51 protein-coding genes and 1 pseudogene (2 of these 52 cut by a window edge) are annotated in these 56811 nt (G+C 73.6%); 37 read left to right on the top strand and 15 right to left on the bottom strand.

Annotation, left to right across the window (positions count from 1 at the left end; translation table 11 throughout):
* Positions 1-804, bottom strand: the 5' portion of a protein-coding gene (locus IQ279_RS01325) for a PspA/IM30 family protein (RefSeq protein WP_206346376.1). The gene continues 3 nt to the left of window position 1, outside the view; 804 of the gene's 807 nt are visible here — the first part of the coding sequence; the start codon lies at positions 802-804; the stop codon falls past the left edge of the window.
* 249 nt (positions 805-1053) lie between these two features.
* Here IQ279_RS01325 and IQ279_RS01320 point away from each other — a divergent pair, with 249 nt between their 5' ends.
* From IQ279_RS01320 to IQ279_RS01310, 3 genes are all read left to right on the top strand, one after another.
* The gene (locus IQ279_RS01320) at positions 1054-1656 is read left to right on the top strand and encodes a DUF3043 domain-containing protein (RefSeq protein WP_206346375.1); all 603 of its coding nucleotides are present in this window, start codon (positions 1054-1056) and stop codon (positions 1654-1656) included.
* A 62-nt stretch (positions 1657-1718) separates the two neighbouring features.
* Positions 1719-2486: a class I SAM-dependent methyltransferase gene (locus IQ279_RS01315; protein ID WP_206346374.1), complete on the top strand. Its 768-nt coding sequence runs from the start codon at positions 1719-1721 to the stop codon at positions 2484-2486.
* Positions 2487-2640: 154 nt separating this feature from the next.
* Positions 2641-3708 (top strand): S1C family serine protease, encoded by a 1068-nt coding sequence (locus IQ279_RS01310; protein ID WP_206346373.1) that lies wholly within the window; start codon positions 2641-2643, stop codon positions 3706-3708.
* A gap of 105 nt (positions 3709-3813) precedes the next feature.
* Here the strand turns inward: IQ279_RS01310 and IQ279_RS01305 are convergent, their stop codons facing one another.
* Positions 3814-4026, bottom strand: a complete 213-nt coding sequence (locus IQ279_RS01305) for a hypothetical protein (protein ID WP_093848475.1) — start codon at positions 4024-4026, stop codon at positions 3814-3816.
* A gap of 187 nt (positions 4027-4213) precedes the next feature.
* Here IQ279_RS01305 and IQ279_RS01300 point away from each other — a divergent pair, with 187 nt between their 5' ends.
* The 8 genes from IQ279_RS01300 to aceE all read left to right on the top strand — a co-directional run bounded on the left by IQ279_RS01300 (position 4214) and on the right by aceE (position 16540).
* A complete protein-coding gene (locus IQ279_RS01300) occupies positions 4214-5437 on the top strand; it encodes a bifunctional adenosylcobinamide kinase/adenosylcobinamide-phosphate guanylyltransferase (protein WP_206346372.1) in 1224 nt (407 codons plus the stop codon).
* Between the two features lie 42 nt (positions 5438-5479).
* Positions 5480-6613 (top strand): nicotinate-nucleotide--dimethylbenzimidazole phosphoribosyltransferase, encoded by a 1134-nt coding sequence (locus tag IQ279_RS01295; protein ID WP_206346371.1) that lies wholly within the window; start codon positions 5480-5482, stop codon positions 6611-6613.
* A gap of 73 nt (positions 6614-6686) precedes the next feature.
* A complete protein-coding gene (locus IQ279_RS01290) occupies positions 6687-7541 on the top strand; it encodes an adenosylcobinamide-GDP ribazoletransferase (protein ID WP_206346370.1) in 855 nt (284 codons plus the stop codon).
* A gap of 189 nt (positions 7542-7730) precedes the next feature.
* The gene (locus tag IQ279_RS01285) at positions 7731-9302 is read left to right on the top strand and encodes a leucyl aminopeptidase (RefSeq protein ID WP_206346369.1); all 1572 of its coding nucleotides are present in this window, start codon (positions 7731-7733) and stop codon (positions 9300-9302) included.
* A gap of 364 nt (positions 9303-9666) precedes the next feature.
* On the top strand, positions 9667-11055 hold the full coding sequence (lpdA, locus tag IQ279_RS01280; RefSeq protein WP_206346368.1) for a dihydrolipoyl dehydrogenase: 1389 nt from the start codon (positions 9667-9669) through the stop codon (positions 11053-11055).
* Positions 11056-11114: 59 nt separating this feature from the next.
* Complete coding sequence (sucB, locus tag IQ279_RS01275) at positions 11115-12959, top strand: 2-oxoglutarate dehydrogenase, E2 component, dihydrolipoamide succinyltransferase (RefSeq protein ID WP_206346367.1); 1845 nt, start codon at positions 11115-11117, stop codon at positions 12957-12959.
* 117 nt (positions 12960-13076) lie between these two features.
* Complete coding sequence (locus IQ279_RS01270) at positions 13077-13700, top strand: GntR family transcriptional regulator (protein WP_206346366.1); 624 nt, start codon at positions 13077-13079, stop codon at positions 13698-13700.
* A 146-nt stretch (positions 13701-13846) separates the two neighbouring features.
* The gene (aceE, locus tag IQ279_RS01265) at positions 13847-16540 is read left to right on the top strand and encodes a pyruvate dehydrogenase (acetyl-transferring), homodimeric type (protein ID WP_206346365.1); all 2694 of its coding nucleotides are present in this window, start codon (positions 13847-13849) and stop codon (positions 16538-16540) included.
* 144 nt (positions 16541-16684) lie between these two features.
* Here aceE and IQ279_RS01260 read toward each other — a convergent pair whose 3' ends face one another.
* Together IQ279_RS01260 and IQ279_RS01255 are read right to left on the bottom strand one after the other, a co-directional pair.
* Positions 16685-16789 carry a methionine/alanine import family NSS transporter small subunit gene (locus IQ279_RS01260; RefSeq protein ID WP_206346364.1) on the bottom strand — a complete coding sequence of 35 codons (105 nt, stop codon included), beginning with the start codon at positions 16787-16789 and terminating at the stop codon, positions 16685-16687.
* A complete protein-coding gene (locus IQ279_RS01255; protein WP_206346363.1) occupies positions 16789-18378 on the bottom strand; it encodes a sodium-dependent transporter in 1590 nt (529 codons plus the stop codon). The genes IQ279_RS01260 and IQ279_RS01255 overlap by 1 nt, the downstream gene beginning before the upstream one ends.
* A 90-nt stretch (positions 18379-18468) precedes the next feature.
* Between IQ279_RS01255 and IQ279_RS01250 the strand changes: the two genes are divergently transcribed.
* A complete protein-coding gene (locus IQ279_RS01250) occupies positions 18469-19434 on the top strand; it encodes a helix-turn-helix transcriptional regulator (RefSeq protein WP_206346362.1) in 966 nt (321 codons plus the stop codon).
* Here IQ279_RS01250 and IQ279_RS01245 read toward each other — a convergent pair.
* Entirely contained in the window at positions 19425-20369 is a 945-nt protein-coding gene (locus tag IQ279_RS01245; protein ID WP_307791987.1) for an SDR family oxidoreductase, read from the bottom strand. The two genes, IQ279_RS01250 and IQ279_RS01245, sit on opposite strands and share 10 nt — an antisense overlap.
* 211 nt (positions 20370-20580) lie before the next feature.
* Between IQ279_RS01245 and IQ279_RS01240 the strand changes: the two genes are divergently transcribed.
* Positions 20581-21108 (top strand): DUF4240 domain-containing protein, encoded by a 528-nt coding sequence (locus tag IQ279_RS01240; RefSeq protein ID WP_206346649.1) that lies wholly within the window; start codon positions 20581-20583, stop codon positions 21106-21108.
* A gap of 29 nt (positions 21109-21137) precedes the next feature.
* On the opposite strand, the gene IQ279_RS01235 is transcribed toward IQ279_RS01240, so the two are convergent.
* On the bottom strand, positions 21138-21695 hold the full coding sequence (locus IQ279_RS01235) for a GNAT family N-acetyltransferase (protein ID WP_206346361.1): 558 nt from the start codon (positions 21693-21695) through the stop codon (positions 21138-21140).
* 50 nt (positions 21696-21745) lie between these two features.
* Here IQ279_RS01235 and IQ279_RS01230 point away from each other — a divergent pair, with 50 nt between their 5' ends.
* Both IQ279_RS01230 and IQ279_RS01225 read left to right on the top strand, forming a co-directional pair.
* On the top strand, positions 21746-22636 hold the full coding sequence (locus IQ279_RS01230) for a TIGR01777 family oxidoreductase (protein ID WP_206346360.1): 891 nt from the start codon (positions 21746-21748) through the stop codon (positions 22634-22636).
* A gap of 252 nt (positions 22637-22888) precedes the next feature.
* Positions 22889-24310 (top strand): FAD-dependent oxidoreductase, encoded by a 1422-nt coding sequence (locus IQ279_RS01225; RefSeq protein ID WP_206346359.1) that lies wholly within the window; start codon positions 22889-22891, stop codon positions 24308-24310.
* A 133-nt stretch (positions 24311-24443) separates the two neighbouring features.
* On the opposite strand, the gene IQ279_RS01220 is transcribed toward IQ279_RS01225, so the two are convergent.
* Positions 24444-25937, bottom strand: coding sequence for an NsdA family TPR-like regulatory protein (locus IQ279_RS01220; protein ID WP_206346358.1), 1494 nt, complete (start codon positions 25935-25937; stop codon positions 24444-24446).
* A gap of 313 nt (positions 25938-26250) precedes the next feature.
* Between IQ279_RS01220 and lipB the strand changes: the two genes are divergently transcribed.
* The 3 genes from lipB to IQ279_RS01205 all read left to right on the top strand — a co-directional run bounded on the left by lipB (position 26251) and on the right by IQ279_RS01205 (position 28880).
* The gene (gene lipB / locus IQ279_RS01215; protein ID WP_206346357.1) at positions 26251-27039 is read left to right on the top strand and encodes a lipoyl(octanoyl) transferase LipB; all 789 of its coding nucleotides are present in this window, start codon (positions 26251-26253) and stop codon (positions 27037-27039) included.
* A 74-nt stretch (positions 27040-27113) separates the two neighbouring features.
* Entirely contained in the window at positions 27114-28052 is a 939-nt protein-coding gene (lipA, locus tag IQ279_RS01210) for a lipoyl synthase (protein ID WP_101256255.1), read from the top strand.
* Positions 28053-28190: 138 nt separating this feature from the next.
* A complete protein-coding gene (locus tag IQ279_RS01205) occupies positions 28191-28880 on the top strand; it encodes a DUF4191 domain-containing protein (RefSeq protein ID WP_206346356.1) in 690 nt (229 codons plus the stop codon).
* 110 nt (positions 28881-28990) lie between these two features.
* Here IQ279_RS01205 and IQ279_RS01200 read toward each other — a convergent pair whose 3' ends face one another.
* Positions 28991-29458 carry an RDD family protein gene (locus IQ279_RS01200; RefSeq protein ID WP_206346355.1) on the bottom strand — a complete coding sequence of 156 codons (468 nt, stop codon included), beginning with the start codon at positions 29456-29458 and terminating at the stop codon, positions 28991-28993.
* 273 nt (positions 29459-29731) lie between these two features.
* Here IQ279_RS01200 and glnA point away from each other — a divergent pair, with 273 nt between their 5' ends.
* On the top strand, positions 29732-31141 hold the full coding sequence (gene glnA / locus IQ279_RS01195; RefSeq protein ID WP_206346354.1) for a type I glutamate--ammonia ligase: 1410 nt from the start codon (positions 29732-29734) through the stop codon (positions 31139-31141).
* Positions 31142-31348: 207 nt separating this feature from the next.
* Here glnA and IQ279_RS01190 read toward each other — a convergent pair whose 3' ends face one another.
* Positions 31349-32695: an MFS transporter gene (locus IQ279_RS01190; RefSeq protein ID WP_206346353.1), complete on the bottom strand. Its 1347-nt coding sequence runs from the start codon at positions 32693-32695 to the stop codon at positions 31349-31351.
* Positions 32696-32769: 74 nt separating this feature from the next.
* A complete protein-coding gene (locus IQ279_RS01185; protein WP_206346352.1) occupies positions 32770-33831 on the bottom strand; it encodes a LacI family DNA-binding transcriptional regulator in 1062 nt (353 codons plus the stop codon).
* Positions 33832-33996: 165 nt separating this feature from the next.
* Here IQ279_RS01185 and IQ279_RS01180 point away from each other — a divergent pair, with 165 nt between their 5' ends.
* The 13 genes from IQ279_RS01180 (at position 33997) to IQ279_RS01120 (ending at position 47066) form a co-directional block, all read left to right on the top strand.
* A complete protein-coding gene (locus IQ279_RS01180) occupies positions 33997-35286 on the top strand; it encodes an ABC transporter substrate-binding protein (RefSeq protein WP_206346351.1) in 1290 nt (429 codons plus the stop codon).
* 170 nt (positions 35287-35456) lie between these two features.
* The gene (locus IQ279_RS01175) at positions 35457-36281 is read left to right on the top strand and encodes a carbohydrate ABC transporter permease (RefSeq protein ID WP_307791982.1); all 825 of its coding nucleotides are present in this window, start codon (positions 35457-35459) and stop codon (positions 36279-36281) included.
* Positions 36271-37209, top strand: coding sequence for a carbohydrate ABC transporter permease (locus IQ279_RS01170; RefSeq protein ID WP_206346349.1), 939 nt, complete (start codon positions 36271-36273; stop codon positions 37207-37209). Before IQ279_RS01175 ends, IQ279_RS01170 begins: the two co-directional genes overlap by 11 nt.
* Before the next feature lie 39 nt (positions 37210-37248).
* Entirely contained in the window at positions 37249-38016 is a 768-nt protein-coding gene (locus IQ279_RS01165) for an SDR family NAD(P)-dependent oxidoreductase (RefSeq protein ID WP_206346348.1), read from the top strand.
* A complete protein-coding gene (locus tag IQ279_RS01160) occupies positions 38004-39761 on the top strand; it encodes a heparinase II/III domain-containing protein (RefSeq protein WP_206346347.1) in 1758 nt (585 codons plus the stop codon). The genes IQ279_RS01165 and IQ279_RS01160 overlap by 13 nt, the downstream gene beginning before the upstream one ends.
* The gene (locus tag IQ279_RS01155; RefSeq protein ID WP_307791980.1) at positions 39758-41812 is read left to right on the top strand and encodes a DUF4962 domain-containing protein; all 2055 of its coding nucleotides are present in this window, start codon (positions 39758-39760) and stop codon (positions 41810-41812) included. Before IQ279_RS01160 ends, IQ279_RS01155 begins: the two co-directional genes overlap by 4 nt.
* A 10-nt stretch (positions 41813-41822) precedes the next feature.
* The gene (locus IQ279_RS01150; protein WP_206346346.1) at positions 41823-42410 is read left to right on the top strand and encodes a hypothetical protein; all 588 of its coding nucleotides are present in this window, start codon (positions 41823-41825) and stop codon (positions 42408-42410) included.
* Positions 42407-43480, top strand: coding sequence for a DUF1565 domain-containing protein (locus IQ279_RS01145; protein ID WP_206346345.1), 1074 nt, complete (start codon positions 42407-42409; stop codon positions 43478-43480). Before IQ279_RS01150 ends, IQ279_RS01145 begins: the two co-directional genes overlap by 4 nt.
* Positions 43481-43525: 45 nt before the next feature.
* The gene (locus tag IQ279_RS01140; RefSeq protein WP_206346344.1) at positions 43526-44305 is read left to right on the top strand and encodes a polysaccharide lyase family 7 protein; all 780 of its coding nucleotides are present in this window, start codon (positions 43526-43528) and stop codon (positions 44303-44305) included.
* A 152-nt stretch (positions 44306-44457) separates the two neighbouring features.
* Complete coding sequence (locus IQ279_RS01135; protein ID WP_206346343.1) at positions 44458-45135, top strand: bifunctional 4-hydroxy-2-oxoglutarate aldolase/2-dehydro-3-deoxy-phosphogluconate aldolase; 678 nt, start codon at positions 44458-44460, stop codon at positions 45133-45135.
* Complete coding sequence (locus IQ279_RS01130) at positions 45132-46112, top strand: sugar kinase (RefSeq protein ID WP_206346342.1); 981 nt, start codon at positions 45132-45134, stop codon at positions 46110-46112. The genes IQ279_RS01135 and IQ279_RS01130 overlap by 4 nt, the downstream gene beginning before the upstream one ends.
* 53 nt (positions 46113-46165) lie before the next feature.
* On the top strand, positions 46166-46735 hold the full coding sequence (locus IQ279_RS01125; RefSeq protein WP_307791978.1) for a GNAT family N-acetyltransferase: 570 nt from the start codon (positions 46166-46168) through the stop codon (positions 46733-46735).
* A 109-nt stretch (positions 46736-46844) separates the two neighbouring features.
* Positions 46845-47066: a DUF6011 domain-containing protein gene (locus tag IQ279_RS01120; RefSeq protein ID WP_307791976.1), complete on the top strand. Its 222-nt coding sequence runs from the start codon at positions 46845-46847 to the stop codon at positions 47064-47066.
* A 113-nt stretch (positions 47067-47179) separates the two neighbouring features.
* Here the strand turns inward: IQ279_RS01120 and IQ279_RS01115 are convergent, their stop codons facing one another.
* Positions 47180-48541: an SGNH/GDSL hydrolase family protein gene (locus IQ279_RS01115; protein ID WP_206346341.1), complete on the bottom strand. Its 1362-nt coding sequence runs from the start codon at positions 48539-48541 to the stop codon at positions 47180-47182.
* Between the two features lie 50 nt (positions 48542-48591).
* Positions 48592-49350 (bottom strand): polysaccharide deacetylase family protein, encoded by a 759-nt coding sequence (locus tag IQ279_RS01110; protein WP_206346340.1) that lies wholly within the window; start codon positions 49348-49350, stop codon positions 48592-48594.
* A 402-nt stretch (positions 49351-49752) separates the two neighbouring features.
* On the opposite strand from IQ279_RS01110, the gene IQ279_RS01105 reads away from it, so the two are divergent.
* Positions 49753-50745: an alpha/beta hydrolase gene (locus tag IQ279_RS01105; protein WP_206346645.1), complete on the top strand. Its 993-nt coding sequence runs from the start codon at positions 49753-49755 to the stop codon at positions 50743-50745.
* Positions 50746-50749: 4 nt separating this feature from the next.
* Here the strand turns inward: IQ279_RS01105 and IQ279_RS01100 are convergent, their stop codons facing one another.
* A complete protein-coding gene (locus IQ279_RS01100; protein ID WP_206346339.1) occupies positions 50750-52063 on the bottom strand; it encodes a helix-turn-helix domain-containing protein in 1314 nt (437 codons plus the stop codon).
* A 27-nt stretch (positions 52064-52090) separates the two neighbouring features.
* Between IQ279_RS01100 and IQ279_RS01095 the strand changes: the two genes are divergently transcribed.
* Entirely contained in the window at positions 52091-53440 is a 1350-nt protein-coding gene (locus IQ279_RS01095; RefSeq protein ID WP_206346338.1) for an extracellular catalytic domain type 1 short-chain-length polyhydroxyalkanoate depolymerase, read from the top strand.
* A 78-nt stretch (positions 53441-53518) separates the two neighbouring features.
* Here the strand turns inward: IQ279_RS01095 and IQ279_RS01090 are convergent, their stop codons facing one another.
* Positions 53519-54271, bottom strand: coding sequence for a polysaccharide deacetylase family protein (locus tag IQ279_RS01090; RefSeq protein ID WP_206346337.1), 753 nt, complete (start codon positions 54269-54271; stop codon positions 53519-53521).
* 128 nt (positions 54272-54399) lie between these two features.
* Here IQ279_RS01090 and IQ279_RS01085 point away from each other — a divergent pair.
* The 3 genes and pseudogenes from IQ279_RS01085 (at position 54400) to IQ279_RS01075 (ending at position 56576) form a co-directional block, all read left to right on the top strand.
* A pseudogene (locus IQ279_RS01085) lies at positions 54400-54803 on the top strand (ArsR/SmtB family transcription factor).
* Between the two features lie 77 nt (positions 54804-54880).
* On the top strand, positions 54881-56167 hold the full coding sequence (locus IQ279_RS01080; RefSeq protein WP_206346644.1) for a SulP family inorganic anion transporter: 1287 nt from the start codon (positions 54881-54883) through the stop codon (positions 56165-56167).
* A gap of 49 nt (positions 56168-56216) precedes the next feature.
* Positions 56217-56576 (top strand): arsenate reductase family protein, encoded by a 360-nt coding sequence (locus IQ279_RS01075; RefSeq protein WP_206346336.1) that lies wholly within the window; start codon positions 56217-56219, stop codon positions 56574-56576.
* On the opposite strand, the gene IQ279_RS01070 is transcribed toward IQ279_RS01075, so the two are convergent.
* Positions 56506-56811 carry the 3' portion of a cytochrome P450 family protein gene (locus tag IQ279_RS01070; RefSeq protein WP_206346335.1) on the bottom strand. 804 nt of this gene lie beyond the right edge of the window, so 306 of the gene's 1110 nt are visible here — the last part of the coding sequence; its start codon lies off the right edge, out of view; it ends in the stop codon at positions 56506-56508. The genes IQ279_RS01075 and IQ279_RS01070 overlap by 71 nt on opposite strands.

Below are 56811 nucleotides of genomic sequence, written 5' to 3'. Positions count from 1 at the left end.
CTGCTTGTCGAAGCGGGGGGCGTCCTGGGACCGCGGCGCCTGCCGGGGCTGCTGCTGGGGCTGCGCGGCCTGCTCCTGCCCGCCCTCGATGGCCTGCCGGTCGCCGCCGGTGCCGCCGGCCAGCTCGGCCTTCATCCGCTGGAGCTCCAGCTCCACGTCGGAGCCGCCGGAGATGCGGTCCAGCTCGGCCGCGATGTCGTCCTTGGCCATTCCGCTGGAGTCGTCCAGGGCTCCGGAGGCGAGCAGTTCGTCGATCGCCCCGGCCCGGGCCTGGAGCTGCGCGGTCTTGTCCTCGGCCCGCTGCACGGCCAGGCCAACGTCGCCCATCTCCTCGGAGATGCCGGAGAAGGCCTCGCCGATGCGGGTCTGGGCCTGGGCGGCGGTGTAGGTGGCCTTGATGGTCTCCTTCTTGGTGCGGAAGGCGTCCACCTTGGCCTGGAGGCGCTGGGCGGCGAGGGTGAGCTTCTCCTCCTCGCTCTGGAGCGTCTGGTGCTGCTGCTCCAGGTCGGTCACCTGCTGCTGTAGGGCGGCGCGGCGGGAGAGCGCCTCGCGCGCCAGGTCCTCGCGGCCGAGGGCGAGCGCCTTGCGGCCCTGGTCCTCCAGCTTGGAGGACTGGCCCTGGAGCTGGTTGAGCTGGAGCTCCAGCCGCTTGCGGGAGGTCGCCACGTCGGCGACCCCGCGGCGCACCTTCTGCAGCAGTTCGAGCTGCTTCTGGTACGAGTAGTCGAGTGTCTCGCGCGGATCCTCGGCCCGGTCCAGGGCCTTGTTGGTCTTCGCGCGGAAGATCATCCCCATACGCTTCATGACACCGCTCATGGGCTTCGCGCGCCCCCTTCGAAGACGGACTGAATCTCGCACACCGACAGGTCCCACCCTACGGGCCCTGCTTCCATTACCGCACTGTCCGGACCCGGAAGTGCTCCTCCTCCAGGACGATCGGCGAACGGTGTTCCTCCCGCCCAGGAAGTAGCAGGGGGTTCGGTGACCCGCCGTTGCCGGATCGTTCCCCGTGGGGGTGGGGGCCACACCTGGTCGCCCCGTACTCTTGGCAGTGTGTTCCGAAGCCGTTCTCGTGATGAGCAGACCGCCTCCCCCCGGGAGAGCGCGGAGCTGACCAAGCAGCGCCGTGACCCGCAGGCCCCCAAGGGCCGCCCCACGCCCAAGCGCAGCGAGGCCGAGGCGCTGCGCCGTGCCGTGGCCAAGCCCCCGGCCGATCGCAAGGAGGCCTCCAGGCGCGCCCGCGAGGCCCGCCGCGCCGAGCTGGCGCGGCAGCGCGAGGCCCTGGCCGGCGGCGACGAGCGCTATCTGCCGGCCCGCGACCGCGGCCCGGTTCGGCGCTACGCCCGCGACTTCGTCGACGCCAAGTGGCACGTCGCGGAGTTCTTCCTGCCACTGGCCGTGGTCATCCTGATCCTGAGCATGATGCCGTCGATGCAGGTGAAGAACGCCTCCCTGCTGCTGTGGCTGGGCGTCATCGTGATGATCGTCGTCGACTCCTTCCTGACCGGCTTCCGGCTGAGGAAGGCCCTGGCCGAGCGCTTCCCCGACGAGAACCGGCGGGGTGCGGTGGCCTACGCGCTGATGCGTACCCTCCAGATGCGCCGCATGCGGCTGCCCAAGCCGCAGATCGCCCGCGGCGAGGCCCCGCGCCGCTGACGGGGCGCGAAGTGGATCACTTATCCCGGCCGAGCAGCGACGGACCAACGGCGGACCCATCGATGGACACAGCCGTACGACACGACGAGGACCACGCGGACGCACCGCGCGACGCCCTGCCCCACGACGACGCCGTGGGGCAGGCGCTGGTCGCCCGGCAGCTGGAGGAGCAGATCACCTCGCGCTTCCCCGTGGGGCGGCGGCTGCGCGTCCTGGACGTGGCACTGCGCCACGGGCTGCAGGCGCTGGCCCTGGCCCGCGCCGGGCACGAGGTGACCGGCCTGGAGTCCGACCCCGCCCTCGCGGACGCCGTACGCCGGGGCCTCGAGGGGGAGCCGGCGGGCATACGGGAGCGGATGCGCGTCGTCCCGGGCGACAGCCGCAGCACCGGCGCGCACTTCCTGCCCGGCTCCTTCGACGTGGTGCTCTGCCACGGGGTACTGGCCCCCGGCGACGGGGCGGGTCCGCTGCTGGCCGGGCTGGGCCGGGTGCTGGCCCCCGGCGGGCTGCTGTCGCTGCTGGTGCCCAACACCGAGGCGGCGGCCATGCGGCCGGGGCTGGCCGGTGACTGGGCCGGCGCCCTGGCCCGCCTCGCCCCGCCCGGCCCGGCCGAGCGCGCCCTGCGCCGCGAGGCGCTGACCGCCACCCTGGCCGGTATGAGCACCCCGGTGCACCGGTGGTACGGGGTGCGGGTCTTCACCGGTGAGGACTGCCCCCTGCCCGGCGGTGAGGACGGTGAGCGGCTGCTGGCCGCCGAGGAGCGGGCCGGGCGCACCGATCCGTACCGCGCGGTGGCGGCACTGCTGCACCTGTGCGCCGCACGCGGCTGAGCGTCCCGGTCCCGGCGCGCGGCGGACGGTCCCCGCACGCACCGCGTTTCCGGCCGCTCCCCCGTGGGGACCCGGACACTCCGCGGTCCGGTCGCTCCGGCCGCGCGGACCTGTGGAAGACCCGCGGAAGACCGGTAAGGGGGCACCTGTTCCCATGACCCGTTCCCCATCGCGCGGCGGGCGCCGCGCACAGGGCGCCGCCGCCCTGTGCGCGGCCGCCGTGCTGCTCGCCGGCTGCACCGGCTCGGACTCCCCCGGCGACGCCGGCGCCTCGCCCTCCCCCAGCGCCACCGTCCCCGTTCCGGCCACGGCCGGCGACCTGCAGGAGTCCTTCCAGAAGGTGGTCGACCAGGTCCTGCCGTCCGTCGTCCAGGTCACCACCGGGGAGGGGCTGGGCTCGGGCGTGGTCTACGACGGCGAGGGCCACATCGTCACCAACGCCCATGTGGTGGGGGACGCCGAGCGGTTCCGGATCACCATGGCCACCGGGCGGGACGAACTGGACGCGGAGCTGGTCGCCAGCTATCCGGAGGAGGACCTGGCGGTGGTGAAGCTCACCGACCCGCCCGGCGGCCTGCGCCCGGCGACCTTCGGGGACTCGGGCGAGGTGGACGTCGGCCAGATCGTCCTGGCCATGGGCAACCCGCTGGGGCTGTCCTCCAGCGTCACCGAGGGGATCATCTCGGCCACCGGCCGCGCCATCAGCGAGGGCAGCGCCGAGGCCACCATCGGCAACCTGATCCAGACCTCGGCCCCGATCAATCCGGGCAACAGCGGCGGTGCGCTGGTCGACCTCTCCGGCCGCGTCATCGGCGTGCCCACCCTGGCCGCCCGCTCCCCCGGCGGGGACGGCGGCACGGCGCCGGGCCTGGGTTTCGCCATCCCCTCCGACACCGTCCGGCACCTGGCCGACCAGATGATCGAGCACGGCGAGGTGGTCGACTCCGACGAGGCCGCGATCGAGGCGACGGTGCGCACCGTCCTGGGCGAGGACTACCGGCCCGCCGGGGTCGCGATCGTGGAGACCGAGGAGGGCGGCGCGGCGGACGAGGCCGGCCTCCGGGCGGGCGATGTGATCGTCGGGCTCGGCGGCGAGGAGATCCCCGACACCACCGCGCTGGCGGAGGCGCTGGCCTCCCGTGAGCCGGGCGACGAGGTGAGGATCACCTACCGGCGCGACGGCGGGGAGCGGACCGTCACGGTCATCCTGGGCGAGCGCTGACGGCGGGGCGGCCCCGGGCTCAGGGACCGGCGGGCCCCGGAGCCCGGGGCCGCGGGGCCCGGCGCGCGGGGCCCGGCCTCCACCGGGCTCCGCGGGCCCAAACCCTCAGGCCTCCTCGGCCGCGCTCAGGCTCATGGGCCCGTAGATCTCGGTGCCGTCCTCCAGCAGTCTCACCTGCTCGACACCGCCCTCCAGCAGTTCCCTCCAGGTCTCGCCGATCCAGCTCTCCGCGTCCCCCTGGGTGGAGAACTCCTCCGGCCGGACGGCCGGCTCCGTCTCCGTGCCGTCGGCCTTCTCGAACCGCCACGTCCACGCCATGTGCGCCTCCCCTGTTCCTTGTCCGTACCCTGTCCGCGGCCCGTCCCCGTGCCGTACCGCGCCGGCTGCCGCCGTACGTCCACAGATCCTGTCCCGCTGTCCGCAGATTAGGCCCTGCCCTGCCGATCCGAGCGGACCGGCCCCGCCCCCTCGCGCGGCGGCCCGGCGGGCGCGAGACGATCGTGCCGTGGAACTGACTCTGCTCGGCACCGGCGCCCCCGCCGGCCTCCCCAGGCCCGGCTGCCCCTGCGCGGCCTGCGCCACCGCCGCACGTGACCGGGCGCGGGCGGCGACCGCGCTGCTCGTGGACGGCGTCCTGCTGCTCGACCTGACCCCCGGCCCCGTTCTGGCGGCCGCCCGCGCGGGCAGTTCGCTGCACGGTGTACGGCAGGTGCTGCTGTCCCACTCCCCCGAAGGCCCCCGCGAAGGGCCGGCCCCGGAGGTTCCGGCCGGGCTGCCCGCGCCGGTGCGGGTGCCCGATGGGCGGAGGCTGACGCTGATCAGCGGCCACCGGGTGCGGGCCGTGGCGCCGGACGGGCCGGGCACCGGGTACGAGATCGGCGGACCCGACGGTGAGCACCTGCTGTACCTGCCGCCGGGGGCCGGCCTCGCGGACCCGCCGTCCGACGGCTCCCGTGCCCCGTACGCCCTGGTGCTGATGGACGTCCTGGGCCGTCCCGACGCGCTCGCCCGGCTGCGGGCGGCCGGGGCCGTGGGCCCGACCACTGACGTGCTGGCCGTCCACATCGACCACGATGTGCCGCCCGGCCCCGAACTGCACCGGCGGCTGGCCGCCGCGGGGGCCCGTACCGAGCCGGACGGCGCCACGGTGGTGGTCGGCGACTACCGGGCGGTCCCCGATCTGCCGCGGCGCACGCTGGTCCTGGGCGGCGCGCGCTCGGGCAAGTCCGCCGAGGCCGAGCGGCGGCTGGCGGCCTTCCCGGACGTGCTGTACGTCGCCACGGGCGGCACCCGGGACGGCGACCGGGAGTGGGCGGCCCGGGTGGCCGCCCACCGGGAGCGCCGCCCGTCCTCCTGGCGCACGGCCGAGACCTGCGACCTGGTGCCGCTGCTCACCGCGGAGGACGCCCCGCCGGTGCTGGTCGACTGCCTGGCCCTGTGGCTGACCGACGCGATGGACCGCGCCGGCGCATGGGACGAGGACCGCTGGAGAAGCGGCGAGGCCCCCCGCGCGCTGGCCGGGCGGACCGGCGCCCTGGTCGCGGCCTTCCGGGCCGCCTCCCGCACGGTGGTGGCGGTCAGCAACGAGGTCGGCTCGGGCGTGGTGCCCGCCACCGCCGCCGGCCGCCGCTTCCGCGACGAGCTGGGCCGGCTGAACGCGGCGGTGGCGGCCGAGTGCGAACACGTCCTGCTGGTCACGGCGGGCACCGCCCTGCCGCTGCGCGGCTGAGCGCCGGCCGGGGGCCGTAAGGGGAACGGTAGTGTCGCTCCCATGAGCGACGGCAGCCTGAATCTCGACGACTTCGGCGACCTCATCGAGCGTCCCGACAGCGGCGTCCGCCGGGACGCCGAGGAGCGGCGCGCCCGGACCGGCCTGCCGGCCGGGGCACTGGGGCGGCTGGACGAACTGGGCGAGTGGCTGGCGGCGGCGCAGGGCCGCGTCCCCGTGGAGCCCGTCTCGCGGCCGAAGGCCGTGCTGTTCGCCGGGGACCACGGGGTGGCCCGGCTGGGCGTCTCCGCCCGGCCCGCCGGGGGCGCGCACGCCCTGGTGCGCGCCGCCCTGGACGGCACGAGTCCGGCGGCGGTGCTGGCGCGCCGTCTCGACGTGCCGCTGCGGATCGTCGACATGTCGCTGGACTGCGACCCGGGCGAGCTGCCCGCGGAGGTCACCCGCCATCGGGTGCGGCGCTCCGGCGGACGTCTGGACACCGAGGACGCCCTGACCGCCGAGGAGGCCGAGCGCGCCTTCCGGGCCGGGATGGCCGTCGCCGACGAGGAGGCCGACGCCGGGACCGATCTGGTGGTCCTGGGCGACATCTCCGTCGGCGGCACCACGGCGGCCGGTGTGCTGGTCGCCGCCCTGTGCGGCACCGACGCCTCCGTGGTCACCGGCCGCGGCGGCGGGCGCATCGACGACCTGGCCTGGATGCGCAAGTGCGCGGCGATCCGCGACGGGCTGCGCCGCGCCCGGCCCGTCCTGGGGGACCAGCTGAGGCTGCTGGCGACCGTCGGCGGGGCGGACCTGACCGCGATCACCGGCTTCCTGCTCCAGTCGGCCGTGCGCCGCACCCCCGTGGTCCTCGACGGCGTGGTCGGCGCCGCGTGCGCGCTGGTCGCCCAGCGCGTGGCGTTCCGGGCGCCGGACTGGTGGCTGGCCGGTTCGGCGAGCGGGGAGCCCGCGCAGGCCAAGGCGCTGGACCGGATGGCACTCGACCCGCTGCTGGACCATGGCGTCACCGCGGGCGAGGGCACCGGCGCGCTGCTCGCCCTCCCCCTGGTCCGGGCCGCGGCCGCGCTGGCGGCGGAGCTGCCGGTGCGCCAGGGGCTTCAGGGACAGGAGGGCGCCGCGCCGACGGAGCCGGCCGCGGACCGGGCCGGCGCCGTGCGGACGCTCGACGCCACCTGAACCGGTCCACCATCCGAGCCGGTCCGCCGGCCGAGCCCGGCCGTCCTCTCGCAGGCAGAACGCAGGAGAGCCCGTGGACACCGTCCCGCAGCCGCCGCAGGACCCGCCACCGCGGCATCCGCCGCCCGCCCCGCCGCACCCGGCCCCGCCGCCCGCCGGCGTGCGGGACGGGGTGCGCTTCGCCTTCGGCACGCTCACCGTGCTGCCGGTCTCCGGTGCCCGCTGGGACCGGCCCGCGGCCCGCACGGGCATGGTGTGCGCCCCGCTGGTGGGCCTGGTGGCCGGGCTGTGCGCGGCCGCCGCCGGGGGCGTCGCGCTGCTGCTGGGCGCCTCACCGCTGCTCGCGGCGGTCGCCACCGTCGCGGTGCCCGCCGTGCTGACGCGCGGCCTGCACCTGGACGGGCTCGCGGACGTCGCCGACGGCCTGGGCAGCGGCCGCCGGGCCGAGGGCGCGCTGGAGGTGATGAAGCGCTCCGACATCGGCCCGTTCGGAGTGGTCACCCTGCTGCTGGTGCTGCTCGCCCAGGTCGCGGCGGTGGCCGGGGCGTACGCCGCCGGCTGGGCCTGGGGCGCGGCCGCGGTGACCGTCTCCGCGGTGACCGCGCGCGCCGCGCTGACGCTCGCCGCCCGTGAGGGCGTCCCCGCGGCCCGCCCCGGCGGGCTGGGCGCGGCGGTCGCCGGGGTGGTGCCTCCGCGGGCCGCCGCCCTGACCTGCGCGGCGGTGGTCTCGGCGGCGGCCGGCGCGGGGGCGCCGTGGGGACCGTACGGGGCCGTGCGGTGTGCCGCGGCGGTCGTGGTGGCGCTGGGCGCGGCGCATCTGCTGCTGTCCCGCTGTCGCCGCAGACTGGGCGGGGTGACCGGCGACGTCTTCGGCGCGGTGGGCGAAACCGCGCTGACCGCCTGCCTGGTGGTGCTTGCGCTGGGTTGACCCCCCTCGGAGAATTCCGCGGGACGGTTCGTGCTTCCGTCACGCCCCGCCACCGGTTCCGAGCGGTGAGCGGAAACCACCGCCCGGAGCCGACGGCGGGGCGCTTCGGACCGCGACGTAGGCTCGGCCCGTGCCCGAAGCCGTGCACATCCACTCGGCTTGCCCATCGGAAGAGGGATTCCCACCACTGTGTCTGCTCTCACTCTCAGTTCCTCGTCCGCCGCGACGCTGCGCGCGGACGCCGTCGTCGTCGGTGTGGCCAAGGGCCCGGACGGGCCCGTGGTCGCTCCGGGCGGCGAGACCCTGGACCAGGCGTTCGGCGGCTCCCTGGCCGGCGTCCTGGACACCCTCGGCGCGTCGGGCGGCGAGGGGGAGGTCACCAAGCTGCCCGCCCCGGACGGGGTGAAGGCCGATCTGGTGCTGGCGGTCGGGCTCGGTGACGCCCCGGAGGGGGACGGGCCGTACGACCCGGAGGCGCTGCGCCGCGCGGCCGGTGCGGCCGCCCGCGCGCTGGCCGGCCGGAAGAAGGCCGGCTTCGCCCTGCCGGCCGGGGACGAGGCGTCCCTGGCCGCCGTCTGCGAGGGCGCGCTGCTGGGGGCCTACTCCTTCACCGAGTACCGCGGCAAGGAGGACAAGAACGCCAAGGACGGCAAGGGCGCCGCCAAGGGGAAGAAGGGCAAGGGCGGGGGCGGCGACAGGAGCGCCCCGCTCGCCGAGGTCACCGTGCTCGGCGCCAAGCCCCGCGACAAGGCGCACAAGGCCGCCGCAGAGCGGGCCGAGGTGCTGGCCGCGGAGGTCAACCGCGCCCGCGACCTGGTCAACACACCCTCCAACGACCTGTTCCCCAAGTCCTTCGCTTCCGCCGCGCAGAGCGCGGCCAAGGAGCACGGGCTGACGGTGGAGGTGCTGGACGAGAAGGCGCTGGCCAAGGGCGGTTACGGCGGCATCCTCGGCGTCGGGCAGGGCTCGGCGAACCCGCCGCGCCTGGTGCGCCTGTCCTACACCCACTCCAAGGCGAAGAAGACCCTGGCCCTGGTCGGCAAGGGCATCACCTACGACTCGGGCGGCATCTCGCTCAAGCCGGCCGGCCACAACGAGACCATGAAGTGCGACATGAGCGGCGCCGCCGCCGTCTTCGCCGCCGTGGTCGCCGCCGCCCGCCTGGGCCTGCGGGTGAACGTCACCGGCTGGCTGGCGCTGGCGGAGAACATGCCGTCGGGCACCGCGACCCGGCCGGGCGACGTCCTGACCATGTACAGCGGCAAGACGGTCGAGGTGCTCAACACCGACGCCGAGGGCCGCCTGGTGCTGGCCGACGCCCTGACCCGGGCCTGCGAGGAGAAGCCGGACGCGGTGGTGGACGTGGCCACCCTGACCGGCGCGATGATGCTGGCGCTGGGCGGCCGCACGTTCGGTGTGATGGCCAACGACGACGCCTTCCGCACGGCCGTCCACGACAGCGCGACCGAGGTGGGCGAGCCGTCGTGGCCGATGCCCCTGCCCGGCCATCTGCGCAAGGGCATGGACTCGCCGATCGCCGACATCGCCAACATGGGCGAGCGGATGGGCGGCGGCCTGGTGGCCGGCCTGTTCCTGAAGGAGTTCGTCGCCGAGGGCACCGCCTGGGCGCACCTGGACATCGCCGGTCCGGCCTTCAACGAGTCCGGCCCCTTCGGCTACACCCCGAAGGGCGGCACTGGCAGCGCGGTGCGCACCCTGGTCCGCCTCGCCGAGCGCGCCGCGGCGGGGGACGTTCTGTGACGGTCGCCCGACGGCCCCGGTGAGGGCCGCACCGCCGGGGCCCGGAGGCTCTCCGCCTCCGGGCCCCGGCGCGCGTCACGGCCTGTTGCGGCCTGTAGCGGCCGCGGCGCGTTCGCTGTGAGCGATCCCGGTCGGCCTACTGTCCGGTAGACACGCGTACCCGCTCGCAATCCTCCTGTTCATCTGGGTATGAGGGGCTGGGACACCGGCCCGGCGTCCCACTGTCCGCCGACAAGTGCAAAGATGTTGTCTCGGCAGGACAGGGCCCGCTCAACCCACAGGGCCGAGCAAGAAGCGGCCGAACATACAGCCGCCCGGTCTCCGACGGACCGGCTCCGGCGTACCCATGCATGGAGGACGTGACGTGGCGAACGACGCCAGCACCGTTTTCGACCTAGTGATCCTCGGAGGCGGTAGCGGCGGTTATGCCGCTGCCCTGCGGGCTTCGCAGCTGGGTCTGGACGTCGCCCTGATCGAGAAGGACAAGGTCGGCGGCACCTGTCTGCACTACGGCTGCATCCCGACGAAGGCCCTGCTGCACGCCGGCGAGGTGGCCGACTCCGCGCGCGAGAGCGCCGGCTTCGGCGTCAAGGCCACCTTCGAGGGCATCGACATGCCGGCCGTCCACAAGTACAAGGACGGTGTGATCTCGGGTCTGTACAAGGGCCTGCAGGGGCTGATCGCCTCCCGCAAGATCACCTACGTGGAGGGCGAGGGCCGCCTCTCCTCCCCGACCTCGGTGGACGTGAACGGGCAGCGCTACGAAGGCCGGCACGTCCTGCTGGCCACCGGCTCGGTGCCCAAGTCGATCCCGGGTCTGGAGATCGACGGCAACCGGATCATCAACTCCGACCACGCGCTGAAGCTGGACCGCGTGCCGCAGTCCGTCGTCATCCTGGGCGGCGGCGTCATCGGCTGCGAGTTCGCCTCCGCGTGGAAGTCCTTCGGCACCGACGTCACCATCGTCGAGGGCCTGCCCCACCTGGTGCCGGCCGAGGACGAGAACAGCTCCAAGCTGCTGGAGCGCGCCTTCCGCAAGCGCGGCATCAAGTTCTCGCTCGGCTCCTTCTTCGAGAAGGCGGAGTACACCGACAACGGTGTGAAGGTCTCCCTGGCCAACGGCAAGGAGTACGAGGCCGAGCTGCTGCTCGTCGCCATCGGCCGCGGTCCGGTCTCGCAGGGGCTGGGCTACGAGGAGGCCGGGGTGAACATGGACCGCGGTTACGTCCTGGTGGACGAGTACTGCCGCACCAACGTGCCCACCGTCTCGGCCGTCGGCGACCTCATCCCGACCCTCCAGCTCGCCCACGTCGGCTTCGCCGAGGGCATCCTGGTGGCCGAGCGGCTGGCCGGCATGGACGTCGTGCCGATCGACTACGACGGCGTGCCGCGGGTGACCTACAGCCACCCGGAGGTCGCCTCCGTCGGTCTGACCGAGGCCAGGGCCAAGGAGATCCACGGCGCGGACAAGGTCGTGACGCTGAAGTACAACCTCGGCGGCAACGGCAAGAGCAAGATCCTCAAGACCCAGGGCGAGATCAAGCTCGTCCAGGTCCGCGACGGTGCCGTGGTCGGTGTCCACATGGTCGGTGACCGGATGGGCGAGCAGGTCGGCGAGGCCCAGCTCATCTACAACTGGGAGGCTCTGCCCGCCGAGGTCGCGCAGCTCGTCCACGCGCACCCGACGCAGAACGAGGCCCTCGGCGAGGCCCACCTGGCCCTGGCCGGCAAGCCGCTGCACTCCCACGACTGATCCTCCCGGGCGCGAGAGCACCACGCCATTCGCACTTTTCGTTAGGAGCAACCGAAACCATGGCGGTTTCCGTAACCCTGCCGGCGCTCGGCGAGAGCGTCACCGAGGGCACCGTCACCCGCTGGCTGAAGGCCGAGGGTGAGCACGTCGAGGCCGACGAACCCCTGCTGGAGGTCTCGACCGACAAGGTCGACACCGAGATCCCCTCCCCCGCCTCCGGCACCCTGTCCTCCATCAAGGTCGCCGAGGACGAGACGGTCGAGGTCGGCGCCGAGCTGGCCGTGATCGACGATGGGGCATCCCCGCCGCAGGCAGGGGAAGGAAGCGGCGCCCCGGCCGAGGCCGAGGCGCCCGCCCAGGCCGAGGCCTCGGCTCCCGAGCCGCAGGCCGCCCCCGCGCAGCCCCAGGCCCGGCCCGAGCCGCAGGCGGAGCCCGAGCCCGCCCAGGCCCCGGCTCCGCAGCAGGCCGCCCCGTCCGGCGGTGCGGCGGAGGGCACCGATGTGGTACTGCCGGCGCTCGGCGAGTCCGTCACCGAGGGCACCGTCACCCGCTGGCTGAAGTCGGTCGGCGACGAGGTCGAGACCGACGAGCCGCTGCTGGAGGTCTCGACCGACAAGGTCGACACCGAGATCCCGGCCCCCGCCTCCGGCACCCTGCTGGAGATCGTGGTGGGCGAGGACGAGACGGCGGAGGTCGGCGCGAAGCTGGCCGTGATCGGCGCCGCCGGTGCCGCTCCGGCCCAGGCCCCCGCCCCGGCACAGCCCGAGCCGCAGGCACAGCCCGAGCCGCAGGCCGAGGCTCCCGCCCCGGCGCCCGAGCCGAAGCCCGAGCCGCAGGCCTCCCCCGCGCAGCCCCAGGCCCGGCCCGAGCCCGCTCCGGCTCCGGCGCAGCCCGAGCCCGCCGAGCAGGCGCCCGCCGCCGAGGCTCCCGCTCCCGCCCCGGCGCAGGCCCCGGCACCGGCGGCCCCGGCCGGTGGCGGCGAGGGCGCCTATGTGACCCCGCTGGTGCGCAAGCTCGCCGCCGAGAACGGCGTCGACCTGTCCACCGTCAAGGGCACCGGCGTCGGCGGCCGTATCCGCAAGCAGGACGTCGTGGCCGCGGCCGAGGCGGCCAGGGCGCAGGCCGCCCAGGCGCCGGCCGCCGCACCGGCGGGCCGCGGCCCGGCCAAGGCCGAGCCGTCGCCGCTGCGCGGCCGGACGGTGCCGATGACCCGCATCCGCAAGGTCATCGCCGAGAACATGATGAAGGCGCTGCACAACCAGGCGCAGCTGTCCACCGTGGTCGAGGTGGACGTCACGCGGATCATGCGGCTGCGGGCCCGGGCCAAGGAGGACTTCCTGGCCCGCGAGGGCGTCAAGCTCTCCCCGATGCCGTTCTTCGTCAAGGCCGCCGCCGAGGCCCTGAAGGCCCACCCGTCGATCAACGCCAAGATCAACGGCGACGGGACCGTGACCTACCACGACGTCGAGAACATCGGCATCGCGGTGGACTCGGAGAAGGGCCTGATGGTCCCGGTCATCAAGGGCGCGGGCGACCTGAGCCTGGCCGGCATCGCCAAGAAGACCGCGGAGCTGGCGGGCAGGGTCCGCACCGGCAAGCTCAGCCCGGACGACATGTCCGGCGGCACGTTCACGATCAGCAACACCGGCTCGCGCGGTGCGCTGTTCGACACGATCATCGTGAACTACCCGCAGGTGGCCGAGCTGGGCATCGGCGCCACCGTGCGCCGCCCGGTCGTGGTGGACCACCCGGAGCTGGGCGAGACCATCGCCGTCCGGGACATGGTCTACCTGACCCTGTCCTACGACCACCAGCTGGTCGACGGCGCGGACGCCGCCCGCTACCTGACGGACGTCAAGGCCCGTCTGGAGGCCGGCGAGTTCGAGGGCGAGCTGGGTCTCTGACCGCTCCCCCGCATCGGCGCCCCCGCCCGGAACGGATCCGGGCGGGGGCGCCGCCGTGCGGGCGGGGCCCGTATCGTCGTTGTCCTCCCCCCCGAAGAAGGCAGACAAGGAGCGCCCATGGCCCCGCCCGTCGTCCACTCCCTGCGCGAGCAGATCCGCGAGCACATCGTGGAGGGCATCGTCCGCGGGCGCTGGAAGCCGGGCGAGCGCATCGTGGAGCGGCGGATCGCCGTGGAGCTGGAGGTCAGCCAGACACCCGTGCGCGAGGCGCTGCGCGAGCTGGAGGCGCTGCGGCTGATCGAGTCGGCGCCGAACAAGGGCGTGCGGGTGCGGAACCTGACGGCGGCCGATCTGGAGGAGATCTACCCGGTGCGTGCCGGGCTGGAGCAGATCGCCGCCGAGCTGGCCGCCGACCGCCTGTCGGGGGACACCTCGGCGCTGGAGGAGCACGTGGCGCGGCTGTACGAGGCGGACCGGGCCGGGGACGGCGAGGCGCAGGTGCGGCACACGGTCGCCTTCCACCGGGAGCTGGTGCGCGCGTCCGGGAACAGCGTGCTGCTGCACACCTGGGAGTCGCTGGGCATCGGGGTGTGGACCACGCTCGCCATCCGCTGGCTGGGCACCCGGCAGCAGTCGTACGCCGAGGAGCACGAGGCGGTAGTGGAGGCGTTCCGCGGGCGCGATCCGCGCATCGGCGAGCTGGTCAAGGAGCACGTACTGGGGTGTGCACCCCGTGCCTGATTCGCGGCACTGAATGCCAATTTCGTTCTTCCGGCGCTTTTTCGGCTCCCACCCTTTGATCGATCATCGATCGTGGGCGTACAGTCCGGCAGTGGGTGTGACACCCCCCACCCCATGTCCCGTTCTGTCCGGAAGGCGGCCACACCATGACCGACGCCGAACGCGCCCCCAGCGAGCTCGACCAGCTCGTCGACCGCGATCCCGAGGAGACCGCCGAGTGGGCCGCGTCCCTGGACGCCGTCGCCCGCGAGGCCGGTCCGCACCGGGCGGCGTACCTGATGCGGCGCACCCTGGAGCACGCCGGCCGCACCGGAATCGGCCTCCCCGCGCTGCCGGAGACGGACTACGTCAACACCGTCCCCACCGCCGCCGAGCCCGCCTTCCCCGGCGACGAGGACATGGAGCGGCGGATCGCCGCCTGGAACCGCTGGAACGCCGCCGCCATGGTCACCCGCGGCTCCCGCTTCGGCGTCGGCGGCCACATAGCCACCTTCGCCTCCGCCGCCTGGCTCTACGAGACCGGCTTCAACCACTTCTTCCGCGGCAAGTCCTCACCCGAGGCCCCCGGCTCCGGCGACCAGCTCTACATCCAGGGCCACGCCTCCCCCGGCATCTACGCCCGCGCCTTCCTCGACGGACGGCTGACCGAAGCGCAGCTGGACAACTTCCGCCGGGAGGCCGGCGGCGGCGGGCTGCCCTCCTACCCGCACCCGCGCCGGCTGCCCTGGCTGTGGGAGTTCCCGACCGTCTCCATGGGCCTGGGCCCGCTCTCGGCGATCTACCAGGCCCGCTTCAACCGCTATCTGGCCGGCCGCGGCATCAAGGACACCTCCGGCAGCCGCGTGTGGGCCTTCCTCGGCGACGGCGAGATGGACGAGCCGGAGTCGACCGCCGCCCTCGCCCTCGCCGCGCGCGAGGGGCTGGACAACCTCACCTTCGTGGTCAACTGCAACCTCCAGCGCCTGGACGGCCCGGTACGCGCCAATTTCCGAGTCGTGCAGGAGCTGGAAGCGCAGTTCCGCGCCGCCGGCTGGCACGTCGTCAAGTCGCTGTGGGGGTCGGCCTGGGACGACCTGCTCGCCATGGACACCACCGGCGCCCTGGTCAGGCGGCTGCGCGAGGTGCCCGACGCCCAGTTCCAGACCTACGCCACCCGCGACGCCGCCTACATCCGCGAGCACTTCTTCGGCGCCGACCCGGCGCTGGCCGAGATGGCGGAGGTGCTGACCGACGCGAAGATCATCGAGTGCTTCCACACCTCGCGCGGCGGCCACGAGCCCCGCAAGGTGTACGCCGCCTACCGGGCCGCGCTCGAGCACGAGGGCGCGCCGACGGTGATCCTGGCGCAGACCGTCAAGGGCCACACCCTCGGCCGGGGCTTCGAGTCCAAGAACGCCAACCACCAGATGAAGAAGCTGACGGCCGACGAGTTCAGGGACATGCGCGACCTGCTCGGCCTGCCGATCCCCGACAGCGCCCTGGGCGACGGCCCGGTGCCCTACGGCCACCCCGGCCCCGACTCCCCCGAGGCGCGCTACCTCACCGAGCGCCGCGCCGCCCTCGGCGGTCCCGCCCCGGCCCGCCGCACCCATCCGGTCCCGGCGCTGCCCGAGCCGGGAGAGCGCGCCTTCCAGTCCCTGAGGAAGGGGTCGGGCAAGCAGGAGACGGCCACGACCATGGCGTTCGTACGCCTGGTCAAGGACCTGATGCGGGATCCGGAGACCGGCAGGCGCTGGGTGCCGATCGTCCCCGACGAGGCCCGCACCTTCGGCATGGAGTCGCTGTTCCCCTCGGCCGGCATCTACTCGCCCAAGGGCCAGACGTACGAGCCGGTCGACCGCGACCAGCTGATGTACTACAAGGAGGCGGCCGACGGGCAGATCCTCAACGAGGGGATCACCGAGGCCGGCGCCATGGCCGACTTCATCGCAGCCGCCACCTCGTACGCCACGCACGGCGAGCCGATGATCCCGTTCTACATCTTCTACTCGATGTTCGGCTGGCAGCGCACCGGCGACCAGTTCTGGCAGCTCGCCGACCAGCTCGGCCGCGGCTTCGTCGTCGGCGCCACCGCCGGCCGCACCACGCTCACCGGCGAGGGCCTGCAGCACGCCGACGGCCACTCCCACCTGATCGCGGCCACCAACCCGGCCTCGCTCAACTACGACCCGGCCTTCGCCTACGAGATCGCGGTGATCGTGCGCGACGGCCTGCGCCGGATGTACGGGCCGAAACCGGAGGACGTCTTCTACTACCTGACCGTCTACAACGAGCCGAAGGTCCAGCCGCCCATGCCCGAGGGCGTGGAGGAGGGCATCCTCAAGGGTCTGTACCGCTTCCGGGAGGGGACCCCCGCCACGTCCCCCTCCGGTGACGAAACGCCCCGGATCCAGCTGCTGGCCTCGGGAACCGCCATCCACTGGGCGCTGGACGCCCAGCGCCTCCTCGCCGACGACTGGGGCGTGACCGCCGACGTGTGGTCCGCCACCTCCTGGAGCGAGCTGCGCCGCGATGCCCTGTCCTGCGACGCGGCGCAGCTCAACGGCGAGGACCGCGTCCCGTACGTCACCCGCGCGCTGTGCGGCGCGCCCGGTCCGGTCCTCGCGGTCAGCGACTGGATGCGGGCGGTGCCCGACCAGATCGCCCCGTGGGTGGAGCAGGACTGGTCCTCGCTGGGCACCGACGGCTTCGGTCTGTCGGACACCCGCGAGGCGGCCCGCCGCCACTTCGGGGTGGACGCCGAGTCGGTCGCGGTGGCGGCCCTGGACCGGCTGGCCCGGCGCGGCGAGGTCAAGCGGGAGACGGTGCGCGAGGCGGCCGAGCGCTACGGCCTGGCCTGAGGGCACCCGGCCCCGGCCGCCCCTCCCGCCCGGCGGCCCTCCCCGCGCCGCCGGGCGGCTCCGGTCGGCCGGGCGCGTCTCCTCCCACCTGCCGGGAGGCGCGCCCGGCCCCGCTCCGGACCGTGGTCCGGCCGCCCGGGGGTGTCAGTACTCCTCGGTGTGGCCGCGGAGCTTGAGGATGGCCGCGAGCAGCCCGCCCCACACCACGACCATGGCGACGATCATCATCGCGATGGCGCCCGCCGACATCAGTGCCTCCCTTCACCGGGCGTGCCCGGTCGCGTCTCCACGGGGCCGGCCGGCCCCGAAGGCTCCGTACCCGCCGGCTCCGTGCCGCGCGGCCAGGGGAGCAGGGAGGCCAGCACGCCGAAGGCCAGCGCGCCCAGGGCGACCGCCCACCCGGACCAGAACAGGAAGCCGGAGGGGTATCCCCCGTAGTTCTCGTCGAACTCCGAGCGCAGGCTGTCCACCATCATCCAGCCCAGCACCAGCGGGGTGACGACCCCCAGGGCCAGCCGCCACCACACGCCCAGCCGGATGGCGGAGGTGGCGTCCGCGTCCCGCTGGAGCACCGGCAGCCTGCGCAGCACCCAGGCGATGACGATCACCGCGACCAGGGAGGCCAGGGCGATGCCGTAGCGGTTGATGAAGTGGTCGGCGGAGTCCAGCAGGTACAGCCCGCTGTCGGTGGGGAAGAGCAGGACGGACACCAGGGCCGTCAGGCCGCCGGCGCCGAGCACGGCCGGGACGCGCCCGATGCCGGTCTTGTCCTGCACCGAGGCGACCACCACCTCCACGATGGAGATCAGCGAGGTGAAGCCGGCGATCACCAGGGAGCCGAAGAACAGCAGGCCGAACAGGGTGCCCAGCGGCATGTTGGAGATGATCGTCGGGAAGGCGATGAACGCCAGGCCGATGCCGTCGGTGACGGTCTCCCCCACCGGTGTGCCGCTGGCGGCGGAGAGGAAGCCGAGGGTGGCGAACACCCCGATGCCCGCCAGGAGTTCGAAGGAGCTGTTGGCGAATCCGGCCACCAGCGCGGAGCCGGTGAGGTCGGCGCGGCGGCGCAGGTAGGAGGCGTAGGTGATCATGATGCCGAAGCCGACCGAGAGGGAGAAGAAGATCTGCCCGTAGGCGGCGACCCAGACACCGCCCTCGGCCAGCGCACTCCAGTCGGGCGAGAACAGCGCGTCCAGGCCCGTCCCGGCTCCGTCCAGGGTGACCGCGCGGATCACCAGGACGACGAAGAAGACCACCAGCAGCGGGATGAAGATCCGGTTGGCCATCTCGATGCCGCGCCGCACCCCCAGGGCCAGGACGGTCAGGGCCGCGATCCAGATGACCAGCAGCGGCCAGAACACGCCGCCGACGTAGGAGGAGATCCAGCCGGGCTGCTCGGCGGTGCGCAGGAAGTCGCCGAAGAAGTAGGCGTTCGGGTCGTCGCCCCACTGCTCGCCCACCGAGAAGCCCACGTAGCGCACGGCCCAGGCCAGGATCACGGCGTAGTAGGCGGCGATGACGAAGGAGACCGCCACCTGCCACCAGCCGATCGCCTGCGCCGGACCGGACAGCCTGCGGAAAGCGCCGGGCGGGGACTTCCTGTAGCGGCGGCCCAGCGTGTACTCCAGGATCAGCAACGGCAGGCCCGCCGTCAGCAGGGCGATCAGATAGGGCAGCAGGAACGCCCCGCCGCCGTTCTTGTACGCCTCGGAGGGGAAGCGCCAGATGTTGCCGAGCCCGATGGCCGAGCCGATCGCCGCCAGCAGGAAGCCCGTGCGGGTCCCCCACTGGGCGCGGGGCGGCGGGGTCGTCGGGGTGCTGCTGGATTCGGTGGCCATATGCGACGTTCCTCGGCGTTTGTCCCTATGGGTTGACAGCACGCTAACAGCGCGCGCCGCGCCGCGCGCCCCGGCGGGGATGATGGGCGCATGCGTGCTGCCCGGCTGATCGAGATGGTGCTGCTGCTCCAGACGCGGCGGTCGATGACCGCCGCCGAACTGGCCGAGCGGCTGGAGGTCTCCGAGCGCACCGTCGCCCGCGACGCGCTGGCCCTGTCGGAGGCGGGGATCCCCGTCTACGCCGACCGAGGGCGGACCGGCGGCTACCGGCTGGTCGGCGGCTACCGCACCCGGCTGACGGGTCTGGGGCGCGACGAGGCGGAGGCTCTGTTCCTGTCCGGGGTTCCCTCCGCGCTGCGGGAGATGGGTCTGGCGGACGCGGCCTCGGCCGCCCGGCTGAAGGTGGCCGCGGCCCTCACCCCCGAGCTGGCGGACGCCCCGCGCAGCGCGGCGCAGCGGTTCCATCTGGACGCACCGGGATGGTGGCAGCCGACCGGGACGCCGGAGGCGTTGCCGGCACTGGCCGAGGCCGTGTGGGACGACCGGCCGGTCACCGCGCGCTACCGCCGCCGGGACGGCTCCCGGGTGCGGCGGACGCTGGAGCCGTACGGTCTGGTGCTCAAGGCCGGCGTGTGGTACCTCGTCGCCCGCGCCGACGGCGACCCGCGCGTCTACCGGGTGGACCGCTTCGACTCCGCCGCCCCGCTCGACGGGCGGTTCGAGCGGGAGGCGGACTTCGACCTGGCCGGTTTCTGGGAGGAGCGGGCCGCGGCCTTCGCCCGCTCGATCCTGCGCGGGACCGCCGTGGTGCGGCTGACTCAGGCCGGGGTGCGCGCGCTGCGGTACGCCACCGACCGGGCGGCGGCCGAGGACGCGCTGGCGCGGGGGGAGACCGACGAGGAGGGGCTGACCACCGTCACCCTGCCCGTGGAGTCCCTGGACGTCGCCTTCGACCAGCTGCTCGCCCTCGGTCCCGAGTGCGAGGTGCTCGGCCCGCCCGCGCTGCGCGAGCGCATGGCACGGGCGGCCGAGCGGATGGCCGGGCTCTACCGGTAGTCCTCGGGGCTCGCCTCCTTCCCGCCGTGGACGACCTCGATGAAGTACCGCCAGCCGTCCGGCCGCGAGCCGTCGGTGTCGGTGAAGCCGTACTCGACGGCGAGCTGCCCGCTGGACAGGGACTGCCCGTTCCAGCGGGCCGCGTCCGGGTCGCACGCCAGCGCCGCCACCGCCCGGCCGATGTAGGCGGGCGACTCGGCGATGGCGAAGTGCGGCTCCTGCGCGAGAGCGTCGCGCCAGTTCTCCTCGCTCACCCCGAGAGCGTCGAGCATCTCCTCCGAACGCAGGAAGCCCGGGGAGAGGCAGACCGCCGTGCAGCCGTACTCCCTCAGCTCCTCGGCGAGGCCGAAGGCCGCCCGGATCGGGGCGTTCTTCGTCAGGTCGAAGAAGAGGTTGCCGCGGTACCTGGGGCCGTTGTACTCGGCGGTGCCGTCGGTGACCTCCACCACCAGCCCGCCCGGCCGCCGGATCAGCAGGGGCAGGGCGAAGTGGCTGGTGATCAAGTGGGTCTCCACCCCCAGCCGCAGCATCCGCAGCCCCTTGTCCAGCTCGACCTCCCACACCTTCGTGTCGAAGTCGAGCAGGTGGTCGCCGCCCCAGACGTCGTTGACCAGGACGTCCAGGCGCCCGTGCTCGCGGTCGATCCGCTCCACCAGGGCGCGGACCTCCTGTGGCTCCAGGTGGTCGACCACCGCCGCGATGCCGGTGCCCCCTGCCGCCGTGACCAGTTCGGCGGTCTCCTCGATCGTCTCGGTGGGGCGGCCCACCTCGCTGACGTGCCCGCGTGTGGTGCGGCCGGTGGCGTACACCGTCGCGCCCGCCCGGCCCAGCTCCACGGCCATGGCCCGGCCCGCGCCCCTGGTGGCCCCCGCCACCAGGGCGACCTTGCCCTCCAGGCTCTTCCCCGATGCCGCTGACACCGCTGCCGTGTTCACGTGTTCGTCCTTCCGTGTGTCCTCGGCGCCCGCTCGGCCGTCACCTGTACCCGTACCTGCCCGGCGCCTTGTGCGCACCGGGCACGCTGCCACCGATACCGGACACCTTCTGTCGGGTATTCCCGCCGGTCGGGTCCGGACCGGGCGCCGCGCCGGCCGGCCGCCCCGCGTGCGGGCGGCGCCGGCAGGGCGGATGCTTGGTCCCGTGACGATGCACGAGACGGAGTTCTGGGAGCTGGTCGACGGCACCCGCGAGGCGGCCGGGGGCGACCCGGCCGACCACGCCGAACTGCTGGTCGACCGGCTGACGCGGCTCGACCCGGACACCGTCGTGGACTTCGCCCGCCACTTCGAGGCCCGGGTGAACCGGGCCTGGCGCCGGGATCTGTGGGGAGCGGCCCGGGTGCTGCTGGGCGGGGCGGACGAGGACGCCTTCGACTCCTTCCGCTGCTGGCTGGTCGGCCGGGGCAGGAAGGTGTTCGAGGGTGCGCTGCACGACCCGGACTCGCTCGCCGTTCTGCTGGAGGACTTCGACCCGGAGGTGGACGGCGAGGGCGAGGACATCGGCGGCGCCGCGGACGAGGCCTACGAGCGGCTCACCGGCCTGGAGCTTCCCGGTCTCGGCCTGCCCGAACCGCCCCTGGAGCCGGAGGGCGCACCGCCCGGCTCCGAGGACGACCGGGCCCTGGCCGCGGCCTTCCCCCGGCTGTGGGAGCGGTTCGGGCCGCCGGAGGGGTGACCCCTGGCCGGCGGGCGGCCCGGGGGCGGTCAGACCGCCGGCGAGCGCCCCATCAGCACGTCGTCCGCGTACCCGCTCTCCAGCGGGAACTCCCCGGGCAGCACGCCCTCCACCGCGAAGCCCTCCGAGGCGTACAGCGCCCGCGCGGGCGCGTTGTGGCCCGGCACCCGCGGGGTGATCCGCGAGGCGCCCCGCCTCCTCGCCCCGGCCGTCGCCGCGCGCAGCAGCGCCCTGCCCGCACCCCGGCCGCGCACCGTGCCGTCCACCGCCGGCCCCTGGATCTGGCGGACGTGGCCGTTGCTCTCGAGCGGGGTGGGCCGCACCAGCTTGACATGACCCACCGGCCTCCCCTCCAGTTCGGCCACGAGGAACCGGAGGGGCCGGTTGCCGTCGTGGAAGAACGGGCCGTACGGCGGCCGCGGCCTCGGGGTGACCGCGTGCACCGGCGACCAGGTGCGCCGGTCCAGCTCCCCCAGGGCCTCGCCGTCCTCCTCGGCGGCGGGGCGCACGAGGGGGCGCGGGGAGGCCGGGGGCTCCGGGGACGCGGAGGAGGCGGAGGACGACGGGGACGCCGGGGACGCGGACATGCCGGTCACTGTGCCTCGCCATCGGGCCGGCCGTCCATCAGGATTGCCCCATGCGTATCGCGGTCACCGGCTCCTCCGGCCTCATCGGCCGGGCTCTTGTGGACTCCCTGCGCGCCGACGGGCACGAGGTGCTGCGCCTGGTTCGGCGTCCGGCCCGGACGGGCGAGGAGGTGGAGTGGGATCCCAGGGCGCAGTACGTGGACGCGGCCGGGCTGGTGGGCTGCGAGGCGGTGGTGCATCTGGCCGGCGCGGGCGTCGGCGACCACCGCTGGACTGCGGCGTACAAGCGGGAGATCCGCGACAGCCGGGTCCTGGGGACGGCCGCCGTCGCCGAGGCCGTGGCCTCGCTCGACACCCCGCCGCGCACACTGGTGGTCGGCAGCGCCATCGGCTACTACGGCGACACCGGCGACCGCGCCGTGGACGAGGACGCGCCGCCAGGTCACGGCTTCCTCGCCGACGTCTGCCGGGAGTGGGAGGAGGCCGCCGCACCGGCCGAGGAGGCGGGGGTCCGCACCGTGTACGCCCGTACCGGGCTGGTGGTCTCCCGCGCCGGAGGGGCGTGGGGGCGGCTGTTCCCCGTCTTCAGGGCCGGGCTGGGCGGTCCGCTGGGCAGCGGCCGGCAGTACTGGAGCCATATCGCGCTGCACGACCACATCGCCGCGCTGCGGCATCTGCTGGACACCGGGGAGCTGTCCGGGCCGGTGAACCTGACCGCGCCCGAGCCGGTCACCCAGCGGGAGGTGGCCGCCGTGATGGGCCGGGTGCTGCACCGTCCGGCGGTGCTGCCGGTGCCCGCGTTCGCGCTGCGCGCGGTGCTGGGCGAGTTCTCCACGGATGTGCTCGGCAGCCAGCGGGTGCTGCCCCGGCGGCTGCTGGAGTCCGGCTTCGTCTTCGCCTTCCCCGGCATCGAGGACGCCATCCGGGCGGCGCTGCGCTGACCTCGCCCGCGGGACGTGCTCCTTCGGGACGCGCGGGCGGGGCGCGGGTGACGCACGAGCAGGACCCGGCCGGTGTGCGACCGCCGTACACCCGTGCGCGACCGTTGTGCGACCGTGCCCGGTGCGTGCGCGACTGTCCGTGATCGCCCGCTTCCCTAGGGTCGGCTTGAAAGCGCGCGTCGAACGCGTCTCCGGAGGGCAGGGACCACCCGGACGTCCGTTCGCGCCGCAGCGTCGACCACGGGAGGGCCCATGCCCGGCAGCGCACTCCGTCCCAGCCCCGGCCGAGGCCGGGAGACCACCGACGTCGTCGTCGTCGGCGCGGGCCTGGCCGGCCTGGCCGCCGCGCACCATCTGACCGGCGCCGGGCTGCACGTCACCGTGCTGGAGGCCACAGGCGCCGTCGGAGGCCGGATGGCCACCGAGGAGGTCGACGGCTACCGGCTGGACCGCGTCGGCCGGCCGCTGTTCTCCGGCTGGTCCGAGCTGCGCCGCTGCCCCGGTCTGGCCGGGCTCGACCTGCGTCCCTTCGCCTCCGGGGTGCTGATCCGCAGCGGCGACCGCGCACTGCGCGTCGGCGCGCCCCGCACCGCCAGGACGGTCCGCGGCTCCCGCACCGCCCACATCCCCCGGCAGCCCCGCGGCGCGCGGGGCGCGCGCGTCGCGGTGAGCGCCCTGGCCGCCGCCCGGCGTCCCCAGGGCGGCGCCCTCGGCACCACCCTGGGCACCACCCTGGACCAGGCCCGGCTGCGCGCACAGCTCGCCCGGTTCGCCTCGACCCCCGCCGAGCGACTGACCGCCCGTCCCGAGCTGTCCGCCGCCCAGGCCCTGGCCGCCCGCACCCTGCCGCCCCGGGCGGCCGACGGCCTGCTGCGCCCCCTGCTCGGCGCGCTGCTGTGCGACCCGGAGCTGACGACCTCCAGCCGGATCGGCGATCTGGCGCTGCGCGACTTCGCCCGCGGCGGGCTGTGCCTGCCCGCGGGCGGCGCGGCCTCCGTGCCCCGGGCCCTGACGGACGGGCTGCCGGCGGGCACCGTCCGCACCGGGGTGCGTGTGCTGTCCGTGGCCGCCAACGCCGTGGTCACGCGCGACCACGGCACGATCCGCTGCCGTGCGGTGCTCATCGCCACCGGGGCCCGCGACGCGGCCGAGCTGCTGCCGGGCCTGCGGGTGCCGGACTTCCGCCCCGTGACCGTGCTGCACCACGCGGTGGACGGCCCGGCGCCGACGGACGAGCCGCTGCTCGTCCTCGACGCCGACCGGCGCGGCCCGGTGGCGTACACCGCCGTCGCCAGCGCCGTGGACCCCTCGCGCGCCCGGCCGGGCCGCGCGCTGGTCACCTCCGTGGTGCTGGGCTCCGCCGCTTCCGAGCCGGCCTCCGTGCTGGACCGGGCCGCGCGCGCCCAGCTCGCCGGGCTGTACGGCGTCCCGACCGGCCGCTGGGAGCTGCTGGCCGCCCACCACGACCCGCTGGCCGTGCCCGCCACCCCCGCGCCGCACGATCCGCGGCGCCCGGTCCGGGTGCTGTACGGCCTGTACGTCTGCGGCGACCACCGCGACACCGCCGACGCCCAGGGCGCGCTGCGCTCGGCCCGCCGCGCCGCGGACGCCGTCCGCCGGGACTTCGGCATCCGGCCGCATGCGGGGGGCCCGCTCCTGCCCGCCGTGGCCTGAGGGCTCCGACGGGGGACTTCCCGGGCGTCCCGAACGGGAGGAGCCCGGGCCGGACATGACCGTGCCGCCGCGTGGCGGCGCGGCGGCACGGTCGGCCGTGGAGGGGCACAAGGCCCCGGAAGGACCGGAAGGGTCAGACGAGGGCGGCGACCCGTTCGCGGTAGGTGCGCACCGGTGTGGCGTCCCGGTACGGCTCCAGGCGGCGCTCGAAGTCCTTGACGTACTCGTGCGCCCGCACCGACCGCATCTCCGCCGCCTGCTGCGCCGACTCCGCGGCCAGGGCGCACGCCTGCTCCACGTCGCCCAGCCCCAGCCGGGCCGTGGCCAGCACCATCCGGCAGAACAGCCGGCTGCGCACATAGCCCGGGCCCCGCAGCTGCAGGGAGCGCTCGGCGTGCTGGGCCGCCGCCCGGTACTGCTGGAGGTCCCGGTGGCAGTGCCCGAACTCGTCGGCGAGCTGCGCCTCGTCGAAGAACCGCGCCCAGTGCGGCATCTCATCGCCCGGCCGCGCCTGCTCCAGCGCCCGTTCGGCGCGGGCCAGCGACGCCGTGCACGCCCGCACCTCGCCCAGCACCCCGTGCCCGCGCGCCTCCACGGCGTGCAGCAGCGCCTGGACGACCGGCGGCACCGAGGAGCCGACGCCCTGCTGGGCGACCCGCGCGAGCTGCACCGCCTCCCGTCCGTGCCCGAGGTACACCGCCTGCCTGCTCATCGTCACCAGCACATAGCTGCCGTACGCCCGGTCCCCGGCGGCCTGGGCCAGCCGCAGCGCCTGGACGAAGTAGCGCTGCGCCAGTCCGTGCGCGGCGATGTCGTACGCTGTCCACCCCGCCAGGCGGGTCAGGTCGGCCACCGCGGCGAACAGCCGGCGCCCGGTCTGCTCCCCGTAGGAGCCGCGCAGCATCGGCTCGGCCTCGTGCTCCAGGTAGCGCACCAGCGCCTGCCGGGCGTGGCCGCCGCCGTAGGCGTGGTCGAGGGCGCGGAACAGCTCGCCGACCGAGCGCAGGGCGGCGACGTCCCCGGCGGTGACCCGCTGCCCCGGGCCCCGCTCCACCCGTTCGATCCGGGCCGCCTGCCCCACCCGGGGCGGCGGTACGGCGGCCGGCGACAGGGGTCCGCGGCCCTGGGCGGGCACCCGCGCGGCCTCCGGCGCGGGCTCGCCGCGCGCCACCCGCTCGTCGGGGCGGCCGATCAGCCAGTCCCGGCTGGGCACCACCAGCCCGGCCGGAGTGAAGGCGATCTTGCGCAGCTCGGCGTGGTTGCCGGTGTCCTTGCGCCACAGGCCGCCGACGATGTCCACCGCCTCGCCCGGTGTGGCCGCGAACTCCAGTCCGGCGTAGACCGGCGCGCACGCGTCCAGGCCCAGGTCCTGGGCGGTGAGCCTGCGGCCCAGACGGCGGGTGAAGACCTCGGCGATCAGCGCCGGCGTCGTGCCGCGCGGCTGCTGTCCGCGCAGCCAGCGCGTCACGGAGGTCTTGTCGTACCGGAGGTCCAGTCCGTGCTCCAGGCCGAGCTGGTCGACCCGCCGGGCGAGTCCGGCGTTGGAGAATCCGGCCTCGGCGATGAGCGCGGCGAGCTGGCGGTTGGGGGTGCGCTGGGAGGATTTCCCAGGTCGTTCCGTCGACATCGGCTTTGCGGTCTCCTGCCTCACGGCTTGGGGTACGACAGACGCCGGGGCGCCCTGCTGGAACGGCGCGAATGTAGCCTCCCCCTCCGCCCCTCCGGGGGTCTGAGCGCGGCTTTCATCCATACGTGTGAGTGAGTGCGGGGGGGCGGAACCGTTCGGCGACTCCGCGTCGCGTCCCCTTCACCGCTCCGTCACCGGCCGGCCGCCGGCCGCCACCGGCCCGCCGCCGTCCGGCCCCGGAGCCGTACAGTTGGCTGCCGGGACGCGCGACGAGGTGTGCCGCGGCCCTGGGACGACCGGAGGAGGAGCCGCCGTGAGCGAGCTGCGCTTTGTCCACCTGGGCTTCGGCGAGGACGCCGTGGAGTATCTGGAGGCGTGGCGCAGGCAGCGCGAGGTCCACTCGGCCCGCTTCGCCGACGAGATCCCCGACACCTGCCTGCTGCTGGAGCACCAGCCGGTGTACACGGCCGGCCGGCGCACCGAGGACGGCGAGCGCCCCCTGGACGGCACCCCCGTGGTGGACGTGGACCGCGGCGGCAAGATCACCTGGCACGGCCCGGGCCAGCTCGTCGGCTACCCGATCCTGAAGCTGCCCCGTCCGGTGGACGTCGTCGCCCACGTGCGGCGGCTGGAGGAGGCGCTGATCCGCACCTGCGCGGAGTTCGGCCTGGCCACCACCCGGGTCGAGGGACGCAGCGGGGTGTGGGTGCTGGGCGAGGCCGGGAGGCGGACCGAGGGGACCGCGCCGGGCGGCCTGGAGCTGGACTTCGATCCCGGCCTCCACGACGACGAGTACGACCCGAGGCTGCGCGGGCCCGAGTACGCGCCCTCCAACGCCGGCCAGCGCGGCGACGACCGCAAGCTCGCGGCCATCGGGATCCGGGTGGCCAAGGGCGTGACCATGCACGGCTTCGCGCTGAACTGCGACTCGGACAACACCGGGTACGACCGCATCGTGCCGTGCGGCATCCGGGACGCCGGGGTCACCTCGCTCTCGCAGGAGCTGGGCAGACCGGTGACCGTCGCCGAGGTGCTGCCCGTGGTGGAGAAGCATCTGCGCGCGGTGCTGGAGTCCGCCGAACCTCTGCCCCGCGCCGTCTGACCCGAACAAGCCAAGGCGTACCCTGGTGTGCGCCGAAGATTCAAAGGCCACCAACACAAAGGGGAGTGCCGGACGTGTCCGCTGTCGCACCCGACGGTAGGAAGCTGCTGCGCCTGGAGGTCCGGAACAGCCAGACCCCCATCGAGCGCAAGCCCGAGTGGATCAAGACCCGGGCGAAGATGGGCCCCGAGTACAACGCACTGCAGTCCCTGGTCAAGCGCGAGGGCCTGCACACGGTGTGCCAGGAGGCCGGCTGTCCCAACATCTTCGAGTGCTGGGAGGACCGCGAGGCCACCTTCCTCATCGGAGGCGAGCAGTGCACCCGGCGCTGCGACTTCTGCCAGATCGACACCGGCAGGCCCGCCGAGTTCGACCGCGACGAGCCTCGCCGGGTGGCCGAGTCCGTCCAGCAGATGGAGCTGCGCTACGCCACCATCACCGGCGTCGCGCGCGACGACCTGCCCGACGGCGGCGCCTGGCTGTACGCCGAGACCGTCCGCCAGATCCACGCCCTGATGCCGGACACCGGCGTCGAACTGCTGATCCCGGACTTCAACGCGGTGCCCGAGCAGCTCGCCGAGGTCTTCTCCTCGCGCCCGGAGGTGCTGGCGCACAACGTCGAGACGGTCCCGCGGATCTTCAAGCGCATCCGTCCCGCCTTCCGCTACGAGCGGTCGCTGGAGGTGATCACCCGGGCCCGCGCGGAGGGGCTGGTCACCAAGTCCAATCTGATCCTGGGGATGGGCGAGACCCGTGAGGAGGTCAGCCAGGCCCTGCGCGACCTCCACGAGGCCGGCTGCGAGCTGATCACCATCACCCAGTACCTGCGCCCCTCGCCGCGGCACCACCCGGTGGAGCGCTGGGTCAAGCCCCAGGAGTTCGTGGAGCTGAAGGACGAGGCTGACGAGATCGGCTTCGCCGGCGTCATGTCCGGCCCGCTGGTCCGCTCCTCCTACCGTGCCGGGCGCCTGTACCGGCAGGCGGTCGAGCGCCGGGGCGCCACCGCGGCCTGACGCCGGTGCCGCGTCAGCCGCCGGTGCGGCACCGGGCGGCGGTCCTTGCGGGGGCCGCCGCCGGGCACTGACGGTGGACGGCGGCGGTCCCGGAGGCCGCGGCGCCCCGGCGCGGGCGGGCGACGTAGACTTCGCTGTATGGCGAGGAAGGAAACATCCGAGAATCCGGGGCGGCTCAAGCAGATCGCCCTGACGTACAAGATGACGCGGCGTGCCGACAAGGCGATCGGCTTCGTCCTCGCGGGCGTGGGGCTCGTCACCTTCGGTGTTCTCCTCGCGATCGGCTTCTGGGTCGGCCACCCCGTCTACCTGGGCATCCTGGGCTTCCTGCTGGCCTTCCTCGCGATGGCGATCGTCTTCGGCCGCCGGGCCGAGCGGGCTGCGTTCGGCCAGATGGAGGGCCAGCCCGGCGCGGCGGCCGCCGTCCTGGACAACATCGGCCGCGGCTGGACGGTCACCCCGGCCGTCGCCATGAACCGGCAGCAGGACGTCGTCCACCGGGCCGTGGGCAAGGCGGGCATCGTGCTCGTCGGCGAGGGGAACCCGAACCGGGTGCGCTCCCTGGTCGCCTCCGAGAAGAAGCGCATGGCCCGCATCGTCGGCGGCGTCCCGGTCCATGACGTGATCGTGGGCACCGGCGAGGGCCAGACGGAGCTGAAGAAGCTCCGCACCAAGCTGCTGAAGCTTCCCCGGGTGCTCCAGGGCCCCCAGGTCACGGAGACCAACGACCGGCTGCGGGCCATGGGCGACCTGATGAACAACCTGCCGATGCCCAAGGGGCCGATGCCCCGCGGCATGCGGATGCCGAAGGGCCCGACGAGGCGCTGAGGCGCGGGTGCCCGGCGCACCGGGTGGATGTGGTGAGGCCCGGAACCCCTTGAAGGGGTTCCGGGCCTCACCACATCCACCCGCGGGGCGGCACGCCTGGCGGCACGGGCTCAGATCCGCACCTGTACGGCGCCGGAGAGCCGGTCGTGCAGGCCGCGCGAGTCGCGGTCCCACACGAGCGCGGGCACGGCGAGCACCAGCAGGGCCGTGCGCACCACCGCGCGGGGCAGTGTGAGCCGCCCGCCGTTCGCGGATACCACTCGCAGTCCCAGCAGCCGCTTGCCCGGTGTGAAGCCGACCGTGCCGACGGTGAGGACGCCGAGCACCGCGAAGACCAGCAGGGCCCAGTTCCCGGCCGAGCCGAGGTCGCCGCCCGTGAGCAGACCGTATGCGATCAGCATGCACAGGCCCCAGTCGATGAAGATCGCGCCGAACCGGCGCCCCAGCGGGGCGATCGACCCCGGCCCGTCCTCGGGCAGTCCCAGCCTCTCGCCCCGGTAGCCGAAGTCCGCGCCCATTTGCTCGGCCGCGGCCCTGGGCCCGGAGAGCCAGGATCCGATTGCTTGCCTGTTGTCCACCCGTCAACGGTAACCCGCGGCCTTACCGGGTACCCGGCCGGGCCGCGGGGCCGTACACGGCCGCGAGGGCGGCGCCGGGGGGCGGCGGCGGAGCGGCACCGGGAGGACACCGGGAGCGACCGTCCGCACACTCGTCCGGTTAACATCATCGAAACAAATGGGTCATGCTTGAGAAATCCCGCAAATCTAAGGTCGGGCGACAGCAGGACATCGCACTGGACTGCCACTCGAGCTGCCACCCCGTCCCCTCGCGGCGGGACTAGGAGGACTTGGATGTTCCAGAACGCCGACGAGGCTAAGAAGTACATCGCGGACAACGACGTGAAGTTCGTCGACGTCCGCTTCTGCGACCTGCCGGGCATCATGCAGCACTTCACGATCCCGGCCTCGACGTTCGACCCGTCCGAGATGCAGGCCTTCGACGGGTCCTCGATCCGCGGCTTCCAGGCGATCCACGAGTCCGACATGGCGCTGCTGCCGGACCTGTCCACCGCCCGCCTGGACCCGTTCCGCCGCGACAAGACGCTCAACATCAACTTCTTCATCCACGACCCGATCACCGGCGAGCAGTACAGCCGCGACCCGCGCAACGTGGCGAAGAAGGCCGAGGCGTACCTCGCCTCCTCCGGCATCGCGGACACCGCCTACTTCGGGCCCGAGGCCGAGTTCTACGTCTTCGACAGCGTCCGCTTCCAGACCAGCGCGAACGAGTCCTTCTACCACATCGACTCCGAGGCGGGCGCCTGGAACACCGGTGCGCTGGAGGACAACCGCGGCTACAAGGTCCGCTACAAGGGCGGCTACTTCCCGACCCCGCCGGTGGACCACTTCGCCGATCTGCGCGCCGAGATGTCGCTGGAGCTGGACCGGGTCGGCCTGAAGGTCGAGCGCCAGCACCACGAGGTCGGCACCGCCGGCCAGGCGGAGATCAACTACAGGTTCAACACGCTGCTCGCGGCCGCCGACGACCTGATGCTGTTCAAGTACATCATCAAGAACGTCGCCTGGCGCAACGGCAAGACCGCCACCTTCATGCCCAAGCCGATCTTCGGCGACAACGGCTCGGGCATGCACGTCCACCAGTCGCTGTGGTCCGGCGGCGATCCGCTGTTCTACGACGAGCAGGGCTACGCGGGTCTGTCGGACACCGCCCGCTACTACATCGGCGGCATCCTCAGGCACGCCCCGTCGCTGCTGGCCTTCACCAACCCGACGGTGAACTCCTACCACCGCCTGGTGCCCGGCTTCGAGGCCCCGGTGAACCTGGTGTACTCGCAGCGCAACCGCTCCGCGGCGATGCGCATCCCGATCACCGGCTCCAACCCCAAGGCCAAGCGCGTGGAGTTCCGCGCCCCGGACCCGTCCTCCAACCCGTACCTGGCCTTCTCGGCCCTGCTGCTGGCCGGTCTCGACGGCGTCAAGAACAAGATCGAGCCGGCCGAGCCGATCGACAAGGACCTCTACGAGCTGGCTCCGGAGGAGCACGCGAACGTCCCGCAGGTGCCGACCTCCCTGCCGGCCGTCCTGGAGGCCCTGGAGGCGGACAACGAGTACCTGCAGGCCGGCGGCGTCTTCACCTCCGACCTGATCGAGACCTGGATCGACTACAAGCGCACCAACGAGATCGCCCCGATCCAGCTCCGCCCGCACCCGCACGAGTTCGAGATGTACTTCGACATCTGATCGACGGACGCCACAGCCCCCGTGCCCGGCTCGCGCTCCCACAGGCCGGACACGGGGGCTGTGGCGTCCGTGCCCCCGGGCTCCGAGCCGCGGCGGAAGGCCCCCCCGCGCCCGGGATGGCCCTGCGCACTTCGGGCCCCGCCCGTGGAGCCGCGGCCGGGTGGCGGCACCGGCACGACGACCACGTGCCGTGGTCGCGGGGAGACGTCAGCCGCCGCTCTTCCCCGGTTCTCGGGGCACGATCCGAATCCACGGGCGACGACGGCGCCAGCCGACCGCGATACGGTGATCGCCGGCCCTGAGGAGAAGGAACCCGGTCACCGCGGCGGTCCCCGTCGCCACGGCGCCGGCCGCGGCAAGGCCGGCGCGGGCTCCGTAGGTGTCGGTGATCCAGCCGACCACGGGAGCGCCGAGGGGCGCGCCGCCGAGGAGGACCATCATGTACAGGGCCGTGACCCGGCCCCGTACGGTCACGGCGGTGGAGGTCTGCATCGTGGCGTTCGTGGCCACGTTGACGACCATGGCGAACAACCCCATGGGGACCATGAGCAGGGCGAAGCTCCACAGAGTCGGCGCCGCGGCGGCCACGGTCTGCAGGACGCCGAAGGCCAGCGCGGCGAGGAAGGGCAGTCTCCGCCGTGCGGACTCGTGCCGGGCGGTGAGCAGCGCTCCGGCCAGCGAGCCCGCCGCGACCAGGGTGTTGAAGAGGCTGTAGGCGCCCGCACCGGCGTCGAAGACGTCGTCCGCGTAGGCGGACAGGTGGACCGGGAAGTTGAGGGCGAAGGTGCCGAAGAAGCCCACCAGGACGATGGGCCACAGCAACTCCGGCCGGCCTGCGACGTAGCGCAGGCCCTCGCGCAGCTGTCCCTTTCCGCGCGGGGCGCGTTCGACAGCACGCAGTTCCCTGTTGCGCATCAGCATCATGCAGGTCAGAGGCGCGGCGAAGGACACCCCGTTGAGGAGGAACGCCCACCCGGTACCGACACCGGTGATCAGCAGCCCGGCGATGGCCGGGCCGATCAGACGGGCGGACTGGAAGTTCGCGGAGTTGAGGCCGACCGCGTTCCGCAGCAGGCTCGGGCCGACCAGCTCGGCGAGGAAGGACTGGCGTGCCGGATTGTCGAACACGGTGGCGAGGCCGACCGCGAAGGCGGCGGCGTACACGTGCCAGACGTGGACACGGCCGGTCAGCGTGAGGGCGGCGAGGGCGAGCGCGGTGAGAGCCATGACCACCTGGGTGGCCGCCAGTACTGGGCGCTTGGGCAGCCGGTCGACGAGGACCCCGCCGTACAGGCCGAACAGCAGCAGTGGCAGGAACTGCAGGGCGGTGGTGATACCGACGGCGGTCGAGGAGCCGGTCAGGCTGAGGACCAGCCAGTCCTGGGCGATGCGCTGCGTCCAGGTGCCGTTGTTGGACACGACCTGGCCGAGGAAGAAGAGGCGGTAGTTCCTGACCTTCAGCGAGGACAGCAGACGAGCTCTGGGTGCGGGCGGGCCGCACCGGTCACGGACATCGGGTGTGGGGGCGGAACCGGTCCCGGGTCCCGTACTCAACTGGGCTCTCCTCCTGGCGTCCGTCCGGTACGCACGGCCGGTGTCCTTGGTCCCGGTTCATGGTCGCGGCCCACCTACGCGACCGTGATCACGGCGGGCGCCGCGGTCGAGTCGCGGACCACGAGCGTGGGCCGGTGCAGGATGGACTGGCCGGACTCGCCCCCTCCCCCGTCCATGACCTGTCGCAGCTTGGCGAACGCGGTGGCCGCCATCTCCTCCACGGGCTGCCGCACCGTGGTGAGCGCGGGCGTGGCCATGCCCGCGAGCATGATGTCGTCGTAGCCGGTCACGGAAACGTCGCGGCCGACCACCAGGCCCGCCTCCCGCGCGCCCGTGGCGACGCCGAGCGCGCACATGTCGTTGATGGCCACGATCGCGGTCGGCGGGTTGGGGGCCGAGAGGATCTCCCGTGCGGCGACCCGCCCGAGTTCGGCGGTGTCCCGGTCGTCGAAGTCCACCGTGTCGGCTCCCGACCACACGATGCCCGCGGAGGGGGGCAGGCCGGCGGTGTCCAGTGCCTGCCGGAAGCCGCTGTACCGCTCGGCACGGTTGACGCTGCCGATCGAACCTGACACGAAGGCCAGACGCGTGTGCCCCAGCCCCAGGAGGTGCTCTGTCGCCAGGCGCATGCCGAGGACGTTGTCGGTCCCGATGTTCACCACGCTGTGCGGGTCACCGGGTTGCGCGGTGCGGTCGAAGGCGACCAGTCCGAGCCCTTCCTCGACGGTCGGCTTCACGTGGTCGAGCGAGGGAAGGGAGGAGCACAGCACCACTCCGCCGATGCCGTCGCCCCACAGCTCCTCGACGTAGCGGCGTTCCCGGTCCGGGTCACGCTCGCTGTTGCACAGGAGCATGTAGAAGCCCTCCGCCAGGGCCGCCGCTTCGAGGTGCCGGGCGAAGGTGCCCCAGAACGGATTGGCCACCGACGGCACGACGAGCCCCAGCATCTGGATCCGCCCGGTTCGCAACTGCCGGGCGGCGCGGTTGGGACGGTAGCCGAGGCGGCGGATCGCCGACTCCACCCGCGACCGCGTCTCGGGGAGCATCCTGCCGGTCCTGCCGTTGAGCAGGTTGGAGACCGTGCTCGGCGAGACCCCCGCCTCCTGCGCCACCTGATAGATCGTTACCCCCGCCACTGGCCTCTCCCCTGCGAATGAGAACGAATTGTTTCCGGAGTGTTGACAGCCCGTACGGCCGTTCCTAGTGTCTCGTGCATCGAAACACCAGTAAATCGATGCACTGACTCTACCGCAAGTACGCCATCCGTTCAGTGCGCGTCCTCTCGCCGTCCAGGAGTCCTCATGCGTACGCACACTTCCGCTCTGTCCAGAAGAAGACTTCTCGGACTCGGGGCCGCCGCGGCCGCGGGCGCCGCGCTGTCCGCCTGCGGCGGCCCCGCCCCCCAGCAGGGGGGCGGCGGCGACGCCTCCCTGCGCCTGCTCACTCCGATCTTCGACCGCGCGGACGGGCAGAAGCTGCTCACCTCGCTGCTCGCCGACTTCAAGAAGGACCACCCCGGCGTCAGTGTCCAGGTGGACTACACCGAGTACGGAAAGCTCAACGAGAAACTGGCCACGTCGATCGTGGGGGGCCAGCCCTACGACGTCATGCTGATGGGCGTCGGCTGGATCCCGCCCTTCGTCGAGAAGGGCGTGCTCGCCGACCTCGGGACGAGCCGGTCCGAGCTGGAGAGCACGTACAACCCCCGCGTTGTGGAGCCGGGGATCTACGAGGGCGGGACCTACGGCCGCCCCATCCTGCTCGACACCAGGATAGGCATCTACCGCAAGGACATCCTGGCCGAGGCGGGGATCGGCGCACCACCCAAGGACATGACCGAGCTGATGGAGATGGGCAAGGAGCTGACGGTCCGCGAGGGCGGCAAGCTGACCCGGGCCGGCGTGGACATCCTCAGCAACGACCTGCGCCAGACGTACCTGCCGGTCATGTGGGCGCACGGCGGCGACCTGTTCGCCGACGGGAAGCCCGTCTTCGACTCGGACGAGGCCGTGGAAGCCCTCCAGTGGATGGTCGACGTCATCCGCACGGAGAAGATCGAGGACTACGGCTTCACCCAGAAGGGGGCCGTCGTCGCTCCCCTCATCCAGGGACGGGCGGCGATGATGATCGGCCACAACGACATGTGGCGCCAGGCCTCCGAGAGCGCTCCCGAACTGATCGAGGAGGACAGGATCGGCGGGTTCATGCTGAACCAGCGGCGTCCCGCGCTGTTCCAGGGCGGGACGCTGGCCACCATGTCGGCGAAGACGAAGCATCCCGAGCAGGCCAAGGCCCTGGTGGAGTACCTGTCCGGGGAGAAGGTCTCGCCCCAGGCCGCCGAGCAGCGCGGCAACATCCCGGCGGTCCTCAGCGCGGCGGACTCCGAGTACGTCAGAGGCAACAAGCTCATCTCGTTCGCGGTGGACAACCTCGACCACGCCTTCTCCGAGGGCGGAGTGCCGGCCTGGCTGGAGATCCGGGAGGAGTTCAAGCCCGCTCTGGAGAGCGCGCTGCTCGGCAAGTCCAGCCCGGCCGACTCCCTGCGAGGACTGGCCGAGACGGCTGAGGCCATCATCGCCAAGGGGGCCTGAGGCCGGTGTCCAGCCACCAGGCCGTGGACACGGCACGTCGGCACCAGAAGCCGGTGTATCGATCTACCAGCCTACCGACATCCTCACCCCGCGGTGACCGTCCGCGGCGCAGGCGGAAGTTCGGGCACGAGCGGCGCCGGGTCGCCCTTCTCCTGCTGGCGCCCTCGGTCGTGCACCTCGTCTGGTGGATCGGCATCCCCGTCGTCGCGACCTTCGTCCTGGCCTTCACCGACTACGACATCCTCGCGGGCACGGTCTCCTTCAACGGGCTGGACAACTTCCAGGAGATCTTCGGTGATCCGACCTGGAACTCGTCCATCTGGCACACGGTCGTCTTCACCTTCTTCACCGTGCCGGTGGCCATGGCGATCGCCGTGGTCCTGGCACTCCTGCTCAACGTGAAGATGCGGGCGGCGGCCTGGTACCGCACGGCCGTCTTCATGCCGCACGTCACCGCGACCGTGGCGATCGCCCTGGTCTGGATGTGGATGTTCGAGCCCCGGCTCGGTGTCGTGAACACGATGCTGAGCTGGGTGGGCATCGACGGGCCGGCCTGGCTGGCCGACCCGGACTGGGCCCTGTTCGCCGTGATCGTCGTGAGCATCTGGAAGGGCATCGGCATCAAGATGCTCATCTACCTGGCCGCCCTGCAGGCCATGCCGGACGACGTGTACGAAGCGGCGAGGATCGACGGCGCGTCGCAGGTGCGGCAGTTCTTCTCCATCACCCTGCCGTTGCTGAAGCCGGCGACGTTCTTCGTCCTGGTGGTGTCGATCATCGACTCCTTCCAGGCATTCGACCAGCTGTACGTGCTGACGCCCGACGGAGGGCCCGGCAACTCGACGACCGTCATGACGTACGAGATCTACCGCACGGCCTTCAAGGAGTTCAACATGGGCGCGGCCTGCGCGCAGAGCGTGGTGCTGTTCGTGTTCCTGCTGGTGCTCATGCTGATCAGCCGACGTCTCACCGGAAAGGAAGACGATGTCCGCTGACCAGCTCTCCGCCCCAGGGACGGCTCAGGCTCCGGCTCCGGTCGCGCGCCGGTCCGCCCGCCCGCCGCTCACCCGGCGCCTGCCGCGCCTCGCGCTGCACCTGGTACTCATCACCGTGTCGCTGGCGATGGCCGTCCCGTTCTTCTGGATGATCATCACCTCCCTGAAGACCGACCCCGACCTCGCCTCCCATCCCCCCGGCCTGCTGCCGCGGGTGTGGGACTGGGCGAACTACCCCGAGGCCCTGGAGTACGCGCCGTTCGGCACCTACTTCCGCAACAGTCTCCTCATCTCCATCGGGCACACCGCACTCAATCTGGTGATGGCCTCCATGGCCGGATACGCCTTGGCCCGCATTCCGTTCCGGGGCAGCACCGTGGTCTTCATGGGCGTGCTGGCCACGATGATGATTCCGACCTACACCAAGATCGTTCCTCAGTACCTGATCGCCAAGGGCGTCCCCTTCTTCGGCGGCAACGACTATCTCGGGCGGGGCGGCCACGGCTGGCTCGACTCGTGGTGGGGCCTCATCATCCCCGGTGCGCTGACGCCGTTCGCCATCTTCCTCTTCCGCCAGTTCTACCTCTCCCTGCCGCGCGAGCTGGAGGAGGCCGCCCGTATCGACGGCATGGGCGAGTTCGGCATCTACGCCCGGGTGATGACGCCCCTGGTCAAACCGGCCATCGCCACAGTCGGTCTGCTCACCTTCGAGAGCAGCTGGAACAACTTCCTGTGGCCTCTGATCATCACGTCGGACACCGAGCTGCGCGTGATCCAGGTGGGACTGTCGGCCTTCCAGCAGGCCGACCAGAACGCCTGGGCCTACCTGATGGCCGGCACGACGCTCGCCACCGTCCCGATGGTCGCACTGTTCCTTCTCGCACAGCGCTACTTCGTCCAGGGCTTCGCCAACTCCGGCATCAAGTAGCCCTGTCGTTCGTTTCGACACACCAACGGAGAACCTCTTATGTCTTTTGACCTCACGGGCCGCCGCGCACTCGTCACCGGCGCGGGCCACGGTATCGGCGCGGCGGTCGCGCTGGGTCTGGCCCGGGCGGGTGCCGACGTGATCGTCCACTACGGGAACTCGGCGGACCAGGCTGGGCGTGTCGTGGACGAGATCGACGCACTCGGGCGGAAGTCCACCGCCCTCGCCGCGGACGTCACGGACGCGGCGGCCGTCGAGCGCCTGGTCGGCGAGAGCGTCGCTTTCCTCGGCGGCCTGGACATCGTCGTCGCCAACGCCGGGCACCTCGTCGCACGGGTGCCGGTCGCCGAGATGTCCGAGGAGCACTTTCTCCGTGTGATCGACGTCAACCTGGTCTCCGCCTTCCGGACCTGCCGGGCGGCCCTCCCGCACGTGCGGGAGGCCGGAGCCGCGGGACGGATCGTCCTGATGGCCTCGCAGGCGGCCCACGACGGCGGCGGCCCCGGCGCGGCCGCCTACGCGGCGGCCAAGGCCGGAGTGATCGGTTTCGCCAAGGGCCTGGCCAAGGAGGTCGGCGGCTCCGGCGTCACGGTCAACGCGCTCGCCCCCGGATACATCGGAGGCACCGCCTTCCACAACACGTTCACCGCCCCCGAGGCCCAGCGCGGCATCGTCGGGAAGCTGCCCGTCGGCCGGGCGGGCACCGCGGACGACGTCGCCGGCGCGGCCGTCTACCTGGCCTCCGACGAGGCCGGGTACGTCACCGGCGCCACCTTCGACATCGGTGGTGGCGCATGGCCGCGCTGACCGTTCCGGAGGAGACCGGCGGGTGGTGGCACGCCTACGTCTGCCCGGCGCACGGCGTCGAGCTCGACCACGGCGACCTGCTCGACGCGGCCTTCCCCGCCGACGGCGCCGCCTGCCGCCACGGCTGCCGCCTGGACACCGACGCCGTACGGGGCGCGAGGACGGTCCTGGTGCACCAGGAGATCGCCCGGCGCCTGCGGCACCTGGCCGCAGGCACCCCCGCCGAGCGCCGCGAGGCCGTGGCCGTGCTGCACCAGTACGCCGGACTCTACGCCGGCCTGCCGGGCGCACACGCGGGCGGCGCCGACTGGATGCTGCGCGGACGGCTCTTCCACCAGGCGCTGACCGAGGCCATCTGGGCGGTCAACATCGCCCACGCGGTCCGCACGCTCGCGGCGCACCACGACACCGGTCCCGGGCTGGGCGCACTCGTGCCCTTCCTCGACTCGCTCCGGGAGGCGGCCGGCGCGGCGCGGAAGGAACTCCTGCGGAAGGGAGAGGAACGCTCGAACTACACGGCCTGGCTCGCCGCCGCGGAGATCTCCTGCCACGCCGCCGCCGAGGCCGTCTCCGGAGCCGCGCCCGACCCGGTGGGCCTGGCCGGGGAGTACGGACTGGACTCCCACATGCGGGTGTCGGTGCAGGGGGACGGCTGGGAGTGGGAGGCGAGTACCTATTACCACCTGTTCGTCCTGCACGCCTACCTGCTCGCGCTGCGCGGCGCCCGCCCGGAGCGGCTTCCCCGGGAGATGGCGTCGGTACTGGGCGCGATGGTCTCCGCGCTGGCGGGCGTCGCCGCCCCGGACGGCACTCTGCCCGCTCTCCACGACGGCCCGTACCGGCGCGAGGCGCAGTCGGCGGAGATCGCGGAGGTGGCCGCGCTCGCCGGCCGGCTGTTCGCCGACACCCCGCTGAAGTCGGTCGCACAGGCCGCCGGGCGGGACTCCACCGCACCGCTGCCCGCGGACCTCGAGGAGTGGTTCGCGGGGCCCCCGCTCCCCGCGCCGCCGCCGCGACGGCACTTCCCCGACGCCGGATACGCGGTGTTCCGGACCGAGGGCGTCCACGCGGTGCTGGACGCCGGACCGCACGGCGGCGCGCACGGGCACCAGGACAAGCTGTCGCTCTACCTCTACGCGGACGACGGCACCACCTGGCAGCCTGATCCCGGCCAGGTGCCGTACGCCCACCGGAGCCTGCGGCGGTACTACGCCGGCACGGCGGCCCACCCCGCCTTCCGGGTCGACGACACCGAGCAGCGGCCCTGCGACGCCGTCCTCGACGGCGACGCCGGCCGGTGCGACCAGGCGTACGACGGGGTGACGGCCACCCGCAGGGTCGTCGAGGACCGGCGCTACCTGCTCGACGTCCTCGTACTGGAAGCCGCCGCCGAGCACCGGCTCACCGCCCAGCTGCGTCCGGCCACCGCCCTCGAGGTCGTGGCCCAGGGAGCCGACCGAGCCCGCACCGTCTGGGGCGAGGACGGGGGAGCCGTCCTGAACGGCTGGCACGCGGCACACCCGCCGGCGGAGTTCACCGTCGTCCCCCACCCCGGCCCCGCCGACGACCCAGCGCGGGTCCGTCAGGGCGTCGACTGGTCCCTCACCGGACGGCGGGCGGTGTTCGTCTCCGTCTACCAGTCGGCCGAAGCGGCTTCTCCCGTCCGCCGGGTGAGCCTGTCCGAGCACACCGTCCACATCGATCTGGCCGACGGAACCGTCGCCACCCATCCCATCGGAGCGTGAGAGTACGCATGCTGCTTCTCGAGGGACGACTCGACTCACTGCGCGGCGAGCTGAACGGCACGCACGCGGCCCAGTGGCGGAGGCTGTACGAGCAGTGCGACTGGTACCGCCGGCAGAACCCGCCCACAGAACACCCCGAGGCGAGCATCACCTACTTCGGTCCCGCCGCCGCCAACCTGGCCCTGGCCTACCGGCTCACCGGGCAGCGCGGTTACCTGGAGGAGGCGTGGCGCTGGATCTCGACCTGCGCGGCGTTCCCCCACTGGGGCCGGGCCCACATGCCGGACCACGACCTGGACGCGGGCTGGCTGCTGCACGGTCTCTCCCTCGCCTACTCCTGGCTGGGCGAGGACCTGGAGCCGGAGCGGCGTGAGATCCTGCGCGCCAAACTGGAGCTCCAGGGCGAACGCCTCCACTCGTACGCCGAGGAGACCGCCGGCCGCTGGTGGTCGAGCGCCTACTGGCAGAACCACAACTGGATCTGCTGGACCGGCATCGCCACCGCGGGGTACGCGCTGGAACGTCCCGAGTGGACCAAGCCGGCCCGCAGGAACCTGGAAACGGTCCTCGGGATGCTTCCCGAGGACGGTTCGGACTCGGAGGGAGTGGTGTACTGGCGGTACGGGGTGCCGTGGCTCGCCATCCACACCGACCTCGTGCAGCACCAGGAGAACGCCGACCTGTGGTCGGTCGGCGGGTTCCTGCGCAACACCACGCGCTGGCGACTGCACCAGAGCGCGCCGGGCTTCGAGGAGATCATCGACCACGGCGACTGCCACGACCGGCGCAGCGGCCACAGCGTCGCCCTCTACTACCGGCTGGCCTCCGCGTACCGGGACGGCACGGCCCAGTGGCTGGGCGACCTGGTCGCCGAGCGCCACTTCTGGCGCGAGGCGTACCAGTCGGGTGTGCGCCCCGGTGTCATGCCCGAGGCCTTCCTCGAACTGCTCTGGTACGACCCGCGGGTGACCCCCGTCCCGCCCGGCCGGGAGCCCGTCACGGCCTACTTCCCGGACCTGGGGCAGATCACCGCGCGCACCGGCTGGGACAGCGCGGCCACCTGCGTCAGCTTCAAGGCCGCGCCCGGCGGCGGCCACCGGGCCTGGGAGGAGGGGCACCGGCTGAAGGACGCGGGCGGCTGGGACGCCATGAGCGCGGGCCACCACCACCCCGACGCCGGCGCCTTCGTCCTCCACTCCCACGGCGCCTTCCTCGCCGTGGACGAGGGGTACAGCAACCACAAGCGCGCCGCGCACCACAACCTGGTCCTGGTCGACGGGGAGGGCTGGGCGGACGAGGGCCGCTACCACGTCTACGAGGGCATACCGCGCGAGCGGTGCCCCCGGGTGCGGGACGTGCTCGCCGAGGACGGGTTCGCCCACGCCACGGCGGAGTCCGCCGTGATGTTCCCCGAACGGCTGGAGGTGCGGCGCGTCGACCGCACGCTGGTGGTGACACCTCGCGGACGTGTAGTCGTCCTCGACGAGCTGGAGGCCGCGGCGCCGCGCGAGTGGACGTACCTGCTGCACACCGACTGGCCCACGACACAGCTGGATCCCGACGGCTGGCGTCTGGAGGCGGGGCCCGGCAGCGCACGGCTGACCCGGCTGCTCCCCACCGACGCCACGGCCACGCGCCGGCGCACCGATGTGGAGGCCAACCCGACCTCCAGCACCCCCAGCCTCAAGGTCAGCAAGACGATGCACACCCTGTGCCTGACCACACCGCGGACCCGCACCGCCACGTTCCTGACCGTCCTGGAGAGCGCGGGCGCGCTGGACCCGCGGCCGGCCCCGGCGGAGCTCCTGCCCTCGGACCAGGGTCACGCGGTCTCCGTCGGCCGGGGCGACGAGAGCGAGCTGGTCCTCCTCGCCCCCCGCACCGGGGTCATCGAGACGGAACGCGTGAGCGCCGACGCCGCGGCGGTCATCCTCTCCGGCACGCGCACCGCGGCCGTGCGGGCCCGGCGCGTCGAGATCGACGGCGCCGCCGGACTGCGGACCGACGAGCCGTTCACCGGCGTACTGCCCACCGGGACCGACGGCGCGTAGGGAGCACACGATGAAGGGCTGGGAGCGGGGTGCGCTGCGCGCCATGGAGTTCGTGGCACAGCCGGCGCTGGCGGGCGCGGCGTTCTGCCTGCTGGCGCTCGGCGTGGTCACCTGGCTCCCGGCCCTGGCCGCGGCGGCGGTCGCGCTCCAGGACTGGCGGCGTGACGGCGGAGGCCGTCCCTTCACCGGGACGCTGCGCGCCTTCCCACGCTGCTGGCGCGCCCTGTGGAGGGACGGCCTCGCCGCCAGTGCCCTGATCGCCGTCCTCGCGGTGAACTGCCTCTTCCTCCTGGAGACGGCGAGTCCGGTCGCGTACCTCCTGCTCCCCGCCCAGCTCGTCCTGCTGGCCGCACTGGCGGTCTACTCCCTGTCCCTGACCGCCGGGTTCGCGGTCGACGCCGAAGGCGGGCTCCGCCGCCGCGCGGCGGGGTTCGCCTTCGGCTCGCCCGGGCGCGGCCTGGCCCTGCTGCTGGCCGTGCTCCTGGTCCCGCCGGCGGTACTGCCCGTTCCCTTGGGGCCCCTGCTGTTCGGCCCCACCTTGCCCCTGCTGCTGGCCCTCTCCCTGTACGCACCCACGAGAGCAAGGAAACCGGTATGAGAATCACCCGGTACATCGCTTCGGCGGCCGTTCTGCTCGCACTGACGGGAACGTCCGTGCCCACCGCGTCCGCCGCGCCCCGGGGCGGTCATGACATCCATGTCTCACCGGACGGCGACGACGCCAACGACGGAACGCGCGGGGCCCCCCTCGCCAGTATCCAGCGGGCACTGGACACGGCCGGTCCCGGATCGACCGTCCGTCTGGCACCGGGACGCTACCCGCAGGACTTCGTCACCCGGAGCCCGGACGTCACCATCACCGGTCCCTCGTCCGCCGTGGTCCAGGGAACGGGCGCCGGCCGTGCCATCGGAGAGGTCCAGCACGACCGTGTCCGGCTGACCGGGTTCACCATGGACGGCCTGGTCGGCGATCCCGGCGAGATGTCCGGCTACCGCAAGAAACTCCTGTATGTCATGAGCACGACTCCAGGAGACGGTGTGGACGGCCTGCGCGTCACCGGCATGACCTTCCGCAACGCCGGCGAGGAGTGCGTACGGCTGCGCTACCTGATCACCGGCGCCGAGGTCGCCCACAACCGGATCACCGACTGCGGGGTGTGGGACTTCCGCTTCGGCGACGGCGGCAAGGTCGGCGAGGGCATCTACCTGGGCACCGCCCCCGAGCAGCAGGGCATGCACGGCGCCCCGGACGACCGGCCGGACGTCAGCCGCGACAACCGGATCCACCACAACCGGATCGACACCCGGGGCAACGAGTGCGTGGACATCAAGGAGAACTCCACCGCGAACCTGGTCGATCACAACGTCTGCACCGGCCAGCAGGACCCCAAGTCCGCCGGACTCGACGCCCGCGGCAGCGGCAACACCTTCCGGGCCAACCTCTCCTACGGCAACGTCGGAGCCGGAGTCCGGGTCGGCGGCGACACCCCCGCCGACGGCACCGCGAACAACATCGAGGACAACGTCCTCCTCCTCAACTCTGCGGGGGGCATCAAGTTCGAAGCCACCCCGCAGGGCCGGGTGTGCGGAAACACCCTGGCAGGCAACACCGGCGGAGACGCGACGGGCACATACGGGGACGAGTACGAGCCGTCGCGCCCCTGCTGACCCCAGAAGGAAACCTTCCACAACCAGCAAGAAGGAAAAGAAGACATGAGCCGCACCCGAAAGCGCACTCTGACCATGGCAGGCGTGGCCGCACTCTCGGCCGTCGCCGCCCTGACCGCCCCGCTGGCGGTGGCGGGCACCGCCACCGCCGCCGATCCCTGCGACTACCCCGCCCAGCAGCTCGACCTGACCAACTGGAAGGTGACCCTGCCGACCGGCTCGGGCGGCTCGCCGACCGAGGTCAAGCAGCCCGCGCTGGAGACCTTCTCCGCCGGCCCCTGGTTCACCGTGAACTCAAGGTGCACCGGTGTCCAGTTCCGCTCCCCGGTCAACGCCGTCACGACGCCCAACTCCAGCTACGGGCGCTCCGAGCTGCGGGAGATGACCGACAACGGCACCAAGAACGCGTCCTGGTCGGCGACCTCGGGCACCCACACCCTCACCTTCCGGCAGGCGTTCAACAGCCTTCCCAACGACAAGCCGCACGTCGTCGGCGCCCAGATCCACGACGGCGACGACGACGTGACGGTCTTCCGGCTGGAGGGCAGCAGCCTCTACATCACCAAGGGCAACGACACCCACCACAAGCTGGTGACCAGCAACTACCGGCTGAACACCGTCTACGAGGGCAAGTTCGTCGTCAGCAACGGCCAGATCAAGGTCTACTACAACGGCGTCCTCCAGACGACGATCTCGCACACGAAGTCCGGGAACTACTTCAAGGCAGGCGGCTACACCCAGGCCAACTGCGGCAACTCCTCCCCGTGCAGCAGCTCCAACTACGGGCAGACCAGCATCTACAAGCTCCAGGTCACCCACTCCTGAAGGACGGGGTGGTGCCGGGCCTCGGAGTAGGGGGCCCGGCACCACCCAGCACGGTACAAGCGGGCGGGGCCGGGCCGGGACCCGGCCCCGCCCCCGCCAGGGCTCCGGCCTTCGAAGCGGAACACACCCAGCAGACAGGACGAGAAGCGCAAGTGAACGGTGTCAACGATCCATCGCCCGCGCGGCCAAACTGCCCGACCACCTCGGAGATAGCCGCCTGTGGGCTGATCGCGATCCTGCGCGCGCCCACCGCCGAGCACTTCCCCGCGATCACCGAGACACTGCTCGACGCCGGCATCCGCGCCATCGAGATAACCCTCACCACCCGCGGCGCCCTGGAGTGCCTGCGCGAACTCGCGGCCGCCCACGGACCGGAGGCGGTCATCGGGGCGGGAACGGTCCTGACCGACAGCCAGGCGGAAGCCTGCGCCGACGCCGGCGCACGCTTCGTCGTCTCCCCCGTCGCGGCGCCCGGCGTCGTCCGTGCGGCCCGGTCCGCGGGCATGGCGGCCTATCCCGGCGCACTCACCCCCACCGAGATCCACACCGCCGCCGGTTCCGGAGCGCCCGCCGTGAAACTCTTCCCGGCCTCCGCCGTCTCCCCCCGGTACGTCTCGGATCTGCGCGGCCCGCTTCCCGGCGTCCCCCTCATCCCCACCGGGGGCATCTCCCTGGACGACATCCCGGCGTGGACGGCGGCCGGGGTCGCGGCCGTGGGGCTGGGCACCCCCCTCATCGGCCAGGCGGCGACCGAGGGCGCCGACGACCGCCTCGCGGACCGCGCCCGCCGGGCCGTCACGGCCGTCTCCGAGGCCAGGGCGGCCCGATGACAGACGCCCACGCCGTACCCGCGCCGCGGACCACGGGCGGCCTGCTCACCTTCGGCGAGACGATGGGACTGATCGTGGCGACGGCGATCGGCACCCTGGAGCACGCACGTGACTTCACCTTCGGCATCGGCGGGGCCGAGAGCAACGTGGCCATCGGCGTCGCGCGCCTGGGCGCTCCGGCCACCTGGATCGGCCGGGTGGGAAGCGACGCGGCCGGAGACCTCGTCGGACGCCGCCTGCGCGCCGAGGGCGTCCGGGCCGTCGCGGTCCGGGACCCGTCCTTCACGGGCCTCATGATCCGCCACCAACGGGCCGCCGGCGTGGTCCACGTCGACTACCACCGCGCCGGTTCGGCCGGCTCCCGTCTCACTTCCGACGACCTCCCCGTGGACGCGGTCCGGCAGGCCGCGATCCTGCACCTGAGCGGCATCACCCCCGCCCTGAGCGCCTCCGCCCGCCACGCCACCCGGTACGCCGTCGCCGCGGCCAGGGCGCACGGCGTGCTCGTCAGTGTCGACGTGAACTACCGCGGCAAGCTCTGGGACCGGGACACCGCCCGACGCGAGTTGCGGGGGCTGGTCACGGAGGCGGACATCGTGTTCGCCGGGGTCGAGGAAGCCCAGCTCGTCCTCGGCTCCCACGCCACCGCCCCCGAGCGACTGGCCATGGACCTGGCGGCGCTGGGGCCGGCCGAGGCCGTCGTCAAGACCGGCTCCCGGGGATGCACCGCCAGGCTCGACGGCGTGACGCACACGGAGCCGGCGCTGTCCGTCCCCGTCGTCGACACCGTCGGAGCCGGCGACGCGTTCGTGGCCGGATACCTCGCAGAGCGCCTGGGAGGCGGCGGCCCCGCCCAACGCCTCCGGACGGCCTGCGCGATGGGCGCCTACGCCGTGTCCGTTCCCGGCGACTGCGAACTGCTGCCGACCCGCGACGAGCTGGAGACCTTCCTGAAAGCCGGAGACGTCCTCCGGTGACCGGTGCTCCCGGACCCGTGTCCGTCTCCTTTCCCGTCTGCCGGAACCGTCCCGTGACCCAGCCCCCGGTGACCCTGGAGAAGATCACACTCGGCGACTGGCGAGCCGTCCACTCCTGGGCCCGCCTCGCCGAGGCGTGTCTGTTCCAGTCCTGGGGACCGAACACCGAGGAGCAGACGCGCGCTTTCGTGAGGACGGCGGTCGACGCCTGGTCGGAGTGGCCTCAGCGGAGATTCCCCTACGTGGCCCGCTTGGGGGACACCGTCGTCGGTATGGGCGAACTCCACATCCGCGGTCGAGCGCGGCGGCAGGGAGAGATCACCTACATCGTGCATCCACGGGTGTGGGGGCGGGGCGTCGGTACGGAGATCGGGTGTGCGCTCCTCTCACTCGGCTTCGACCGGTTGGGGCTTCACCGGATCCACGCCACCTGCGACCCGCGGAATCTCGGATCGTCCCGGGTGCTCACGAAGCTCGGCATGACCTGCGAGGGGCACCACCGGCACACGACGCGGAACCGGGACGGCCGGCGGGACTCGCTGGTGTTCAGCCTCCTTGAGGAGGAATGGCGTGCCGGGGCCCGGAGCGATGCCGACGCGGCCGAGCCGGAAGCCGACGGCTGAGGTGTACGGAGCGCCCTGGTGGCCGGTGTTTTCCGGTTCCGGCCCCCGAGAGCACGGGCCGGACGGGGGTGTCGTCGTGCGCCGGGGCGGGGTCTGGTAGACCGGTGGGGTGAGCGCCGAACCCGAGCCCGTACCACTGCCCGGCAGCCCCGAGCCGCCCGGGGAGGGCGGCCGGGCGCGTGTGACGTGCCGGGTGTGCGGACGGCCGCTGCGCGACCGGCGGGCGCGGCTGTGGGGCCTGGGCGTGGAGTGCCGGGAGAAGCTGGCGGTGCGCACCGCCCCGGCGCCCGGCCGCTGGGAGGTCGAGCAGGAGGCGCTGCCCGGGCTGTGAGTCGCGCCGAGGCGCGGACTCCCGGACCCTCCGGACATGGCGCGGCGCCCGTGCTCCCCTCCGGGCACGGGCGCCGCGCGGTGCGGAACGCCGTGGAACTCTGCCGGGCGCGGTCAGCGCAGCAGGCGGAGGGGGACGGCGTTCGCCATCGCCTCCGCTCCGGCGTCGCTGGGGTGGAGGTGGTCGCCGCTGTCGTAGCGCGGCAGCAGGCGCTCGGGGTCGGCGGGGTCGCGCAGGGCCCGGTCGAAGTCGATCACCCCGTCGTACTCGCCGCCGGTGCGGATCCAGTGGTTGACGGCCTGGCGGGCGGCCTCGGTCTCGGCGCTGTGGAAGCCGAAGGTGTCGCCCTTGAACGGCAGGATGGTGCCGCCGTGGATCTTCAGCCCCTGTTCGTGGGCGCGGGCGATGAGCTGGCGGTGACCGTCGATGATGTCCTGGGCGGTGATCTTCTCCGAGGCCGGGGCGGTGCCGGCGGCCGGGTGGCCGAGGTCGTTGACGCCCAGCAGGACGATGACGTGCCCGGCGCCGGGCTGGGCGGCCACGTCGCGGTCGAAGCGGCGCAGTGCGCTCTGGCCGAAGTAGGCCGCGTAGCCCTCGGCGCCGGAGCCGGCCGGGGGGTTGGGGTCGTGCAGCAGGCGGTTGCCGCTGACGCCCTGGTTGAGCACGCCCCGCGGGTGCGGTCCGCGGGCCTTCGCCAGGCGCCGGGCGAGGAAGTCGGGCCAGCGGTGGTTGGCGTTCGCCCCGGTGTCGGAACCGTCGGTGATGGAGTCACCGAGTGCGACGACGGCCGAGGCCCTGCCCGCCCTTCGGGGGCGGTCGGCGCTCACGCTCACGCCGGTCAGGAAGTACCAGCGGTCGATGGTGGCGGTCGGTGTGATCTCCGCCTGCCCGGTGACGTTGCCGGAGGCGACGTGGTTGTGCTGGAAGGCGAAGGCGTGGACCGTCGAGCCCGGGGTACGCTCGGGCAGGTGGATGCTCACCACCAGGTCGGAGCCCGCCGGCACCCGTAGGGAGACCGGGTCGCTGAGCAGGGGCGCGCCCGCGGGGACGGTCGCCGAGGAGCGCCCGCCGAAGGTGAGTCCGCGGTCGGTGCGCTTGTCGACGGCGGTGGGGCCGCCGTCCTCGTCACGGTGGGCGACGCGGACCTCGCCGATGACCAGGGGCCGGTCGCCGAACTCGTTCGACAGCCGGATGCGCACCCGGTCGCCGCCGATGCTGGTGCGGACGGTCTGGCGGATGGTCTGGTCCTCGAACACGGTGGTGTCCGAGGCGGGGACGGCCGTGGGGGTGGTGGACCAGGTGCCCACCCAGGCGCGGTCGGCATGCTCGCCGGGCGCCGGGGAGGCGCCCGGCGCGGCGGGCGTGACCGGCGCCGTGCCCAGGAGCAGGGCCCCGGTGAGCAGGGCGACGACGTAGCCGCCCGCCCGGCCGGCGCGGTCGCGGAGGAAGGCGAACCGCGTCGTGTTCGGTCCCATACGGGTCTCCCGGTGGCTTCGGATGCTGTTCATACCGGTCACGGGCGGTCTCAGCCGCGGCGGGCGGGCTTGTCGAAGCGCCAGCCCTCGGCCCTGAGCCGGGGGATGGCCCGGTCCACGGCCTCGACGGTCGCGCCGCGGTCGCCTCCGCCGTCGTGCAGCAGCACCACGGCTCCGGGCGTGACGCCCTCGGTGATGCGGCGGGCGAACTCGTCGGCGCCGTGCGGCTCCCAGTCGCCGATCACCAGCCGCCAGCCCAGCGGCTGCATCCCCATCGAGGCCGCCACCTGCGGCGTCCGGCCCCAGCTGCCGTACGGAGCTCGGAAGTAGGGGATCCGTGCACCCGGTGCGGCGCGGCGGATCGCGGCATTGGTCCGCGCCAGGTCCGCCCGGATGTCCTCGGGGGACCAGGTGGCCATGTCGTCGTGGTGCATGGTGTGGTTGCACAGCGTGTGGCCGCCGGCGACGATCTTGCGGACCAGTTCGGGGTGCTCCTCGACGTGGTCGCCCCACAGGCAGAAGACCGCCTTGACGTGGTGCTTGCGCAGCACCTTCAGCAGGCGCGGGGTGTCGGCGGGGTTGGGGCCGTCGTCGAAGGTGAGGGCGAGGGTCCTGCCGCCGTGCCGGGTGGTCTCGACGACGGTGTCGTTCGCCCGGTGGGCCTGGGCGGGGCCCGCCGCGGCCAGGACTCCCAGGCACATGCCGCAGGAGAGCAGCAGGGGCATCGCCAGACGGCGCAGCCGGCGGGCGTGCCGGGGGCGCGCCGCTTCGCCGGCCGGTCCTGGTGAGGGTGTGGCGGTCGTGGTCAAGGCTGGTCCCTTTCTGGCGCTTCCGTCGGCCCCGGACTCCGTCGGCGGCCGGGCGGCGGGCCCGTGCGGCGCGATCGCGCGATTCGAGACTTCCGGAAGATTTCCGGTCGAGCGGGGAGACCATAGGGAGACCCCGCGTCGGCGTCAAGGGCCGCCCAATTCCCGTAGCGGGAAGGCGTTACCGCTGGTCAGGACAGGTTCCGGCATCCTCGCCGGGCCGATCCGCCACCTGGTGGCCGAAAGAACGCGGGAGGGAAGCGGGGAAAAACGCACGGGTGTCGGGCCCGGGCGGCCGTACTCCCGACACCTGTCTGATGACCTGGGAGGAAGCCCATGACACCGTCTCACCACGACACCGGCGCACGCCCCACCGTGCCCCGGGCCGACGATCGGAGGACGCAGATGAGCCCGCGCCACCGGTTCGACCCCGAACTGGCCGCGGCACTCCCGCTGATCCCCGAGGTGGAGCTGCTCGACCTCGACGCGGCCCGGGCCTCGCAGGCCGCGCAGGTGGCCGCGGCGGTGGCGGCGGCCGACACCTCCGGCGTGGACGTCGGGGAGACACACGTCCCCGGACCGGCCGGCGCGCCGAAGGTGCGGCTGCTGCTGTACCGGCCGCACGGCGCCCGCGGCCCGCTGCCCGCGGTGTACGCCGTCCACGGCGGCGGCTTCATGCTGGGCTCGCCGGAGGTCGACCACGACTGGAACCTGCTGCTGTGCCGGCGGCTCGGCGCCCTGGTGGCCTCGGTCGACTACCGGCTGGCGCCCGAGCACCCCTTCCCCGCGCCCCTGGAGGACTGCTACGCAGGGCTGTGCGGGCTGGTGGAGCGGGCCGGGGAGCTGGGGGTCGCACCCGAGCGGATCGCCCTGTGGGGCGACAGCGCAGGGGCGGGGCTCGCCGCCGGGCTGGCCCTGCTCGCCCGCGACCGGGGCGGTCCGGCCGCCTGCTTCCAGCACCTGTGCTCCCCCGCGCTCGACGACCGGCTCTCCACCCCCAGCGCGCGGCGGTTCACCGACACGCCCGTGTGGAACCGGCGCAACGCCGCGATCGGCTGGGACGCGTACCTGGGGCACGGGGTGCGGGGCACCGCCGGTGTCCCCCCGTACGCCGCCCCCGCCCGCGCCGGGGTGATCGAGCTGGCGGGCCTGCCGCCCGCGTACGTGTCGGTGATGGAGTTCGACCCGCTGCGGGACGAGGGCATCGACTACGCCCGCGCCCTGCTGGCCGCCGGGGTGCCCGCCGAACTGCACCTGATCCCCGGCACCTTCCACGGCGCGTGGGCGGTGGAGCACGCCGCCGTCATCCGCCGGGCGACGGCCGAGGCCGTCGAGGTGCTGCGCGGGGCGCTGGGCGGCTCCGGGCCGGTGGAGCCGGCCGGGCCGGTGAGGGGGTGAGCGCTCAGCCGTCCCCGTTACCGGCCAGCCGCAGGGCGTACAGCGCGAGCTGGGCGCGGAAGCGGTCCTGCGGATCGCGCAGCCGCCAGCCCGTCTCCCTCTCCACATGTGCCAGGCGCGCGGCCACCGAGCTGTGGTGCAGGTGCAGTTCGGCGGCGGCCTGCCGCAGCGAGCCGGTGCGGCAGAACGCGGCCAGGGCCGCCAGCAGTTCACCGCCCGGCCGGGCCTGCCCGGTGGCGGAGCCGCCGCGCTCGCCGTGCACCGGATCCCCCAGCCGCCCCAGCCGCCGTACGTCCGCCTGGGCGCGCAGCCGTTCCACCGGGATGTCGGCCAGCAGTGCGAGGGGACCGAGCTCGTCGTGGTCGGCCACCGCCTCCTGCGGGGCGCCCGCCACCGCGAACCGCAGGGCCGAGCGGGCCTGTGCCCAGGAGGTGTGGGCGTCCAGCGGGTCGGCGCCGGATCCGACCCCGACGCGCGTGCCCGGGGCCGGCCCGCGCGCCGTGCTCCGGTCGCGGGTGCGTTCGCGCATCGCCGCCCGCAGCTCGGCGGCCGGTGAGGCGGTGCCGGTGCCGGTGCCGTCCGGGGCGGATCCGGGTGCCCCTCGCCCGCCGCAGGCTCCCTCCCCGCCGCAGGCTCCCTCCCCGCCGCAGGCGTCGTCCCCGCCGGCCGCACCGCCCCGGCGCTGCACCAGCACCGCTCCCAGCGAGCCGACCCGCGCCACCCGTACGGTGCCCCGCAGCGCGCCGCGCCCCAGCAGCGCGACGGCCTCGACCCCGGCGTCCGTACCCGCGCCCGCTCCCGTATCCGCTCCCTTGTCCACCGCCACCGCGATCACCCGCAGCGGCGTCCCCGGCTCCAGGCCCAGCAGCCGCAGGGCGCGGGCGCGGTCCTCGACGGCCTCCCGGCCGGACAGCACCAGCTCGACCAGCGCCGGGTCGGCGGCCCGGGGGGTGCGGGCCGGGCGGGGGCGGCCGGCCAGCACGCGGGCGGCGATGGCCATCCACTCCAGCACCAGCTCGTCGAACGGCCCCGGCACGCCGGGACGTTCCAGCCACACGCGGCCGGCCGGCTCCAGGTCCACCCGGCCGGAGACGCGTCCGGGCGCACCCGTCAGGGCGGCGCCGTCCGGGGCGAACCGCACCGTGCGGCCGTCGGGCAGCTCCAGCCCCGCGGCGCACCCGGCCAGCCCCGCCGTGGACCGCGTCAGGGCCACCGGGTCCAGCGCACCGCCGAGCAGCGCCTCGAAGTGGGCGATCACGCGTACGGCGGTGGCGGCGTCCGCGTCCAGCGCGGACAGCCGCAGCAGCAGTCCCTTCACGTTCCGCAGTCTAGGAAGGAGACGGAGATGACCGACAGATCCGTGCGCGAGGCGGCACGGGGATCCGGAGGGCGCCGGGCCGGATCGCGCCTGACGGCGCTGCTGGGAGGTGTGCTGCCCATGATGGCGGCCCTCCTGCTGGCCCTGGCCGCGCCCCCGGCCTCCGCCGCCTCCCTGACCGAGGTGACGAACTTCGGCAGCAACCCCAGCAGTCTGCGCATGCACCTGTACGTGCCCGACAACGTCCAGGAGCGTCCGCCGGTGCTGGTGGCGGTGCACTACTGCACCGGCTCCGGCCCGGCGTTCCACTCCGGCACCGAGTTCGCCTCGCTGGCCGACCGGTACGGGTTCGTCGTGGTCTACCCGTCGGCGACCCGCAGCGGCAACTGCTTCGACGTCTCCTCGCCGCAGGCGCTGCGGCGCGACGGGGGCAGCGACCCGGTGGGCATCCGCTCGATGGTGGGTTACGTGCAGCAGCGTCTGAACGCCGACCCGGACCGGATCTACGTCACCGGCGCCTCCTCGGGGGCGATGATGACCAACGTCCTGGTGGGCAACTACCCGGACGTGTTCAAGGCGGGCGCGGCCTTCGCGGGCGTGCCGCACTCCTGCTTCGCCACCACCGACGGCTCGGGCTGGAACAGCGCCTGCGCGAACGGCACCGTGGACAGGACGCCGCGGCAGTGGGGCGACCTGGCGCGCGGCGCGTACCCCGGCTACAGCGGGCCGCGGCCCCGGATGCAGATCTGGCACGGCACCGAGGACAGCACCCTGCGCTATCCCAACTTCAACGAGCAGATCGAGCAGTGGACGGACGTCCACGGGGTGAGCCCGACGCCCGCGTACACCGACCGGCCGCAGTCGAACTGGGTCCGCACCCGCTACGGCGGCACCGGTGACCAGGCCCCGGTGGAGGCCGTCAGCGTCCAGGGGACCGGGCACTCCCTGCCCGCCGGCGGCATGGCGGCCCGGGCCATCGCGTTCTTCGGCCTGGACGGCACCGGCTCCACCGATCCCGACCCCGACCCGGACCCGGAGCCCGACCCGGAGCCGGAGCCGGGGGCCTGCCGGGTCGCCTACACCACCAACGCCTGGAACACCGGGCTGACCGCGTCCGTCACCGTCACCAACACCGGCAGCGCGCCGCTGAACGGCTGGTCGCTCTCCTTCCGCCTGCCCGCGGGCCAGACCATCGTCGCCGGCTGGGGTGCGAGCTACAGCCCGGGCAGCGGTGCGGTGACCGCCAGGCCCGCCTCGTACAACTCCACCCTGGCGGCCGGGGCCAGTGTGCGGATCGGCTTCCAGGCGAGCCATACGGGCGACACCGGCGAGCCGTCCTCCTTCACCCTGGACGGCGCCGTCTGCACCACCGTCTGACGCCTGCGGGCGGGACGGCACCGGCCCCGGCGGGGATTCCCGCCGGGGCCGGTGCGTACCGGTGCGGCACCTGAGGGGTCAGCGGACGGCCGGCTGGTCGAACGTGTAGCCCTGCGCCTTCAGTCGCGGGATGGTCTGGTCGACGGCCGAGACGGTCTGGCCGCGGTCGCCGCCGCCGTCGTGCATCAGCATCACGGCCCCGGGCGTGACGCGCTGCATGATCCGGTTGACCAGTTCGCCCGTGCCCGGCGGCTGCCAGTCGCCGATGTCCGCCCGCCAGCCCAGCGGCTGCATCCCCATCGAGGCCGCCACCTGCGGGGACTGGCCCCAACTGCCGTACGGGCCACGGAAGTAGGTGATCTGCGCACCCTGAGCGGCCTGGCGGATCGCGTTGTTGACCTGTTCCAGGTTCTGGCGTATTTGCTGCTGGGACCAGCCGCCCATGTCCTGGTGCGCCATGGAGTGGTTGCACAGCCGGTGGCCGTCGGCGGCGATCCGGCTCACCAGGTACGGGTACTGCCGCACATGGTCGCCCCACAGGCAGAAGGTCGCCTTGACGTTGTGCTTGCGCAGCACTTCCAGCAGGCGGGGGGTGTGGGTGGGGTCGGGGCCGTCGTCGAAGGTGAACGAGACGGTCCGGCCGCCGCTCTGGGTGTAGGTGATGACGGTGCTGTCCACGGCCTGGACCGGCCCCGCCGTGGCCAGGGAACTCATGCAGAGACCGGCGGCGAGCAGCAGGGGCGCCGCGAGGCGGCGCAGACGGCCCGGGCGGCGCGTGCGGTGCGGGCGGCCCACAGCGGCCTCCGTAGTGGCGCTCGTTGTCGTGGTCAACTCGGGTTCCTTCCTGGTGCGCGGCCGGGCCCGGCTCTCCTCGTCCGGGAGCGCTCCGGTCCGGCTCGCGGTGGGGGGTGGGAAACGCGGGGGAGAAACCTTCCGGAATTATGGAGACCGAGGTTCCCGTGCCGGTTCCGCTGTACCAGGCCAAGGCCGAGTTCTTCCGGATGCTGGGGCATCCGGTCCGCATCCGCGTCCTGGAGCTGCTCCAGGACGGTCCGAGGCCGGTACGCGACCTGCTGGCCGCCATCGAGGTCGAGCCCCCCCCAACCTCTCGCAGCAGCTCGCGGTGCTGCGCCGCTCGGGCATCGTCACCGCCACCCGCGAGGGCTCCACCGTGGTCTACGAGCTGGCCGGCGGGGACGTCGCGGAGCTGATGCGGGCCGCGCGCCGGATCCTGACCGAGATGCTCGCCGGGCAGAACGAACTCCTGGCGGAACTGCGGGACACATCCCGAGCCCCCTCCCGGACCGTCCCCCAGGACGCCTCGCCGGCCACCTCCGAAGCCGCAGGGAACGGCGCCGAGTGAGCACCGCCCCCGGCCGGGCCCGGCCGGCCCTGGCCACGTGCCGTTCCCTGCTGCCCACCCGCTCCGACCTCGCCGCCATGCGCGCCCACCCCCGGCAGGACCTCCTGGCGGGGCTGACGGTGGCCATCGTGGCGCTGCCGCTGGCCCTGGGCTTCGGCGTCTCCTCCGGCCTCGGCCCCGAGGCCGGGCTGGCCACCGCCGTGGCCGCCGTGATGCTGGCCGGCGCCCGGTGGCGGCCCACCGTCCCGTTCTCCGTCGTCGCGGTGGCCGCCGCGACCGCCGTGACCGAGGTGCTCCGCCTCGACGGCGCCGAGCCGATCGGCGATCTGCCGCCCGGCCTGCCCGCGCCCTCGCTGTCCCTCCTCGACCTGTCGGCGCTGTCCTCGCTGCTCGCCCCGGCGGTGGCCGTTGCCGCGCTGGCCGCCCTGGAGTCCCTGCTGTCGGCCTCCGTGGCCGACGGCATGACGGTGGGACAGCGGCACGACCCGGACCGGGAGCTGTTCGGGCAGGGCCTGGCCAACATCGCCTCCCCGCTGTTCGGCGGGGTGCCCGCCACCGGCGCCATAGCCCGTACCGCCGTCAACGTACGCGGCGGCGCCCGCTCGCGGCTGGCGGCGCTGGCGCACGCCGGTGTGCTCGCCGTCGTCGTCCTGGCCGCCGCCCCGCTGGTCTCGCGCATCCCGCTGGCCGCACTGGCCGGTGTGCTGCTGGCCACCGCAGTGCGCATGGTGGAGGTCGGATCGCTGCGGGCGATCACCCGCGCCACCCGCTCCGACGCGGCCGTCCTGGTCCTGACCGCCGTGACGACCCTGGTGCTGGACCTGGTGTACGCGGTGATCGCCGGCCTGCTCGTCGCGGGCGCCCTCGCCCTGCGGGCGGTGGCCCGGCAGGCCCGCCTGGACCAGATGGACGTCACCGGCGACATCCCCGGCGGGCACGGTGACGAGGAACGCGCCCTGCCGGCCGAGCACATCGTCGCCTACCGCCTGGACGGGCCGCTGTTCTTCGCCGCCGCCCACCGCTTCCTGCTGGAGTTGTCGGAGGTGGCCGACGTGCGGGTGGTGATCCTGCGCATGTCGCGGGTGACGACGGTGGACGCCACCGGGGCCCTGGTGCTGAAGGACGCGATCGACAGGCTGCACCGGCGCGGCATCACCGTGCTGGTCTCCGGGGTCCGCCCCGAGCAGCGCCGCGCGCTGGAGTCCGTCGGCGCGCTGGACGCCGTCGGCCCCGGGGACCGGGACTGGCCCAGCACCCCCGAGGCGATCCGCGGCGCCCGCGAGCATCTGTACGGGGCCGGGGCCCTGCCCGCCCCCGCCGCTCCCCCGTCCCCCGCCGCGCCCTCGCGGGAGCCGGCTCGGTGAAGCCGCCGGCCGCCCGTGTCCCCGCCGTACGGCCATTACCGTGAGGCGCATGGAGATCTGGATCAATCCCGCCTGCTCGAAGTGCCGCAGCGCGGTGAAGCTGCTGGACACGGAGGGCGCCGAGTACACCGTCCGCCGCTATCTGGAGGACCCGCCGAGCGAGGACGAGCTGCGCGCCGTGCTGGAGCGGCTCGGCCTGGAGCCCTGGGACGTCACGCGCACGCAGGAGGCCGAGGCCAAGGAGCTCGGCCTGAGGTCCTGGCCGAAGGAGCCCGCCGAGCGGGACCGCTGGATCGCCGCGCTGGCCGGTCACCCGCGGCTGATCCAGCGTCCGATCATCACCGCCGACGACGGCTCGGCGGTCGTGGGGCGCAGCGAGGAGGCCGTGCGCGACGCGCTCTCCCGCTAGTGCCGCGTCCCCCGGCCGCCGTCCCGGCCGTCATCCCGGCTGAACGCGTCCCCGCAGGCGCCGCCACAGGCCGGCCGGCCCGCGGCCCGGTTCCGTGCGCGCCGCACCGCCCGCGCCGTCCGGGGTTCCGGCGGCCGCGCCCGTCCCCCGGCCGGCGTCCGCCGGCCGGGGGACGGGCGAACGGGTCGCGGTCGTGGCGCGGGGTGAACCGCACCGGCAGCGCGTCCAGACGGCG

It is taken from the genome of Streptomyces verrucosisporus (assembly GCF_017114865.1).
GTDB lineage: Bacteria > Actinomycetota > Actinomycetes > Streptomycetales > Streptomycetaceae > Streptomyces > Streptomyces fenghuangensis.
Note: the sequence above shows the minus strand (reverse complement) of the source record. Positions and strands in the feature narration are given on the sequence as shown.

Excerpts from the sequence above, each read along its gene's own strand:
- IQ279_RS01315 (WP_206346374.1), top strand. The coding sequence starts at position 1,719 with ATGGACACAGCCGTACGACACGACGAGGACCACGCGGACGCACCGCGC.
- IQ279_RS01310 (WP_206346373.1), top strand. The coding sequence starts at position 2,641 with ATGACCCGTTCCCCATCGCGCGGCGGGCGCCGCGCACAGGGCGCCGCC.
- IQ279_RS01305 (WP_093848475.1), bottom strand. The coding sequence starts at position 4,026 with ATGGCGTGGACGTGGCGGTTCGAGAAGGCCGACGGCACGGAGACGGAG.
- IQ279_RS01295 (WP_206346371.1), top strand. The coding sequence starts at position 5,480 with ATGAGCGACGGCAGCCTGAATCTCGACGACTTCGGCGACCTCATCGAG.
- sucB (WP_206346367.1), top strand. The coding sequence starts at position 11,115 with ATGGCGGTTTCCGTAACCCTGCCGGCGCTCGGCGAGAGCGTCACCGAG.
- IQ279_RS01270 (WP_206346366.1), top strand. The coding sequence starts at position 13,077 with ATGGCCCCGCCCGTCGTCCACTCCCTGCGCGAGCAGATCCGCGAGCAC.
- aceE (WP_206346365.1), top strand. The coding sequence starts at position 13,847 with ATGACCGACGCCGAACGCGCCCCCAGCGAGCTCGACCAGCTCGTCGAC.
- IQ279_RS01260 (WP_206346364.1), bottom strand. The coding sequence starts at position 16,789 with ATGTCGGCGGGCGCCATCGCGATGATGATCGTCGCCATGGTCGTGGTG.
- IQ279_RS01255 (WP_206346363.1), bottom strand. The coding sequence starts at position 18,378 with ATGGCCACCGAATCCAGCAGCACCCCGACGACCCCGCCGCCCCGCGCC.
- IQ279_RS01250 (WP_206346362.1), top strand. The coding sequence starts at position 18,469 with ATGCGTGCTGCCCGGCTGATCGAGATGGTGCTGCTGCTCCAGACGCGG.
- IQ279_RS01240 (WP_206346649.1), top strand. The coding sequence starts at position 20,581 with ATGCACGAGACGGAGTTCTGGGAGCTGGTCGACGGCACCCGCGAGGCG.
- IQ279_RS01235 (WP_206346361.1), bottom strand. The coding sequence starts at position 21,695 with ATGTCCGCGTCCCCGGCGTCCCCGTCGTCCTCCGCCTCCTCCGCGTCC.
- IQ279_RS01230 (WP_206346360.1), top strand. The coding sequence starts at position 21,746 with ATGCGTATCGCGGTCACCGGCTCCTCCGGCCTCATCGGCCGGGCTCTT.
- IQ279_RS01225 (WP_206346359.1), top strand. The coding sequence starts at position 22,889 with ATGCCCGGCAGCGCACTCCGTCCCAGCCCCGGCCGAGGCCGGGAGACC.
- IQ279_RS01220 (WP_206346358.1), bottom strand. The coding sequence starts at position 25,937 with ATGTCGACGGAACGACCTGGGAAATCCTCCCAGCGCACCCCCAACCGC.
- IQ279_RS01205 (WP_206346356.1), top strand. The coding sequence starts at position 28,191 with ATGGCGAGGAAGGAAACATCCGAGAATCCGGGGCGGCTCAAGCAGATC.
- glnA (WP_206346354.1), top strand. The coding sequence starts at position 29,732 with ATGTTCCAGAACGCCGACGAGGCTAAGAAGTACATCGCGGACAACGAC.
- IQ279_RS01180 (WP_206346351.1), top strand. The coding sequence starts at position 33,997 with ATGCGTACGCACACTTCCGCTCTGTCCAGAAGAAGACTTCTCGGACTC.
- IQ279_RS01170 (WP_206346349.1), top strand. The coding sequence starts at position 36,271 with ATGTCCGCTGACCAGCTCTCCGCCCCAGGGACGGCTCAGGCTCCGGCT.
- IQ279_RS01165 (WP_206346348.1), top strand. The coding sequence starts at position 37,249 with ATGTCTTTTGACCTCACGGGCCGCCGCGCACTCGTCACCGGCGCGGGC.
- IQ279_RS01160 (WP_206346347.1), top strand. The coding sequence starts at position 38,004 with ATGGCCGCGCTGACCGTTCCGGAGGAGACCGGCGGGTGGTGGCACGCC.
- IQ279_RS01150 (WP_206346346.1), top strand. The coding sequence starts at position 41,823 with ATGAAGGGCTGGGAGCGGGGTGCGCTGCGCGCCATGGAGTTCGTGGCA.
- IQ279_RS01145 (WP_206346345.1), top strand. The coding sequence starts at position 42,407 with ATGAGAATCACCCGGTACATCGCTTCGGCGGCCGTTCTGCTCGCACTG.
- IQ279_RS01140 (WP_206346344.1), top strand. The coding sequence starts at position 43,526 with ATGAGCCGCACCCGAAAGCGCACTCTGACCATGGCAGGCGTGGCCGCA.
- IQ279_RS01130 (WP_206346342.1), top strand. The coding sequence starts at position 45,132 with ATGACAGACGCCCACGCCGTACCCGCGCCGCGGACCACGGGCGGCCTG.
- IQ279_RS01115 (WP_206346341.1), bottom strand. The coding sequence starts at position 48,541 with ATGGGACCGAACACGACGCGGTTCGCCTTCCTCCGCGACCGCGCCGGC.
- IQ279_RS01105 (WP_206346645.1), top strand. The coding sequence starts at position 49,753 with ATGAGCCCGCGCCACCGGTTCGACCCCGAACTGGCCGCGGCACTCCCG.
- IQ279_RS01095 (WP_206346338.1), top strand. The coding sequence starts at position 52,091 with ATGACCGACAGATCCGTGCGCGAGGCGGCACGGGGATCCGGAGGGCGC.
- IQ279_RS01080 (WP_206346644.1), top strand. The coding sequence starts at position 54,881 with ATGCGCGCCCACCCCCGGCAGGACCTCCTGGCGGGGCTGACGGTGGCC.
- IQ279_RS01075 (WP_206346336.1), top strand. The coding sequence starts at position 56,217 with ATGGAGATCTGGATCAATCCCGCCTGCTCGAAGTGCCGCAGCGCGGTG.